The organism is Umezawaea endophytica (assembly GCF_025061645.1).
GTDB classification, from domain to species: domain Bacteria; phylum Actinomycetota; class Actinomycetes; order Mycobacteriales; family Pseudonocardiaceae; genus Umezawaea; species Umezawaea endophytica.
Window position 1 is genome coordinate 1 of record NZ_JANYMP010000001.1, and the last position, 56581, is coordinate 56581.

The window sequence follows — 56581 nt, forward strand, 5'->3', positions numbered from 1 at the left end:
CAGCACGACCGCGTCGCGCAGGTAGCGGCCCAGCGCCCTGGTCGCCTCGGCGCGCTCGGTCCCCGGCTTCGTGACGGCCACCGCGTGGTCGCCGACGTCCGGCAGCCGCAGGGCGTGCTGGGTCGCGCCGTGGGCGTGGGGGTTCGCGCTCATCCGCGCGTCGCCCGCCGGGTGCAGCGACGCGATCCCCGGCTCGGGCGCCCCGGTCGCGGTGAACAGCTCCTCCGGCCGGTAGGAGCGCATCCACTCCTCCAGCCGCACCAGGTGCCGCGGGTTCTCCCGCACGGCGGTGATCGGCACCTGGTGCGCCCGCCACGTGCCCTCGACCTCGCGTCCGTCCACCGTGGACGGTCCGGTCCAGCCCTTCGGCGTGCGGAGCACGATCATCGGCCACCGGACCCGCCCGCGGTGGCCGCGTTCGCGGGCGTCCTGCTGGATCTGCCGGATCTGGTCGACGCAGTCCTCCAGCGCCGCCGCGTACGCCTCGTGGACCTCCATCGGCTCGCTGCCCGCCACCAGCACCGGGCGCCAGCCGTGGCCGCTGAGCACCGCGCGCAGGTCGCCGTGGTCGAGTCGGGACAGCACGGTCGGGTTGGCGATCTTGTACCCGTTGAGGTGCAGGACGGGCAGCACCGCGCCGTCGTTGACCGGGTCGAGGAACGCCGGGGCGTGCCAGCTCGCGGCCAGCGGCCCGGTCTCGGCCTCGCCGTCACCGACCACGCACGCGACCAGCAGGTCGGGGTTGTCCAGCGCCGCGCCGGTCGCGTGGGCCAGCGAGTAGCCCAGTTCGCCGCCCTCGTGGATCGAGCCGGGCAGGTGCGCCGACGCGTGGCTGGGCACGCCGCCGGGGAAGGAGAACTGGCGGAACAGGGCGCGCATCCCGGCAACGTCCTGGGACACCTGCGGGTACAGCTCGGAGTACGTGCCCTCCAGCCACGCGGCCGCGTTCAGCCCGGCGGCCCCGTGCCCCGGCCCGGCCACGTACAGGACGCTCAGGTCCCGGTCCACGATCACCCGGTTGAGGTGCGCGTAGGTCAACGTCAGGCCGGGCACGGTTCCCCAGTGGCCGAGCAGGCGCGGCTTCACGTGCTCCGGGAGCAGCGGCTCGCGCAGCAGCGGGTTGTCCAGCAGGTAGATCTGGCCGACGGACAGGTAGTTCGCGGCCCGCCACCACGCGTCCAGCCTGGTGAGCCAGGAGGTTTCCGAGCTTGCTGACCTGGCCGGGGTACCGGACGCGGTCTCCGTGGACATCGGTGCTCCTGTTCGGCTCGACGAGCGCGGGCAGCCCTCTGCGGGCCCCCTCGGTTCCTCGATCCAGACAGTCCTCGCCACGGCCCGCCCGCGGCAGCGCAGTCGGACCCCAGTGGTCAGGGACCTTCGTCCCTGGTCCGCCCCGTCCTCCGCGCCGCCGCCCCGATCACGGGACGAGCACGGCCGCTCCGTCGACCCGGTCCGCGGCCAGGTCCGCCAGCGCGGTGTCGGCCCGGTCCAGCGGGTAGGGCTGGGTGGACACGCGCAACCGGTGCCCGGCGGCGAAGTCGAGGAACGCCCGCGCGTCGGCGCGGGTGTTGGACGTGACGCTGCGGACCTGGCGCTCCTGGAACAGGTGCCGCTGGTAGTCCAGCACCGGGATGTCGCTGAGGTGGATGCCCGCCACCGCGAGCGTGCCACCCCGGTCCAGCGCTTCGAGAGCCGGGAGGACGAGGTCGCCGACCGGGGCGAACAGGATGGCCGAGTCCAGCGGTTCCGGCGGCGGCTCCGCGGCGCACCCGGCGGACGCCGCCCCCAGTTCCAGCGCCAGCTCCCTGGCCCGCGCGCTGCGGGTCATCACGTGCACCACGGCACCCCGCGCCAGCGCGACCTGGGCCGCCAGGTGGGCGCTGCCGCCGAACCCGTAGACGCCGAGCCGTCCGCCCGCGGGCACCTCGGCCCGCTCCAGCGCGCGGTAGCCGATGATCCCCGCGCACAGCAGCGGCGCCAGTTCCGTGTCGGAGTAGCCGCCGGGCAGGTGGTGGGCGTAGTCGGCGGGCACCACGGCGTACTCGGCGTACCCGCCGTGCTCGTCCCACCCCGTGTAGCGCGACCCCGGACAGAGGTTCTCCGCGCCGCGCAGGCAGTAGCGGCACGTGCCGCAGGTCCCGCGCAGCCACGCCACCCCCGCCCGGTCGCCGACGGCGAACCGGTCCGACCGGGTCTCGACCACCTCGCCGACCACCTCGTGCCCCGGCGTCACCCCCGGCCGGTGGACCGGCAGGTCGCCCTCGGTCACGTGCAGGTCCGTCCGGCACACCCCGCACACCAGGACCTTCAGCAGCAGTTCACCGGGCGCGGGCTCGGGGAGCGGGTCCCGGCGGGCGCGCAGCGGCCCGCTCGCCACCGGTCCGGGCTGGTCGACGTGCCACGCGAGCATGGAGTCCACGCCCTCCACCCAACCACCGCGGGATCCGGGGCGCGACGGCCCGTCCCCGCCGAAGGGTGCCGTTGGCCCCTGCCGGAGCGGGCACCGGGCGAGCAGCCTGGAGGCACGGGACACCTCGCTCGGGAGGTTCGGCATGACGTCATCCGTGATCGTGGTCGGCGTGGACGGGTCCCCGGCCAGCCGAACCGCCCTGCGCTGGGCGCTGGGCGAGGCGGCCCGCACCGGCGCGCACGTCGAGGCGACGACCGCCTGGCCGCGCGAGCCCGCGACCGGCCGCCCGCACCGGAGGTACCCCGCGCGCGAGCTGCACCGGATCGTCGAGGAGGTCCGCGCCGAGGTCCCCGGAGCGCCACCGGTCGCGGAGGTGACGGCCGTCGGCGACGCCGCGTCGGTGCTGGTCGGCGCGTCCTGGCAGGCGGACCTGCTCGTCGTCGGCACGGGCGGGGGCGAACCGGTGGGCGGCGTCGCGACCGACTGCGTGCGGCACTCCGCCTGCCCGGTCGTGGTGATCCCGCCCGGCCTGCGGCTCTAGCCCGCGTCCCCCTCCTCGGTGGACACCGCGTTCCCACCTCGACAACGACCACCTCCACCGGCACGCTGGGTACGCGACGAGCGCGACCCGACCGCGCCGCACCCGGCCGATCGCGCCCCTCGGACACCGGAGCCGGTGCGGACTCAGGAGGCGACCATGCGCGTCGCACCGATCGACACCACCGGACAACCGCGACCGCCGAGGCTGGTGGTCGTGGGCAGCGACGGCTCGTCCTGGGGCCACGAGGCCGTGGCGTGGGCGGCCGAACACGCGTGGCTCACCGGAGCCGACCTCGACACCTGGTGGTGGGACACGGATCTCAGCGCCCTCGACCAGGTGATGAGGAGGTACCCGCGGCTGCGGGTCCGCGTGCACGAGGCGGGCGCGGACCCGGTGCACGACCTGAAGTCGGCGAGCCACCGGGCCGCGCTGCTGGTGGTCGGGCGCACGGCGGGCGCGCTCGGCCTTGGCGGGGCGGTGCTGTCGCTCGTGCGGGACGCGCTGTGCGACACGGTGGTCGTGCGGGGCGCGCCGTCCGCCGTGCACGGCGAGCACCGCCGGGTGGTGGCGCTGGTGAGCGGCGGGGAGGAGGACGAGCACGTGATCACGCGCGCGGCGGGCGCGGCGCTCGACCACGGGGCCGCGCTGCGCGTCGTGCACGCCGTCGCGCTGCCCGCCACCGGCCCGGTGCTCGACTCCGACCACCGGTTCGTGCTCGACAACGCCCTCCGGCTGCTCGACGAGCTCGACCGGCGTCCACCCCACTCAGGCGTGCTGCTCCGCGTCCACCCGCACGAGGCCGTCACCCACTACGCCGACCACGACCTCGTCGTGGTCGGCGACGGCGGGCACGGGGAGGCGGGCGACAGGTCCGGCGCCGTCACGAGGGCGGCGCTGCACCACGCGCCGAGCCCGGTGCTGGTCGTGCACGGCCGCGGCCCGGTCCACGAGCGCCCGGCCTCCACCCTGCCGAGCGCGAGGACGTCCGCGGAGGCGGCCCACGCCCTGTTCTGACCCCTGCCCGGAGCCCCGGCGCTCAGCCCGCCGGGGCTCCGGACAGGCGCGGTCCGGTCAGACCGACTCCCGCCACGCGCGTTCGGCGTTCGCCCGCGCCCTGGCCACGCGGGCGCGGGTGACCAGGAAGGCGACCAGCACGGCGGCGAGCCCGGTGAGCAGCCGGTTCACGTCGATGGCAGGCCGCCACGACACCTGGCTCCCGGTGATGACGTAGGCGCCGACCGGCCTCCCGGCCGCGCCGAAGCCCCCGCCTTCCCCTTCCTTGCCCTTCTCGTCCTTGCCGACGCCGACGCCTCCGCCCCCGCCGACCGCGGCCGCGGTGATCACGGTGACGCCGTCCCGCTCGTAGGGCTCCGAGTACACCCGTCGCACGGTGATCGTGTCGCGGGCCTTCTCCACCAGTTCCTCGATCTTCACGGCGCTCAGCCCTCCTCTTCGGGAGACCGCTGCTCGGGACCGGTGACGATCGGCGGCTTCACGCGCTCGACCTCGATGGACCACTCCTTGGCCAGCACGGCGATGGCGGCGACGGCGGTGACCACGGGCGCGGCGATGGCGGCGACCACGCCTGCCGTCACGGGGATCTCCACGATCGTGTGGCCGTGGTCGTCCTTGACCACGATCCGCCGGACGTTCCCCTCGTGGATCAGCTCCTTCACCTTGGCCACCAGCGCGTGCCCGCGGACGCGCTCGCTGGTCGTGGTCGTCCGGTTGTTGGTGACGGTCATCGCTTCTCCTCACGCTCGGTCGACGGTGCAAGCTTCCCGCTTCCGCCGTCCCCGGCGGAAGCCACCAGATGACGTCCCCACAGCAGACCGGTGACGCTCAGGACGAGCCAGGCCCCCAGCGCGACGAACGACCCTGGCGAACCGAGGTCCTGCAAGGCGTCGCCCAGCACCGCGGCGAGCACCGTCGAGGGCACGAGCCCGACCGCTGTGCCGACCGCGAACGACCGCAGGGGCACGGCGGTCACGCCCGCGCCGAAGTTGGAGGCGGTGAACGGCACCAGCGGCACCAGGCGGAGCACGAGCGTGGCCGACACGCCTCGGGTGGCGAAGACCGCGTCCAGCACGCGGAGCCGTCCGTGGCCGAGCCGGGCCGCGACGGCGTTCCGGCCGAGCTTGCGCGCGACCCCGAAGGAGATCAGCGCACCGGCGGTGAACCCCACGACGGCGAGCGCGACACCGAGGACCACGCCGAACAGCAGCCCGGCGACCGTGGCCAGCACCGGTTTGGGGAAGAACGCGGCCGTGCCGACGGCGCAGAACGCGACGAAGGCGACGGACCCGAGCGACCCCGCCCCCAGCACCTGGGCCCGGAGCTGGTCGACCGTGGGGAGGTCGACCAGCACGGCCGCCACGGCCAACGCCACCGCGCCGACGACCAGCAGGACCAAGCCGCGAGCACCGCCGGGTGAGGTCTCCGCGGTAGGGCGTGGGGACCGCCGCACTAGTCGGCGGGGCCGCGCAGCGTCAGCACGACGCGCAGCACGTGCTCGACGGCGGAGGGGAAGAGGGCGCCGCGCAGTTCGCCGCGGGCGCCGAGGGTCTTCGACGCGAAGTCGAGCATGCGGTCCGGGCCGACGCGGTGGACCACCAGCGCGGCGATCTCCTCCAGGTCGAGGCCGGGGTTGTCCAGGCGCGTCAGGGCGAACTCCACGATCAGCTCTTCGTCGGTCACCGGCGCTCCCTCCCCTGCCCGACCGAGCCTAGTGGACGGCGCTCCTCCCACCGGACGGGCGGGAGGAGCGCGCTGGTCAGGCCAGGTGCAGCACGGTGCCCTCGCCGTCGGCCGAGACGTAGAGGGACCCGTCCGGTGCCACGGCCAGCCCGGCGAACCGCCTCGGCGCGCCGGGGAGGCCGTGGGTGAACAGGGCGGGTTCCTCGCGGGTCTCGCCGGGTGGCGCGCCCACCGGCAGGTCCTCGGCCTCGACGGTGCGGTCACCGGTGGGGAGTGCGACGGAGATCAGCCTGCGACCGCCCGTTTCCACGGTGTAGAGGGTGTCGCCGTGCACGGCCAGGCCCTGCGGCGCGTCGAGGCCGTCGGCGACGAGCACCGGTTTCCCGTCGTCGACCCGGAACACCGCGCCGCGCACGTCGTCGCTGACGTAGCAGCGCTGCTCGGCGTCCAGTGCGACGTCGACCGGCCGGTCGAAGCCGTCGGCGAGCACGGTGACGGTGTCGCTCCCGTCGACGGCCACGACGCGGCCCGCGCCGGACTCGGCGACCACGAGCGAGCCGTCCTCGCGCACGGCGATGCCCGTCGGCCGGTCCAGTCCTCTCGCCCGGACCACCGTCTTCCCGGTGACCGGGTCGTGGGTGCGCACGTCGCCGTACTGGGACGTCACGTGCAGGAGCCCGCCGTCGGCGGCGACGCCGTGGACGAAGGTGAGCAGCCCGTGCGTGACCACCCCGCCGTCCACCGGACCCGCCAGCCGGTAGTGGTCGGCCGCGTAGACCGTCCCGCCCAGGTCGACCGTCACGCCGAACGGGCCGTCGAACCCCTGGGGGACGACCTCCCTGGTCCGGCCGTCCGGCCGCATCTCGGCGACACCGCCGCTGGCGAAGCTGGAGACGAACATCCGGTTCTCGTCGTCGAACGCGGCGTTGTCCAGGCCCACGACACCGCTGGTGACGACCGTCCTGTCACCGGTGCCGAACAGGTCCAGCCTGGTCACGAAACCCGCCGCGCCGCGCGACAGCACGTGGAGCACACCACCGCGGTCGAAGCGCACCGCGACCGGTTCGTGCACGTCCTCGGCGACCAACTCGGGTTCGCCGCCGTCCACCGGCACCCGGTAGACCCGGTTGGTCAGCATGTGCGGGTAGTACAGGCGCCCGTCCGGCCCGAGCTGCATCGCGTTGCCCATGGCCAGGTCGGCCGCGAGCACGCGGGGCGGGCCGCCGTCCGGGAGCAGCTCCAGCAGCCTGCCGTTCGGCCTCATCTCGTTGACGAAGAGCCGGTCGCCGACGAAGGCGATCCCGTTCGGGACACCGACCTGGTCCGTCACCAGGGAGAAGTCGCCGCGCGGGTCGCGGCGCCACACCCGGCCGGGGATCAGGTCGGTGATGTACATCGACCCGTCCGGGCCGAACGCGAGGTCGTCGGGGGACTGCACGGGGCCGTCGCCCGGCACGACCACCTCCACGTCGCCCGTCGCGAGGTCGACGGCGCTGATCCGGCCCGCGAGGAACTGGGCCACGTGCAGGCGGCCGTCCGGCCCGAACGCGACCCCGTTCGAGCCCCACAGCGGGTTCGGGTCGGTGAGCCGCCGAACGGTCCGCCGGGCGCTCACGGGGGTCGCGTCCCCGTACCGGCCGCTCATCCGCCGGTCACCACGACGTCGTCCAGACCGCCTTCCGCGCGCCAGCGCCGGAGTTCCCGGTGGAACGCGACGGGGCCGTCCGCGTACGTCTCGCGGCGCCCGAACGGCATGCCCTCGTTGTTGTAGTAGCCGGGGGTGCACTCGGCCTGGAACGCGTGCAGGTTCGGGGCGTTCGCCCGGATCTCCGCCACCCACGCCTCCTCGGCCGCCGCGCTCGGCTCGACGTAGCGGGCCTTGCGCTCGCGAGCCTCGGCGACGACCGCGGCCACGTGCAACGACTGCTCGTCGAGGATGTGGACGAAGTTGACCGAGCTGGCGTTCTGGAGCGGGCCGAGGTGGAAGAGGTTGGGGAAGTTGTTGCTGTAGAACCCGTGCAGCGTCCTCGGTCCCCTGCCCCAGCTCTCCAGGAGTCCGACGCCGCCGCGACCGCGCACCGGCAGCAGCCCGGACAGGACACCGGACACGCCGACCTCGAACCCGGTCGCGAAGATCACGCAGTCGACCTCGTACTCGACACCGCCGACCACCACGGCCTTCTCGGTGATCCGCTCGACGCCACCGTGGTCAGCCGTGTCGACCAGCGTCACGGTGGGCCGGTTGAACGTCTCCAGGTAGTTGTCGCTGAACGTGGGCCGCTTGCACATGTAGCGGTACCAGGGCTTGAGCGCCTCCGCCGTCGCCGGGTCCTCGACCACGGCGTCCACCCTGTCGCGCAGCTCGTTCATCTTCTGGAAGTCGACGATCTCGTTGACGCGCTCGCGCTCCTCTGGCGTGAGGTCTGCGTAGGCGTTGCTGGGGATGAGGTTCTGCAACAGGCGGGCGCTGCCGGTCCAGCCGTCCGAGACCAGGTCCTCCTCCGCCCGCTCGCCGGTGACGATCGACAGGAAGTTCTCCATCCGCTCGCGCTGCCAGCCGGGGGCCAGCGACTCCGCCCACTCCGGGTCGGTGGGGCGGTTGCCGCGGGTGTCGACGGTCGACGGCGTGCGCTGGAAGACGTACAGGTGCTGGGCGTCGCGGCCGAGGTGGGGCACGATCTGGATGGCCGTCGCGCCGGTCCCGATGACCGCGACGCGCTTGTCGGCCAGTTTGTCGAGGCCGCCGTCCGCGTCGCCGCCGGTGTAGTCGTAGTCCCAGCGGCTGGTGTGGAACGTGTGCCCGGCGAACGTCTCGATGCCGGGGATGCCGGGCAGCTTGGGACGGCTCAGGGTCCCGCTGGACACCACGACGTACCGCGCGCGCGTCTCGTCGCCGCGGTTGGTGCGGACGATCCACTCCTCGGCCTCGTCGTCCCAGGCCAGGTCGGTGACGCGGGTCTGGAAGCAGGTGTCGCGGTACAGGTCGAAGTGCCGCGCGATGGCCCGCGCGTGCTGCCGGATCTCCTCGCCCGGCGCGTACTTCCACTTCGGGACGTAGCCGACCTCTTCGAGCAGGGGCAGGTAGATGTAGGACTCGATGTCGCAGTGGATGCCGGGGTAGCGGTTCCAGTACCAGGTCCCGCCGAAGTCACCGGCCTCGTCGATCACCCGGATGTCCTGGACACCGGCCTGGCGCAGGCGCGCGCCACTGAGCAGGCCGCCGAAGCCCCCGCCGACCAGCACCACCTCGACGCGGTCGGTCAGCGGTTCCCTGGTGGGCTCGTGCTCCACGTACGGGTCGTCGGCGTAGGAGCTGAACTCGCCCAGGACGCGCCGGTACTGCGCGTTCCCCTCGGGGTGGATCCGCCGGTCCCGCTCGGTCCGGTACTTGGCTCGGAGTGCGTCCGGGTCGAACCCCAGGTCGTCGGGGACCCCGGACGTGCGTGGCGTGGACATGCACACCTCTCTGGCTGTGCTGGACAAGGGCGCGAAGCGAAGTCAAGCGACTGACTTAAATTGTGGGCACCATCATTGCGTGATCGGCCGACGCCACCCCGTGACGTCTTCGACGAGACTGGCACATCCGGGGGCCCGCTGTCCCGGAGGGGCCACCTAAGTCAATCGACTGCTTTAATCATGATCTGATCCACTCGTCCCCCGGAGGCCTGCCCGTGCCGTCCACGCCGTCCACCGCCCCCGTCGACCTGCCCGGCGGCCCGCCACCGGACGTGACCGGGCGGCCGAACACCGTCGTGGCCGTGCTCGCGTTCGCGGGCGTCACCGTGGCGCTGATGCAGACGATCGTGATCCCGCTGGTCCCCCGCCTGCCCGCGCTGCTGGGGTCCACTCCCGCCGACACGGCGTGGGCCATCACCGCCACGCTGCTGGCCGCCGCCGTCGCCACCCCGACGACGGGACGGCTCGGCGACATGTACGGCAAGCGCCGGATGCTGCTGATCAGCCTGGCGCTGCTGGTCGCGGGCTCGACGCTCGGCGCGCTGAGCACCAGCCTCGCCCCGCTCGTGGTGGCGCGCGTGCTCCAGGGCCTCGCGTCCGGCGTGATCCCGCTCGGCATCAGCATCATGCGGGACGAGCTGCCCGCCGAACGGCTCGGCTCGGCCACCGCGCTGATGAGCGCCTCACTGGGCGTCGGCGGCGCGCTGGGCCTGCCCACCGCGACCCTGCTCGCCGACAGCGTCGACTGGCACGCCCTGTTCTGGCTCGCCGCCGCGCTCGGCGTCGTGGCGACGGCGCTGGTGGTGGCGCTGGTGCCGGAGTCGTCGGTCCGCACGGGCGGGCGCTTCGACCTCGTCGGCGCGATCGGCCTCTCGATCGTCCTGGTGTGCCTGCTGCTGGCGGTGTCCAAGGGCTCGGCGTGGGGGTGGACCAGCGGGCTGACCCTCGGACTCGTCGGCACGGCCGTCGTCGTCCTGCTGGTGTGGTGCCGGTGGGAGCTGCGGACCCGTGAACCGCTGGTGGACCTGCGCACCAGCGCGCGCAAGCCGGTCGCGCTGACCAACCTCGCCTCCGCCGTGTTCGGCTTCTCGATGTTCGCGATGTCGCTGGTCCTGCCGCAGTTGCTGCTGCTCCCCTCCGCCACCGGTCACGGCCTGGGGCAGCCGATGGTCGTCGTCGGCCTGGTCCTCGCCCCGTCCGGGCTGGTGATGATGGCGATGGCCCCGGTGTCCGCCCGGATCACCCGGACCCGCGGACCGCGCACGACCCTGATCGTCGGCACGCTGGTGGTCGCGGCCGGGTACGCGCTCAACCTGGTGCTGCTGAGCCAGATCTGGCACCTCGTGCTCATCTCCAGCGTGGTCGGCGCGGGCATCGGCCTGGCGTACGGGGCCATGCCCGCCCTGATCATGTCCGCCGTGCCCGTCTCCGAGACCGCCGCCGCCAACAGCCTCAACACGCTGATGCGCTCCATCGGCACCTCGGTGTCGAGCGCCGTCGCGGGCGTCGTCCTGTCGCAGGTGACCGTCCCGTTCGGGTCGACCGCCGTGCCGTCGCTGACGGCGTTCCGCGTGATCATCGGGATCGGCGTGGTCACGGCGCTCGTCGCCGCGGCCGTCGCGAGCCTGCTCTCCCGCCGCTGACCCACCACGACAACGGAGAACTCGATGACCGGGCTCGACAACAGCAGTGTGATCGTCACCGGCGGGGGCTCGGGCATCGGCCGGGCCGCCGCGCTGCGCTTCGCCGCCGAGGGCGCCAGGGTCCTGGTCGCCGACCTGGACGCGTCCCGAGCCGCGGCGGTGGTCGAGGAGATCGGCGGCGCCGCGGTGGCGGTGGTCGGCGACCTCGGCGAGCAGGCCGTGGTGGACCGGGTGGTCGCGACGGCCGTGGAGGCGTTCGGCGGCGTGGACGTGCTGGTCAACAACGCCGGGATCATGGACGGCATGACGGCGACGGCCGACGTCACCGACGAGGAGTGGGACCGGCTGATCCGGGTCAACCTGACCGCGCCGTTCCGGCTCGCCAGGGCGGTCGTGCCGCACATGCTCGCCAAGGGCAAGGGCGCGATCGTCAACACGGCCTCCGAGGCCGCGCTGCGCGGCAGCGCCGCGGGAACGGCGTACACCGTGTCCAAGCACGGTGTCGTGGGGCTGACCAGGTCGCTCGCGATCATGTACCGCAAGGACGGCATCCGCACGAACGCCATCGCCCCCGGCGCCACCATCACCGGGATCGTGGCGAACGTCGACCCCGAAGCGCACGGACCGTCCACGCTGATGCCGTACATGGGCAACTTCGGCCGCGTCTCCGAGGCCGACGAGCAGGCCGCCGTGATCGTGTTCCTCGCCTCGGACGAGGCGAGCAACCTCAACGGCGTCGTCCTGCCCGTCGACAACGGCTGGTCGGCGGTCTGAGCCCGTCACCCGCACGACGGCTGGAACGGCGCCCCCTCGAAGTGCCCGTCCCACTCCTCCGGGGTGATGGGCGGGGCGGTGGCGCAGATCCACGTCGCCGCGCGGTCCGGATCGGTCTCCCACAGCCGGGTCGTGCGGTCCTCCCCCGCGGTGGCGAGGGTGTGGCCGTCCGGGTGGAAGGCGACGGCGTAGATCCGGGCGGTGTGCCCGGAGAGGACGGCGGTCCCGGTGGCGCGGGCGGGGTCCCGGACGTCCCACAGCCGGGTGGTGCCGTCCGCGCTCGCCGTGGCGAGGGTGCGGCCGTCCGAGCTCATCGCGACGGAGTGGACGGTCTCGGTGTGGCCCGTCAGGTGGGCGACCTCCCGGCCGTCCTGGGGGTTCGAGACGTCCCACAGGCGCACGGAGTGGTCACCGCTGCCGGTGGCCAGCACGCGGCCGTCCGGGCTGAAGGACAGCGACTTCACTGCGTCCGTGTGGCCCGACAGGCTCTTCAGCTCCCGCGGCCGGTCCGGCGCGCTGACGTCCCACAGCCGCACGACCTGGCCCGACGTGCCCGCGGCCAGCGTGCGGCCGTCCGGGCTGAACGCCACGGTCTCGACGTTGTCCGTCCCGGTGTGGACGCTCAGCTCGCGCGGACCGGCGAGATCCGAGACGTCCCACAGCCGCACCGCGTGGTCGGCGGACCCCGTGACCAGGAGGCGGCCGTCGGGGCTGAACGCCGCCGTCTGCACGGAGTCCGCGTACCCGGCGAGGACGACGGGCTCACCGATGTGGTCGAGGTCTCCGACCCGCCACAGCCGGACCACGCGGTCGAGGCCCGCCGTGGCCAGCACCTGGCCGTCCGGGCTGAACACGACGGCGTTGACCGCCTGGGAGTGGGCCGTGAGCAGCGCGGCCGGACGCGCGCGGCGCACGTCGCGGGCGTCCCACAGGCGCACCGCGCCGTCGAAGCTGGACGTGGCGAGCACCCGGCCCGTCGGGCTGAAGCCGACGGCGTAGACGGCGGAGTCGTGCCCGCCGAGCACGGGTCCTGGGAGGTCCCACAGGCGCACGACCCGGTCGAACCCCGAACTGACCACCGAACGCCCGTCCGGCGTGAACCGGACCGACACCACCGGGCCCGTGTGCCCGTGCAGCGCGGTGAGCTGCCTCGGCGCGCGCGGATCGGTGACGTCCCACAGCCGCACGGTGCGGTCGAGCCCGGCGGTCGCGAGTGACCTGCCGTCCGGGCTGAACACGACGGCGTGCGCGGTGCCGTCGGTGACGGCCGCGACCTGCTCGGGGCGGGTCGGGTCGGCGAGGTTCCACAGCCGCACGACGAAGTCGCGGCTGACGGCGGCCAGCACCGCGCCGTCCGCCCTGAAGGCCAGCGACCCCGGCCGGTCCAGGCCCTCCGCGGGCCTGGACACCTCGTGCTGGTCGGCCACGTCCCAGATCCGGACGGTGCCGTCCCAGCTCGCCGTGGCCAGCGTCCGCCCCTGGCGGCCGAACGCCACCGAGGTCACCACGTCGGTGTGGCCGGTGATGGTCGTGATCAGCTTGGCGCGGCCGGGATCAGCGACGTTCCACAGCTTCGCCGTGTGGTCGGCGCTCGCCGTGGCCAGCACGGTCCCGTCCGGGGAGAACACCGCGGCGAGCACCGGGCCCGTGTGCCCGGTGAGCGTGGCCGACTCGACCGGGTGGCGCGGATCGGTCACGTCCCACAGGCGGGCCGTGCCGTCCTCGCTCGTGGTCGCCAGCAGCGTCCCGGCGGGGGTGAACACCGCCGTCCACAGGGCGGCGGTGTGCGTGGCGAGGGTCGCCAGCGGCACCGGCGCGCGCCGGTCCGACACGTCCCACAGGCGCGCGGTGCGGTCGGCGCTCGCGGTCGCGACGATCCGGCCGTTCGGGCTGACCGCCACCGACTCGACGATCTTCTCGTGCCCGGCCAGCCTGGTCACGTCGGGCGTCGAGGTGGTGCTCAGCAGGCCGCCGCGCGCCTCGGCCGTGGGCGCGAGGCGGAACGCCGCGAGGCTGAGCCGCGCGGCCAGCCCCGGATCACCCGCGCGCACCTCGGCCGACTGGCCGGCGACCTTCTGCGACAGGGCGGTGTTGCGCTGGCCCGCGACGGTGCGCGCCGCGGTCACTGCGTAGACGGACGTCCCGACGGCGAGCAGGAGGAGCACGGCGAGCAGCGCGACCAGGTGCCGCAGCCGCCGGGCCCGGCGCCGGACCGCCGTCCGCTCCGCGCTCCGCGCGTCGACGCCCAGGTCGAGGAACCGCCGTTCCACGGCCGTGAGCGCGGCGCCGTCGCGACCGGCCCAGTCCTCGGCGGTGTCCAGGCGCAGCCCGCGGTACAGGGCGCCGGGATCGCGGTCGAGCGCGAGCCACGCCGCCGTCGCCTCGGTCAGCGCCCGGTGCACCCTCAGCCCCTCGCGGTCCTCGGCCAGCCAGGCGCGCAGCCGCGGCCACGACCGGATGAGGGCCTCGTGGGCGATCTCGACGCCGTCCCCGTCGAGCACGACCAGCCGCGCGTGCGCCAGCTCGTCCAGCACCTCGTGCGCGGGGTGGTCGGCCGGGCCGAACTCGTCGCGCCGCACCCGGCGCTTGGTGTCCTCCGTGCCCTCGCCGAACGCGCACAGCCGCAGGAACAGGTGCCGCGCGACGGTCCGCTGGTCGTCGGACAGTCCGGTGTAGACGGTCTCGGCGCTGTGGGCGACGGCCTGCTCGACACCGCCCGCCGCCTCGTACCCCTTCAGGGTCACCGCGTTGCCGCGCCTGCGCCGCCAGGCCTCCCGCAGCGCGTGCGACACCAGGGGCAGCACGCCGGGCTGACCGGTCGCGTCGGCGACGACCCGCGCGACCAGTGCCGTCTCCGCGGTGAGCCCGGAGCGGACGGCGGGCTGCACGACGGCGGCCCGCAACTCCTCGGCCGTCATCGCGCCGACCGTGACCTGGCTCTCGCGCAGGGCTTCGAGCAGACGGGGGTGCGCGGTGCAGTGGCCGTAGAAGTCCGCCCGCACGCCCAGCACCACGCGGCAGGCGCTGTGGTGGGACCGGGCCGCCGTCACCACCTGGTCGATGAACGCGGCCCGCTCGGCGAGGTCGTGGCAGAGGGTGAACACCTCCTCGAACTGGTCGACGACGACCACCACCTCACCGTCACCGGGCACCGCGCCCCGGATCGCCCGGTGCAGCGCGCGCGGGTCGTCGACCGGCAGGTCGACCGGCCCGCCGGTGAGCACGGCCAGCCGGGTCGCGCACTCGCGCAGGGGCTTCGCGCCGGGCGTGAACAGCAGGACCGGCCCGTCCAGCCGCGCGACCAGACCGGCGCGCAGCAGTGACGACTTGCCCGACCCGGACGCGCCCACGACCACCACCACGCGGTGCTCGGCGAGGCTCGACCGCAGTTCCTCCACCAGGTGCTCGCGGCCGAAGAACCGGTCCGCGTCCGACGGCTGGAACGCGGCCAGCCCGACGTACGGACCCTCCTCCTCGGGGTCGGCGGCGGGCGGCGGCCCGAGGTCGGCGGCCACCTCGCGCCAGCGCTCCTCCCACTCCCCCGCCGCTCCGCCGCACGCCCGCACGTAGGCGAGCGCCACCGCGAGGCTGGGCAGCTTGCGTCCCCCCGCGGCCAGCGACAGCGCGGCCTCCGAGTACCGCGCCCGGTCGCTGAGCTCCCGGTACGTGGGCCCACCCGCTTCCTCGCGGAGCAGGCGCAGGTCGCGGGCGAACCGGAGCAGCGCGGTGTCACCTTCGTCAAGCGGACGTTCCCGACGGGGCATCGCCACCTCCCGCCCAAGATCCTTCCGAACCCGGCCGGTCCCGTCAGGTGGTTCCCGAGCGGAGAACCCGTTCGGCCGAAAGGACATCAGGCCGCCCGTGGTCGCGGGCGTCGCCGACCGCCGGGTCGGCGACCCGCGTCCACTACACCTACGCTGCGTCGACACGACCCGCACGACCGTCGAGGCCTGCCTCACCGCCGGGGTCGACACCGACCACGGCGAACGAGGCGACTGATGGCGACCCGCAACTTCAGGTCCGACAACCAGGCGGGCGTGCACCCGGAGGTGCTCGCCGCCGTGGCCGCGGCCAACACCGCGCACCAGCCGTCCTACGGCGCGGACGAGCACACGACGAGGCTCCAGGACGTCGTCGCCAGCCACTTCGGCGCGGGCGCGGTGGTCTTCCCGGTGTTCAACGGCACGGGGGCCAACGTGCTGGCGCTCCAGGCCGCCGTGCCGCGCTGGGGTTCGGTGGTGTGCGCGGCGGAGGCGCACCTGAACAACGACGAGAGCACGGCGCCGGAAGGCGTGGGCGGGCTGAAGCTGGTCCCCGTGCCCGCCGACGACGGCAAGCTCACGCCGGAGGCGATCGACCGGCACACCTGGGGCTGGGGCGACGAGCACCGGGCGCAGCCGTCCGCCGTGACGATCACCCAGTCCACCGAGCTGGGCACCGTCTACGAGGTCGACGAGGTGCGCGCCATCGCCGAGTACGCGCACGGCAAGGGGATGCTGCTGCACGTGGACGGCGCGCGGATCGCCAACGCCGCCGCGCACTTGGACGTGGGGCTGGCGGAGCTGACCACCCGCGCGGGCGTGGACCTGCTGTCGTTCGGCGGCACCAAGAACGGGCTGCTGTTCGGCGACGCGGTGGTGGTGCTGCGGCCGGACCTGCACGAGCTGGTGCGCAGCATCCCCTTCCTGCGCCTGCGGAACCTCCAGTTGGCGTCGAAGATGCGGTTCGTCTCGGCCCAGCTCGTCGCCCTGCTGGACGGCGACCTGTGGCTCCGGTCCGCCCGCCGCGCCAACGCGATGGCCACGCTGCTCGCCGAGCGGCTGAGCGACGTCGACGGCGTGCGGATCCTGCACCGGGTGCAGGCCAACGCCGTGTTCGCCGAGATCGACCAGGCCCTCGTCGCGCCGCTCCAGGGGGCGTTCGACTTCGAGGAGTGGGGCGGGGGCGGCGGGGTGCGCTGGATGTGCGCCTTCGACACCACCGAGCAGGACGTGGCCGACTTCGTCGCGGAGCTGATGCGGCTGTCCGCCGCGCGGTGACCTGGGTGCCCCGGCTCGCGGGTGGAAACCGGTCGGCGGCGTCGGGTCCGACGCCGCCGACCGGTTCGCGGACCTCAGTGGCGGGCGACCGCGGTCAGCGCGAACCTCACTTCGCGGCCCGCACGGCGAGGTTCAGGTCGAGGACGGTGACCGCCGGGTCGCCGAGCACGCCGAGACCGCGTCCGGTGGTGTGGTCCGCGACCAGCGCCCGCACCTCGTCCACGGGCAGCCCGGTCACCCGCGCGACCCGTGCCACCTGCAACTCGGCGTAGGCCGGGCTGATCTGCGGGTCCAGGCCCGAGGCCGACGCGGTCACGGCGTCCTGGGGCACCCGGTCCTCGGCGACGCCCTCCCGGCGGGCGATCAGGGTTCGGCGTTCGGCGACCACCGCGTCGTAGTCCTCGTTGACCGCGGACTTGTTGCTGCCCAACGACGACGACGGGTCGCCGGGGCCGAGCGGGTCCTTGGCCAGTGCCGACGGCCGGGTGTGGAACCACGGGTCGTTCGCCGGGTCCTCGGCGACCGGGTCGACGCCGATCAGCGACGACCCGACGGCCTGGCCGTTCCGGCTGGTGATCGAGCCCTCGGCGTTGGCCTGGAGACCGGGGACCCGGCTGACGCCCCACACCGCGAGCGGGTAGAGGACGCCGGTGATCACGGTCAGGACCAGCAGGACGCGCAGTCCGGCGAGGGATTGCTTGACGAGGTTGTTCACGGGTTACCCGATTCCAGGGATGAGTCGGACGAGCAGGTCGATCAGCCAGATCCCGGCGAACGGCGTCACGACGCCGCCCAGGCCGTAGACCAGCAGGTTGCGCCGAAGCAGCGCCGAAGCGCTGGACGGGCGGTACCGCACACCCCGCAGCGCCAACGGGATCAGCACCACGATGATCAGCGCGTTGAAGATCACCGCCGACAGGATCGCGGACTGCGGGGTGGCGAGGTTCATGATGTTGAGCTGGTCGAGCTGCGGGTAGATGCCCGCGAACATGGCGGGCAGGATCGCGAAGTACTTGGCCAGGTCGTTGGCCACGCTGAACGTCGTGAGCGCGCCGCGGGTGATCAGGAGCTGCTTGCCGATCTCGACGATCTCGATCAGCTTGGTCGGGTCCGAGTCGAGGTCGACCATGTTGCCCGCCTCCTTCGCGGCGGACGTGCCGGTGTTCATCGCGACACCGACGTCGGACTGGGCCAGCGCTGGGGCGTCGTTGGTGCCATCGCCGGTCATCGCGACCAGCTTGCCGCCCTCCTGCTCCCGGCGGATCAGCGCCATCTTGTCCTCGGGCTTGGCCTCGGCCAGGAAGTCGTCCACCCCGGCCTCGTTCGCGATGGCCTTGGCGGTCAACGGGTTGTCGCCCGTCACCATGACCGTCCTGATGCCCATCGCCCGCAGTTCGGCGAACCGCTCCTTCATACCGGGTTTGACCACATCGGACAGTCGGATCACGCCGCGCACGGAGGCGACACCACCGCGGATCTCGGCGACCACCAGCGGTGTGCCGCCCTGCCCGCTGATCTCGTCCACGACGGGTCCCACCTCGCCGGACACCTCGCCACCGTTCTCGGCCACCCACGCCCGCACCGCACTCGCCGCGCCCTTGCGCACCTTCAGGTCGCCGAGGTCGATACCGCTCATCCGGGTGTTGGCGCTGAACTCGACGAACTCGCCGGTCTTCTCGTGGTCGGTCGCCTCAGCGGAGAGACCGAACTTCTCGACGCACAGCTCGACGATGCTGCGCCCCTCGGGCGTGCCGTCGGCCAGGCTGGACAACCGGACCGCCGCGGCCAGCTCCTCCGGCGTGGTCCCGCCGACCGCCACGAACTCCGTGGCACGACGGTTGCCGAAGGTGATCGTGCCGGTCTTGTCCAGCAGCAGCGTGTCGATGTCACCCGCCGCCTCGACGGCCTTGCCCGACGTCGCCAGGACGTTGCGCTGCACCAGCCGGTCCATGCCCGCGATGCCGATCGCCGACAGCAGCGCGCCGATCGTGGTCGGGATCAGGCACACCAGCAGAGCGGTCAGCACGATCACCGACTGGACGCTGCCCGAGTACGCCGCCATCGGCTGCAACGCCACCACGGCCAGCAGGAAGATGATCGTCAGCGTGGACAGCAGGATCGTCAACGCGATCTCGTTCGGCGTCTTCTGCCGCTCCGCGCCCTCGACCAGCGCGATCATCCGGTCCACGAACGACTCGCCGGGCTTGGTGCTGATCTTCACCACGACCCGGTCCGACAAGACCGTCGTGCCGCCGGTCACCGCGCACCGGTCACCGCCGGACTCGCGGATCACCGGCGCGGACTCGCCGGTGATGGCCGACTCGTCGACGGTGGCGATGCCCTCGACCACGTCGCCGTCACCGGGGATCACCTCCCCCGCCTCGACCACGACCAGGTCGCCGATCCGCAGTTCGGTGCCGGGCACCCGTTCCTCGACGCCGTCGACCAGCCTGCGGGCGACGGCGTCCTTCTTGCTCTGGCGCAACGACTCCGCCTGCGCCTTGCCCCGCCCCTCGGCGACGGCCTCGGCCAGGTTCGCGAACAGCACGGTGAACCACAGCCACGCCGCGACGCCGATGGAGAACCCGCTCGGGTCGCCGACGGCGAACACCGTCACGAGCACCGAGCCGACCCAGACGACGAACATCACCGGGTTGCGGAGCTGGTGGCGCGGGTCGAACTTGCGCAGCGCGTCCGGGAAGGAGGTCAGCAACTGCCGGGGGGTGAACGCTCCCCCACCGACCTGACGACCGGGCGCGGGTGGGCGGACGTCGTCGGGAGTCCGCTGTGGACGGTGGGTGGTGGTGGTCACAGCAGTGCCTCCGCGATGGGACCGAGTGCGAGAGCGGGAACGAACGTGAGCGCGGCGACCAGCACGACGCTGCCGCCGAGCAGCGTGGCGAACAGCGGGCCGGTGGTGGGCAGGGTGCCCGCGGACTCCGGGACCTTCTTCTGCGCGGCCAGCGAACCGGCGAGGCAGAGGACCGCGACGATCGGGATGAACCGGCCGAGCAGCATGCACACGCCGAGCGAGGACTGGAACCAGTCGTTGGTGACCGTGATGCCTGCGAACGCGCTGCCGTTGTTGTTCGACGCCGAGGCGTAGGCGTAGAGGACCTCGGAGAATCCGTGCGCGCCGGGGTTGTTGAGCGCGCCGCTGGTGCCGGGCAGCACCAGCGCGATGCCGACGCCGAGCAGCAGCACCGTCGGCATCGCCAGGATCGACACCGCCGCGGCGGTCACCTCGCGCTTGCCGAGCTTCTTGCCCAGGTACTCCGGTGTGCGGCCGACCATCAGCCCGGCCAGGAACATCGCGATGATCGCCATCACCAGGATGCTGTACAGACCGGTGCCGACACCGCCGGGCGTCATCTCGCCGAACAGCATGTTCAGCAGCGTCCCGCCGCCGCCCAGCCCGCTGTAGCTGTCGTGCATGGAGTTCACCGCACCCGTGGAGGTGCCCGTGGTCGAGTCGGCGAACAACGCCGAGCCCGCGACGCCGAAGCGGGTCTCCTTGCCCTCCAACGGCCGCAGTCCGGTGGACTCGGCCCACCAGATCACCGCGAGCATCCCGGACCACAGCGTCCCCATGACCCCGAGCAGCACGTAACCCTGCTTGGGGTTGCCGACGAGCTTGCCGAACGTGCGGGTCAGCGACACCGGGATCACCAGCAGCAGGAAGATCTCCACCAGGTTCGACCACGAGTTCGGGTTCTCGAACGGGTGCGCCGAGTTCGCGTTGAAGATGCCACCGCCGTTGGTGCCGAGCAGCTTGATGGACTCCTGGCTCGCGGCCGGGGCGAGCGCGATGGTGTGCTCCGCGCCGTCCGGGCCGACGACCGTGACGCCGGAGCGCAGGCTCATCACCACGCCGAGTCCGATGAGGACGATCGCGGAGAGGAACGCCATCGGCAGCAGGATCCGCAGCGTGCCGCGGACCAGGTCGACCCAGAAGTTGCCGAGCCTGTCGGTCTTCGAGCGGATGAACCCGCGCACCAGCGCCATCGCGACCGCCAGCCCCACGGCGGCGGACACGAAGTTCTGCACGGTCAGCCCGACCATCTGCACGGTGTGGCCCATGACGACCTCGGGCACGTAGGACTGCCAGTTCGTGTTGGACACGAAGCTGGCGGCGTTGTTGAACGCCATGCCCGGCGGGACCGCGCCGCGACCGAAGTCGAACGGCAGCAGCGGTTGCAGCCGTTGCAGCAGGTAGAGGAGGACGACGGACACGAAGGAGAACCCGAGCACTCCCTGGGCGTAGGTGCCCCACCGCTGCTCGGAGTCCGGGTCGACCCGGACGACGCGGTAGACGGCGGCCTCCGCGCGGGTGTGCTTCGCCGTGCTGAACACGCGGGCCATGTAGTCGCCGAGCGGGCGGTAGACCACCGCCAGCGCGGCGAGGAGGACGGCGACCTGGAGCAGGCCCGCCACGGTCGATGACATCAGAACTTCTCCGGCCTGATCAGCGCGACGAACAGGTACACGATCAACAGCAGGGCGAGCACGCCACCCACGGCGTTCGCCAGTACCCCGGTGCCGCTCACAGCCGCTCCAGTCCGCGCACCGCGAGCGCCACCAGCGCGAACACCCCGATCAGCAGCAAGGCGTAGGCCAGGTCGGCCATCTGCGCTGCTCCTTCCCCACATGGGCTCCGGGCCACCCCGACGGCGACCTCCACGAGGAGGAGCGTGCGCCGCCGGATCGCCCGTTCGGCGGTCCCTGACGGCTCCTTGACACGCCTGACCGGCGCGTTGACGCGATCTTGACGCCGTGGTGACGCCGGTCATCCGCCATCACCCGGCCGAGCGGGACGCCGGGGCGTCGGCTCTCACGCGGAGTAGCCCCCGGCGGTGGACCGGACCGCCACCCCCTGCGCGAGCCACCGGCCGTTCGGAGCAGCGCGGTCCCCCGTTCCCGTCCCCGCTGTCGGACCCACCGCCTACGATCCGCCCGTGATCTCCGAACCATCACTGCCCGCCGAGTTGCGGGACCTGTTCGCCGACGGCGCCGCGGGCCGAGTCCTCTCCGTCCCGCTCCCGCCCGGCCGTTCCGTCGTCTCCGAGGAAGAGGAGGAGGGCGACCGGCCCGCGTTCTGGCTGAGCGACAAGCCCGCCCCCGAGGGGCTGTGGGCGAGGTTGCGCGCCGACCACGCCCGGTCCGGCCTGTGGCCGCTGCTGCTCGACGCGCTGGACGACGAGGACGAGGACTACCGCCCGTGGGGCAACGGCGAGGTGCTGCCGGGCGACATGTCCTCCCCCGCCGACCACGACCCGGACGCGCTGCTCAAGGGCTGGTGGGCCCACTACAGCGAGGGGGGCGAGGCACTGACCGCCCCCTACGGCCGGGTGTGGCCGGGTCTGGCCTCCACGACGGCGCCGCGCGTCGACCCGGACGTCGTCGCCGACGGCCTCGCCGAGCAACTGCTGGCGGGCCACGGCTCGATGCGCCTCGGCCTGGTCGCGGCGGACCGGGGCTCGGACGCGCTGGCCGTGTCGGGCTGGACCGGTCCGATGAACTACACGAACGACACGGCAGAGGTGTCGGCCGTGCTGCGGAACTGGGAGGACCGGTTCGGCGTGCGGGTGGTGGGCGTCGGGTTCGCCACGCTCCTGCTCAGCGTCGCCGCGCCGCCGAGCACGTACGTGGAGGCGCTGGCCGTGGCCGCCGAGCACTTCGCGTTCTGCCCGGACAACGTCCTCCAGGGTCCTTCACCGCAGACGCTGGCCGCCTACGCCGAACGCCTGGTCGGCGACCACTCGTGGGCCTTCTGGTGGGACTGACGGCCGGGGGCGCCGCCTGATCAGGCAGCGCCCGTGGCCCGCAGGCGCTCGTCGCGCGCGGCGATGGCCTCCCACGTGGACGGCACGACGAGGTCGGCGCCGTCGCCCACGCTGTTCTGGGCGAACTCGACGTACGGGCGCTGGCGGGCCGCGTAGCGCTCGAACGCGGCGGTGTGGTCCCCGGCGGCCCGCTCCAGTTCCTCGGCGAGGAAGTGCGCGCCGGTGAAGGCGAGCGACGTGCCGCGCCCGGACAACCCGGTGGCGCAGTGGGCGGCGTCGCCGATGAGCACGACCCGGCCGCGGTGCCAGGTCGGCAGGTGGATCTGGCTCACCGAGTCGAAGTACAGCTCGGGGTCGTCGTGGACGGCGTCGACCAGGTCGGGCACCTTCCACGCCCGGTGGTCGGCGAACGCGTCGACGAGGATCTTCTTCTGCGCGTCCAGGTCCCGGTAGTCGTAGGCGATGGGTTCCGACCGGAACATGAGGATGCCGAGCGCCCGGTCCTGGTAGCGCGCGATCCCCGCCAGGTGGCCGGGGTAGTTGTACATCGGGTTGAGCCGGTCGGACCCGACTTCGCCGGGCAGGTCGACGAGCGAGATGTAGAGCCCCAGGTGGCGGGCGTAGTCGCTCTCGGGCCCGAAGACCAGGCGCCGCACCGTCGAGTGCTGGCCGTCGGCGCCGACCACGAGGTCGAAGCGCGCGGTGTCGCCGGACTCGAACCGCACGTCGACGCCGGCGCCGTCGTCGACCAGCGACTCCACGGAGTCGCGGAACCGGATCACCACGTCCGGCGGCAGCGCGTCGACCAGGACGTTGGCCAGGTCCTCCCTGGCGATCTCGACGTCGTCGTCGGAGTCGCCGATCTCGCGCAGCGGCAGGCGGGCGACCGGCGTGCCGTCGCCGTCCACGAACTGGGTCAGCTCCGTCATGCGGACCCGCCGCTCGCGGATCCCCTCCAGCAGGCCCATCTCGGCGGCGACCTGGATCGCGTCGCCGCGGATGTCGATCGGCGACCCGTTGACGCGGAAGTGCGACGCGCGTTCGACGACGGTCACGCCGTGACCCCGTGAGGCGAGGTCCACCGCCACCGCCAGCCCTGCCATGCCCGCGCCGGAAACGAGGATGTTCATCGGACACCGTCCTTAAAGTGATTTTCTGTCACTTTAACGTACCACCGTCGCCGGTCTGCGAAGATCGAGCCGACGTCCACGACCGGACCGGGAGCGACGACGGATGACGAAACCGGTGGCCCAGCGCCCTGGCGGCCGCACCGCCCGCGTGCGCGCCCAGATCCTCGACGCGACGGCGAGGCTGGTCGCGCGCGACGGCATCGCGGGCTTCCGCTACGAGGAGGTCGCCGAGCTGGCGGGCGCGCACAAGATGACCGTCTACCGGAACTGGCCGGACCGGAACAGCCTGGTCAGCGAGGCGCTGCTGGCCGCGGCCGAGCACACCGCCACCCTCTCGGACACCGGGGACCTCCGCCAGGACCTGGTCGACTTCCTGCTGGCGCTGGCCGCGGGCATGGCCGACCCGACCGGCCGCGCGCTCGTGCTGGCGATCCAGTCGGCCAAGGACAACCCCGACCTCCGCGCCACGACGAACACCGTCCTGGCCCACCGCGTGGCACTGGTCCAGCACCGGGTCGACCACGCGGTGGCCCTGGGCGAGATCCCCCAGGTCGACGCCCTCCTGCTGGCGGACCTCCTCTCCGGCCCGGTGCAGCTCCACGTGAGCCGCGACCTCCGCCCGTTCACCCGCGAGGACGCGGAGAGGATCGTCGACGTGGTGCTCGCGGGCCTCCGGGCGACGGCTCGGTAACCGCCGCGAGAACATGGCGATGTCCTTGCCGGAGCAGCTCCTCCGCACGCGGCTGTTCACCCTCGGCGTGCCGGACCGGTTCACCGTCGTGCCGGACGGGCGAACCGTGCTCTACCTGCGCGGCCGTGCGGGCGACGACCCGCTGACCTGCCTGTGGGCGTTGGACCTCGACTCCGGCGAGGAGCGGGTGCTGGCCGATCCCGCGGCACTGGGCCGGGACGCGGGTATCGACGCCTGCGCCGCGGCCGGGAGGACCGTGGTCTTCGCGCTGGCGGGTGAGCTGTGGACGGTGGCGGGCGGGGACGCGCCGCTGCCGGTCCGAGGTCCCGCGACCGATCCGCGTCCCGATCCCCGTGGCGAGCGGATCGCCTACCTGTCCGGCGGTTCCCTGCGCGTGGTCGACGCCGACGGCACCGGGGACCGGGCCGTCGCCGACCCCGACGGGCCGGAGGTCGTGTTCGGGAGGGCCGAGCACACCGCCGTCACGGACCCCGACGGCAATCGCGGGTACTGGTGGGCGCCGGACGGCACCCGGCTGCTGGTCGCACGGGTGGACTCGTCGGCCGTCGACGTGTGGCACCTGGCCGATCCGACCGAGCCCGCCCGGCCGCCGCGACAGGTGCGGTACGCGGCGGTCGGGAGGGCCAACGCCGAGGTGTCGCTGTGGATCGCGGGGCTCGACGGGACGCGCGTCGAAGCGCGGTGGGACCGGGCCGCCTTCGAGTACCTGGTGGGCGCAGGGTGGGACGCGCACGGGCCGTACGCCGTGGTGCAGTCTCGCGACCAGCGCACGGTGCGGTTCCTCGGGATCGCTCCGGCCGACGGCCGCACGACCGTCCTGGCCGAGCAGCGGGACGACCGCTGGGTGAGCCTGGTTCCCGGCCTCCCGGCGCGCACGGCGGGAGGCGCGCTCGTCTCGCACGCCGACGACCGGGGCACTCGACGACTGACGGTCGACGGGGCGGCTGTCACACCACCGGGCCTCCAGGTGCGGGCCGTGCACGGCGTCGACGGTGACGAGGTGCTGTTCGCCGCGTCCGAGGACCCCACCGAGAGCCACCTGTGGAGTTGGCGGGCCGGGCGGCTCCGGCGGCTGACCACCGGCGCGGCGGTGCACGCGGGAGTGGTCCGCGACGGGGTCGTGGTCCGGGTCGCGAGGGGCGCGGACGTCCGCGTTTCCGTGCTGCGCCAGGGGAAGCCGCCGGTTTCCGTCCCGTCTCGGGCACAGGCGCCGGTACTGGACGCGCGGCCGACGCACCTCGTCCTGGGGCCGCGGGCGCTGCGGGCCGCGCTGCACCTGCCGTCCTGGCACGGCGGCGACGGGACGCTGCCGGTCTTGGTCGACTCCTACGGCGGTGCCGCCACGCAGCGGGTCACGGCCGAGGTCGGCTGGCGGTCGCTGGTGTCGCGGTGGTTCGCGGAGCAGGGTTTCGCGGTCCTGGTGGTCGACGGCGCGGGCACGCCGGGGCGTGGGCCGGACTGGGAGCGGGAGGTGCACGGCGACCTGTTCGGGCCGGTGCTGGACGACCAGGTGGCCGCGCTGCGGGAGGCCGCCGCGCTGCACCCGGTGCTGGACCTCGGCCGGGTCGGCGTGCGCGGGTGGTCGTTCGGCGGGTCGCTCGCGGCGCTGGCCGTGCTGCGCAGGCCGGACGTGTTCCACGCCGCCGTGGCGGGCGCCGGGGTGACCGACCAGCGGCTCTACAACGCGCACTGGCGCGAGCGGTTCCTCGGCCACCCCGACGAGTTCCCGGAGCGGTACGAGGCCGCTTCGCTGGTGCGGATGGCGCCGGAGCTGACCCGGCCGCTGCTGCTGGTCCACGGCCTCGCCGACGACAACGTCCACCCGGCCAACGCGCTGCGCCTCTCACGGGCCCTGCTGGAGGCGGGACGGCCGCACGAGGTGCTGCTCCTGCCCGGTGTCGGTCACCAGGCGATGGGCCTCGCGGTCAGCGAGAACCTCCTGCTGCGCCAGGCGCGGTTCCTGCGACGGCACCTGGGCGGGTGATCACCGCGTCCACCAGCCAGGCGATGTCGTCGGCCGTGCGCTCCGGCGTGTCAGACGGCTGCATCACGTGGCTGAGCACGGCGCGGACGACCACGTCGATCGTGACGGCGAACTGGTGGTCGTCGAGCGGGTGCGCGAACGTCGTGAGGCGGTGGGTCAGCACGGCCTTCGCCGTCGTGAGCAGTGAACTCGCGTGCGTGGTGAGCAGGGGCAGCAGGGCGGTGTCCGCGTCGTGCGTGGCGGACACGATGGCGCGCAGCAGGGCGTTGTCCCGCGCCAGGTCCAGCACCGCCCGGACGGCGCCGCGGATCGACGCCGCCAGGTCGTCCGGGTCGCGGTCGAAGGCCCGCTCCACCGCGGCGAGGAACCGGCCCAGCTCGTCGTGGACCATGGCCTCGGCCAGCGCCTGCTTGGACCCGATCTCGTTGTAGACGGTCTGCCTGCTCACGCCGACGGTCTCGGCCAGTGCCGCCATGGTGACCGTCGACCACCCGGACCGGGCCGTCAGCTCGATCGCGGCGGCGATGATGCGCCGCCGGTGCGCGCCGTCCGTCATGGTGATCATCCTAGGCGGCCCCCGACACGACGAAGTCGCGCTTCTCCCGCACGCCGCAGTCGGGGCAACACCAGGTGTCGGGCACGGCGGACCACGGTGTGCCCGCGGGGAAGCCCTCCCGCGGGTCGCCGACCCGCTCGTCGTAGACGTACCCGCATCCGGGGCACCGCCCGCCCGTGCCCGCCGCGGCGACGACCGGGAGGTCTGCGACCACGACCTCGGGCCGCGTCGCGGGCACCGGGTACTTCGCCAGCACCTCCTCCCGCCTGCTGGGCTGGATGTTCGCCAGGCTCATGTCGCCGTCGAAGTGCGCGAGCACCCTGGGGTCCATGACTCGGCGCCACGCGGGCGGCACGAGCGCCAGGAGGATCATCCCGGCGTACCCGGTCGGCAGCGACGGCGATTCCTCGAAGTCGCGCAGCGACTGGTAGCGGCGGGTCGGGTTCGCGTGGTGGTCGCTGTGCCGCTGGAGGTGGTACAGCAGGACGTTGGTGGCGATGTTGTTGGAGTTCCAGCTATGCCGCGGCGCCACCCGCTCGTAGCGCCGCCTGCCGGGCGCGCCGACCATCCGCCGGGCCATCCCGTAGTGCTCCAGGTAGTTGACGACCTCCAGCAGGGAGAAGCCGACGACCGCCTGCACGACGAGGTACGGCAGGACCCCGAAGCCCAGCCACGCCACCACCGCACCCCACAGCACGACGGACATCAGCCACGCGTTCAGCACGTCGTTGCCGAGGTGGATCGGGTGCCCGCCGCGCCGGGCGTAGCGCTTCTCCTCCAGCCGCCACGCGCTGGCGAGCGACCCGAGCACGGTGCGCGGCCAGAACCGGTAGAAGCTCTCCCCCACCCGGCTGCTGGCCGGGTCGTCCGGTGTCGCGACGCGCACGTGGTGGCCGCGGTTGTGCTCGATGGAGAAGTGGCCGTAGAAGCTCTGCGCCAGCGCGATCTTGGACAGCCACCGCTCGTGGCTCTCCTTCTTGTGGCCCAGTTCGTGCGCGGTGTTGATGCCGATCCCGCCGACGCACCCGATCGTCACCGCCAGGCCGATCTTGTCCACTGTGGACAGCCCGCTGTGCGCGATCGCCCAGAACGCCGTCGCGAAGCCCGCGTACTGGATCGGCAGGAACAGGTAGGTGATCCAGCGGTAGTACCGGTCGTTCTCCAGCGCCTCGATCACGTCGTCCGGCGGGTTCGACCGGTCGAGCCCGGTCAGCAGGTCGATCGCGGGGACGACCACCAGGATCACGATCGGCCCGAGCCAGAACCACACGCCCCAGCCGGTCAGCGCGTGCAGCCCCACCGCGGCGAAGACCAGCGACGGGACCACGAGGCCGATCAGCCACAGGTACCGCTTCCCGTCGGTCCACCCCTCGGTCGACCCGTCGGGGATCGTGCCGGTGTCCGCCATGAGCCCGACCTCCTGCGCTCGCTGATTTACACGAAGGTAGCTTTTGTAAAGTCGATTTGACAAGAGGGCACGATCTGTAAAGCCGATTGACGGCTTGACGACACCCCCGCGAGTTGCCACGCTCGGTCCACCGGTTGTTGTTAGCGCTAACATCGCCCTGCTGATGGCGGCGCCCGTTCAACGGAGAACTGATGACCGCTGCACGCACGCACTCCCGCGTCCTCCGCCTCGCGGTGGCCGCGTCCCTGCTACTGGCCACCTGCGCGGCGACGGCCGGAACGGCCTCCGCCGCGGCCGTCACCGTCCGACCCGACCCGAGCTACCAGCAGCAGCCCTTCCAGGGCTGGGGCACCAGCCTGGTGTGGTTCGCCAACGCCACCGGCGGCTACCCCGACGCCATCCGCACCCGCCTCGCGGACCTGCTGTTCGGCGCGGACGGCCTGAACCTGAACATCGCCCGGTACAACATCGGCGGCGGCAACGCGCCCGACGTGCCGCCGTACCTGCGGGCGGGCGGCGCGGTGCCCGGCTGGTGGAAGGCGCCCGCGGGCACCACCAGGACCGATACCGACTGGTGGCGCCCCGGCGATCCCGCGCTGTTCGACCGGGCCGCCGATCCCCGCCAGCGCTGGTGGGTCGACCGGATCAAGTCGCGGGTCGACCGGTGGGAGGCGTTCAGCAACTCGCCGCCGTGGTTCCAGACCGTCAGCGGCTACGTCTCCGGCGGGTTCGACGCCAACGCCGACCAGCTCCGCCGGGACCGGATCGGCGACTTCGCCTCCTACCTGACGCAGGCGGTCGACGAGCTGGAACGGGCGCACGGCATCAGGTTCGGCACGCTGGACCCGTTCAACGAGCCCAACACCTCCTACTGGCGCACGACCCTGGGCGCCAACGGCAACCCGACCGGCGGCAGGCAGGAGGGCGCCCACCTGGGTCCGGCGTTGCAGGCGGAGGTCGTTCCGGCCGTCGCCGCCGCACTCGCGCGGGCGGCGACCGACGCGGTGGTGTCCGCCCCCGACGAGACCAACCCCGGCACGTTCGCCACCGACTGGAACGGCTACCCGCAGGCGGTGCGCGGCCAGGTCGGGCAGCTCAACGTGCACACCTACGGCACCGCCCGCCGCACGTCGGCGCGCGACATCGCCAAGGGCGCGGCGAAGCCGCTGTGGATGAGCGAGGTCGACGGGTCGTGGGGCGACGGCCAGAGCTTCACCAGCATGGACCCCGGCCTGGGGATCGCCGAGCGCGTCATCGACGACCTGCGCGAGTTGGAACCGGTGTCGTGGCTGCTCTGGCAGGCGATCGAGGACTACGACAACATGAAGCCCGGCGGTGAATCGCCGAACGGGATGAATTGGGGCGTCGTGCAGATCCCCTTCACCTGCGGCCCGAACGACACGCTCACGACCTGTCCGATCAGGACGAACACCAAGTTCCACACCCTGCGCAACTTCACCCATCACATCCGGCCGGGCGACCGGCTGGTCAAGGTCGGGACGACGTCCGACGTGGCGGCCGTGCGCGGGACCTCCGACGCGCTGAAGTCGGTGGTGCACCTCAACAAGACCACCGAGGCGCAGCAGGTGACGCTCGACCTCTCGGCGTTCGCCACCGTCACCTCGGGCGCCACCGTCCGCCCGGTGACCACCGACGCGAACGGCGCCCTCGTCACCGGAACCGCCGTGCCCGTGCGCGACCGCGCCGCCACGCTCACCGTGCCCGCCCGGTCGGTCACCACGTTCGTCGTCGACGGCGTCTCCGGCGTCGCCCAGGGCACCGGGCTGCCGGGCAGGGACCACCGGCTCACCGGCGTGCAGAGCGGCAAGTCGTTGGCGCCGAACGGAACCGGCCTCGTGCAGCGCGACACCAACACCGCGGCGGCCGATCAGCGCTGGCGCTTCGAGCGCCGCACCGACGGCTTCGGCAACCGGACCCAGTTCGCGATCACCAACGTCGGCACCGGCCAGCGCCTCGCGGCCACCGGGTCCGGCGTCGGGCTGACCACGCCGACCTCCGACGGACCGACCGCGCGGTGGGTGCTGTCCACCACCGGCGACGGCACGTGGACGGTGGTCAACGCCGGAACGGGGACGCTGCTGGACGTCACGGGCGAGTCGCGCGCGAACGGGGCGCCGATCGGGCTGTACCAGCCGACGTCCGGCGACAACCAGCGGTGGACGGCGGTCGCCGTGAGCTGAGAACCGGAGTCCGGTGTGGAGGGCGCGACTCCACACCGGACTCCGGAAAACTACCCGGCGGAGCAGGTGGGCGTCGGCCCGCCTCCGGTGCCGGTGCCCTGGTAGCCGAACTCGGTCGACTGGCCCGCCGCGATGGTGCCGTTGAACGCGACGTTGGCGAACTGGACCGCGCCGCTGTTCGCGCTCTTGGTGGCGTTCCAGATGCTCGTGATCGCCGCGCCGGACGGCAGGGTCGCGTCGACCTTCCACCCGTTGATCTGCGACGAGCCCGCGGTGACCTTCACGGTGGCGACGAAGCCGCCGTTCCACTGGTTGACCGACACCGACGCCGTGCACCCGCCACCGACCGACGGGGTGGTCGTCGTGGTCGTGGTGGTGGTCGTCGTGGTTGTCGTCGTCGTGGTCGGGCCGTCGGAGAGGGTCGGGGTCGTCCAGTCCCGCCACTGCGCGAGGTTCCCCGCCGCCTTGCCGGAGATCCGGATGACGCCGGGGGCGTTGCCGGTCTTCAGCAGGAACTTCTGGATGTTCTGCTGCAACGGCGTCCGCCACTCGGACCGGTTGGCGCAGTGGTTGCCGTCCTGGACGTCGGACCAGTAGGTGATGTTCTCGCCCGCGCCGAGCGCCTTGTACACCTCCGCGCCGCCGAGGGCCGCCACGCTCGCGGACCTCGGGCCGAGGTTGGCGATGTGCGGGTTGTCCATGATGAACAGCCCTCGCGGCGCGACCATGGCCACCATCTCGTGCGTGTCCACCGGCAGGCCGTTCGGATTGCCGGTGAACGAGCCGAACGCGTCGCCGAACCAGGGCTGCTCGCCGTACGCGCTGCTCAGGCTCTGCGCGCCCTCGCCGGGGATCCCGCGGAAGATCGGCACCCCCGCCGTGCCGGACTCGATCGGCATGGTCAGTGCGACGCGCTGGTCGAACACCCCGACCGTGAAGGCGCCCTTGCCGAAGCGGGAGCACCCCGTGACGCCGACCGCGTCCGCCTTGAGGACGCTGCCGCCGGACGACTCGATCACGTCGATCAGCCTGCTCACGCCCCAGGCCCAGGCGGCCAGCAGACCCGTGCCGCTCGACGAGCCGTAGACGCTGTAGAACGCGCCCTGCTTGTTGCTGCGGGGTGTGCCCTCCTTGCCGACGGCGTACGGGTCGTAGCTGATGACGGCCGCGCCCGCGGCCTTGATGGTGGCGGTGTCCGCGCCGAACCCGCCCAGCACGACGACGGCCGGGAACGGGCCGGTGCCGCTGGGCAGTTCGACCCGCGCCGAGAAGCTGGAGCTCTTGCCGTTGTGGGAGACGTTGACGGTGATGCCGGTGCTCGACACCGTTCCCGTGACGGTGGCGGGTTTCGGGGGCTTCTCGCCGTAGACGGACCTCTCCGCGAGCTTCTTGATCTCCGCGCGCCTGCACCGCCAGTCGGACCTGCTGCTGACGCGCGTGCCGTTCAGCCTGGTGAAGGGGTCGGGGAGCTTCGCGTTGGAGGGTGTCGAACCGGGGAGGGTCACCGGGCAGTCGGCGCCCTCGTCCTCGACGGCGGCGACGGCCGCCACGACGTCGGGGGCCGCCGCGGTCGTCGCGATCACCGTCGCCGAGCCGACGACCGTGAGCACCGCCGCCGCCAGCAGGACGACCGCCGAACGGATCCTGGATCGAGCCGAGCTGATGATCACCTGGGCTCTCCTTCCGTGAGGGGTGGTGGAGGAGTCGGCAGGATCGACGCTCGCCGGTGTCGACGAGCTAAAGTTTCGGGGAAGTTAGCGAAACATGTCAATGCGCCGATCCCGGCGCGCGGTCTCACATGGCGCTCACAGCGGGTAGCGAGCGGACGGCCGGTTGCCCGCTCGACCGACGCCGCCCTACAGTCAGGGCAGTCGTACAGGGCGACTGCCCTACGTGGGAGGTGCGCGTGAGTTCTCCGGCGGCGCGACGGGGTCTGGAGGTCCGGCGGCGGCTGCTGGCCGCGGCGGTCGAACTCGTCCCGGAACGCGGCTGGGCGGGCGTGAGCACGAGGGTCCTGGCCGAGCGCGCCGGGGTGACGCCGAGCGTCGTGCACTACCACTACCCCACGCTGCGGGCGCTGCTGACCGAGGCCGTGGTCGGGCACGTGCGGCAGGCGCTGGGCGAGGTGGAGGCGTTCCTCGCCACCGCGTCCACCCCAGAGGACGCCGTCGACGCGCTGATCGCGTCGGTGGAGCGGTACACCGGGTCCGACCCGACGTCCCTGCTGCTCACCGAGTCCTACCTCGCGGCGACGCGCGACGAGGAGCTGCGCGAACGGCTCGGCGGGGCGGTCGTGGAGTTCCGGCTGCGGTTCGGCGCCTGGCTGGGCGAGCGCGGCGTGCCGGACCCCGAGCGGACGGCCGCCGTGCTGATCGCCGCGGTCGACGGGCTGCTGCTGCACCGCGGCCTCGGGGCGGCGCCGGACTCGGCCGCCGTCCTGCGCAGGCTCGTCGACCGGGGTGGCCGCGCGTGAGGGTCGTGGTCTGCGGAGCGGGGATCGCCGGGCTCACCTTCGCGAACCGGATGTCGTCCTCGGGCCATGAGGTCGTGCTGCTGGACCGCGCCCCCGGTCCCCGGCCGCAGGGGTACATGATCGATTTCTTCGGCCCCGGCCTGGACGCCCTCGACGCGATGGGGCTGCTGCCCGCGGTCGACGAGGTCCGCTACCACGTCGACGAGGCGACCCTCGTGGACGGGCGCGGGCGGCGCACGGTCGGGGTCCGCACCCCCGGACTCGCGGGCGGCACGCTGGTCAACGTCCTGCGACCGGACCTCGAAGGCGTGCTGCGCGCCCGCCTCCCGGCGGGCGTCGACGTGCGCTACGGCACCGGGCCGGTCGCCGTGACCGACCGCGGCGACCGGGTGGAGGTCGCGCTCACCGACGGGTCCACGCTCGGGGCGGACCTGCTCGTCGGCGCCGACGGCGTCCACTCGACGGTCCGCCGACTCGTCTTCGGCGACGAGCGGGAGTACCTGCGGTACCTGGGTTTCCACACCGCCGCGTTCCTCTTCGACGCGCCGCGGGTGCACGCCGCCACCCGCGGCCGCTTCACCCTCACCGACACCGTCGGCAGGCAGATGGGGTTCTACGGGCTGCGCGACGGCCGGGTCGCGACGTTCGCCGTGCACCGCACCCCGGACCCGACCACCCCCGCCGACGTCAGGGAGTCCGTCCGCGACACCTACCGCGGCCTCGGCTGGATCGTCCCCGAGGCGCTCGACCTGTGCCCGCCGTCGGAGGAGATCTACTACGACCAGGTCTCCCAGGTGCACGTCCCGGAGTGGAGCAGGGGCCGGGTCGTGCTCATCGGGGACGCGTGCCACGCCGTGTCCCTGCTCGCGGGCCAGGGGGCGTCGCTCGGCGTCGCGGGCGCCTACGTGCTCGCCGACCAGCTCACCCGCGCACCGGTCGACCGGGCGACGGCGGCGTACGAACGCCTGTGGCGCCCCGTCGTCGAGGAGAGGCAGCGGGTGGGCCGCGCGGGCGCCCGCTGGTTCCTGCCCGCTTCGGCGGTCGAACTCGTCGTCCGCCGCGCCGCGCTGCGCCTGACCCGCTTCCCGGCCGTCAGCCGCTGGGTCGCCGCCACGATCGTCGGCAAGTCGACCGACGTCGTCACCACCCCGCGCCGGGAACCGATCGATCCGGCATAGCCACCGGTGGGCCGTTCGCCCGAACCCGCTGCCGCCGTATCCGTTTCGTGACCCTCGGATCTGAATCCAGCAGAGGGGTAGTCCTCTCTCGATCGTGTGTACGGACACACCGCGCTCGTGGACCACACCCGCGTCGGCCGCGTCCCGCGCGAGTGGTCACCCAAGACCGAGTGGGTGGTCGTGACAGGACCGGTCACCCACTCGCACCCAGTTCAGCCGAGCACCGCACCACGCACCGTCGGAGCCGCCACGACGACGGCGGTCAGAAGGGACGCACACGATGACGATCCGTTCGCCTCAGCGGCCTGCCACCAGGGCCGACCACCCCGACCTGCCCGTGTGGCCGCAGTGGTCGCTGGACAAGCACGGCGCTCGGATGCTGCACCCCGTGGGCGCGACGCGGAGGCCAGACGGCTCGGTCACGCGGTCGACCGTGTACCGCACGGCGGTCATGCTCATGCCGCACGGGGTGCTCGCCAACACCGAGTCGTGCGCCGAGGTCGACGCCGAGCTGAACCTCGTCGGGCTGAGCATGAAGCGCTCCGCCGAGGAGGCCTGGCCCGTTCCGGAGCTGCCGGAGGAGCTGGACGTGCTGGACGGTCCGACCCGCGACCGCGTCCCCGTCCCCGTCGTCCTCTTCCCCCACGGCAGGACCACCGCGGAGGTGGACGCGTGGACCGGTGTGCGGCAGATCCGCCTGGGCCTGGACCAGGGGCGGATCGACCGGCTCCGGCCCGGCGTCGACGCGATCGCGCTGGAGCACCTGATGGTCGGGGCCTCCTTCGGCGGCGTGCCGACGTGGAGCCCGCACGACGTGCGCGGCGACACCGACGACGGCGGCGCGGGCGAGCCCTACCGGCTGCTGCCCGTGGCCTTCACGGGTGCGCGCCCACGGCGGCGGCGGGTGTGCGCGCAGGACGAGCGCCGGGTCGTCGTCGCCGTGCCGGACTCCGGTCTCAACACCCACCCCTGGTTCGGGGTCGAGGAGATCGGCGACCCGCTGCCCGCCGACGGGTTCGTGCAGGTCTTCGAGGCGGCCGAGGTCGCGCTGCGCGAGCAGGCGCGGCGGCTCGACGGCCTGACGCCGACGCAGGTACTGACCAGCGTGTGGGAGGACCCGCCGTACACCGACGAGCTGTCGGAGCAGATCGGCAGGGCCACCGGGCACTTCACGTTCATCGCGGGCCGGATCCACCAGAACGCGCCGGACGCGGACGTGCTCGCGCTGCGGGTCCTGCACCCCGACAACGTCTGCTACGAGGCGGACCTGCTGCTGGCGCTGTGGATGCTCGTCGGCCGGATCAAGCGGGGCGGGCACGTGGACGTCGTGTCGCTGTCGATCGGCGGGTACGTCGAGGACGACTCCGACGCCGCGCGGCACCTGCGCGAGGTCGTCACCGAGCTGACCGACCTCGGTGTGGTCGTCGTGGCGGCGGCGGGCAACGACGCCACCACCCGGCCCTTCTACCCGGCGGCGCTCTCGGAGGACGACCCTCTGGTGCTGGGCGTCGGCGCGCTCAACCCGGACGGCACCGAGGCGTGGTTCAGCAACGCCGGGGCGTACGTCACCGTCGAGGCCACCGGCGCGAACGTCCTGAGCACGTTCCCGACGAGCCTGCGCGGGGCGCGGGGCGCGCAGATGACGACCCTGTCCGGTGCCAGGCAGACCGCCGACCCGGACTGCTTCACCAGCGGGTTCGCCATCGGGTCCGGCACGTCCTACGCCGCGCCCGAGGTCGCGGCCGAGGTGGCCGTGACGCTGGCGGGCGCCGCGGGCGGCATCGCGGTCCCGGAGACCGCGTCCAGGGCGGAGCGCGCGGCCGACGCGGTGAAACGGCTGCTGACGTGACGAACGGCCACCGGCGTCTGGACGACGAGCAGTTGGGCGCGCTGCTGGAGAAGACGCGGTCGGGTGACCGGTCGAGCCTCGAAGCGGTGGTGCGCGACCTGACGCCGCTGCTGTGGCACGTCGCCAGGGCGCAGGGCCTCGACTCCGAGACGAGCGCGGACGTCGTGCAGACGACCTGGTTGAAGCTGCTGCGCGCCCTGGACGCCATCCGCGCCCCCGGCGCGCTGGTGAGCTGGCTGGTCACCACGACGAAGCGGGAGGCGTGGCGGGTCAGCCGAGCCCAGCGCACCGAACGGCCGGTGGGCGACGACGCGTTCTTCGACGAGCCCGACGAGGCTCCCGGTCCGGAGGACCACGTCGTCGTGTCGACGCGCAACAAGGAGCTGTGGGCGGCGGTGGAGCAGTTGCCGCAGCGGTGCAGGCAACTGCTGCGCATCGTCGCGTTCCTGCACCGACCGGACTACAGCGAGGTGTCCGCCGCGCTGGGCATGCCGCGCGGGTCGATCGGTCCGCAGCGCGGCCGGTGCCTCGGCAGGCTGCGCACCCTGCTGGCCCCGAAGGGAGAGTGACCGGTGAGCACCGACGACGAACTGCTGGGCAGGCTGAGGGACGTGTGGGACGAGGCGGACCCCGCGCCCGCGATCCTCGCCGACCTCGCGTGCTTCGCGCTCGACCACGCCACCGCCGACGACGAGGTGCTCGACGTCGTGCGGAAGCCCCGGCTCACGGCGTCCGCGCGCGGCGACGAGCGCTCGCAGCTCATCACGTTCGACAGCGCCAGCCTGACCATCATGGTCAACGTGACGCCGCACGCCGACGGCTCGCTGAGGCTCGACGGGTGGATCACGCCGCCCGCCGCGTACCCGGTGGAGCTGCGCACGCCCACGAGCACGCGCTCCACGTCGTGCGACGGCAACGGCCGGTTCGCGTTCACCGGCGTGGTCCCGGCGCTGGCCCAGCTCTTCGTGCGGGCCAACGGGACGGTCACCACGCCGGCCATAGCGCTGTGACCGGTGCCTCAGCGCGGGCGCGGGCCCTGCACGACCGCGGCCGGGCGGCGCTGGGCGCGGGCCGGTCGGCGGAGAGCCTGCGGCTGTTCCGGACGGCGCTCGGGCTGCTGTCCTGGCCCGGTGCGACCGATCCGGACGACCGGACGGCCGCCGCGCGAGTGCTGATCAGCGCGGCGGCGGCCGAGGTCCACCTCGGCCGCTCCCCCGCGGGCTTCGCCCTGCTCGACGAGGCCGAGACCGCCGTCGCCCCCGAGGACCGCGGCACGCTGCTGCTGCAACGGGGGCTGCTGTGCATCCTCACCGGCCGCATGGACGAGGCGTTGCGGCACCTCAACGAGGGCATCCCGCTGCACACCGACCCGGCGGACCGCTACGGCCTCGCGAGCGCCCTGCTCAACCGGGCCATGGTGCACAGCCTGGCGGGCAGGCCCCGGATCGCGGCGGCCGACCTGGAGCGGTGCGAGGAGATCGCCCACGCCGCGGACCTCCCGCTGATGGTCGCCAAGGCCAGGCTCAACCGCGGCTACTGCGAGATGCTGATGGGCGACATCCCGGCCGCGCTGCACTCGTTCGACCTGGCGAAGCCGGGGTTCGCCCGGCACGCCGAGGGTTTGCTGCCGGTGCTGGCGATCGACCGGGCGCGAGCGCTCATGCAGGCCGGGCTGGCCGACGAGGCCGCCGCGGAGCTGGACGAGGCGATCCGGCTGCTCGGGCGCGCCGGGCCGACCTACGAGCGCGCGGAGGCGGCGCTGACCCGTGCGAGCGCCGCCGTGTCCCAGGGGGACGCGCGGACGGCGCGACTGTGGGCGCGGCGGGCGGAGCGCCGCTTCCTGCGCCGGGGTGACCGGAGCTGGGCCGCCGTCGCCGTGCTCACCCGGCTGCGCGCCGACTTCCAGGCCGGGCGCAGGCTCGCCGCCATCGCCGCGGAGGCCGAGGACCTGGCGTCGACCCTGCACGGCCTCGGGCTGCCGAACGACGGCGAGGCGGCCACGCTCCTGGCCGCCCGCGCGCTGGTGCGGCTCGGCAGGCACGGCGAGGCGGGACTCCTGCTGAGGCGCCGCCGCAGCCCGTCCCCGGTGCAGGAGACGGTGCTGCTGCGCAGGGTGGCGTGGGCCGAGTGGCACGCCGCGACCGGCGACACCGCGAAGGCGTTGCGCCAGGCCAGGTCCGGGCTGCGCGTGCTGCACGGCAGGCGCAGCCGGTTCGGCAGCATCGACCTGCGCACGGGCACGGCCGCGATGGGCGTCGACCTGGCCGCCGTCGGCCTCGCCACGGCACTGCGGCACGGCAGGCCCCCCGCGGTGTTCGCCTGGGCGGAACGCTCACGCGCGCAGGCGTTCCTGATGTCACCCGCGCACCCGCCCGCCGACACCGAGACGTCCGACGCGGTGGCGGAGCTGCGCCAGTTGGCGACGGTCGTGCGCGCGGCGGAACTCGCGGGCCGTCGCGACGCGGAGGCGGCCCGGCGCTGCGCCGAGTTGGAGCACACCATCCGCGCCCGCGGCTGGCAGGCGCAGGGCGACGGCGAACAGACCGGACCGCACTCCCTGCACGAGGTCGCCGCCGAACTGGGCGACGCCGTCCTGGTCAGCTTCCTGCCGTCCGACGGGCGCCTGCTCGGGCTGGTGGTCGTGGACGGCACGAGCCGGATGGTGGCCTGCGGCGACCTGGCCGCCATCGCGGAGACGGTCGCCCGCCTGCGGTCCGACCTGGACGCCCTGTGCGGGCGCAGGCACCCGGCCGCGCTCGTCGAGGTGGTCAAGCTGTCCCTGCGGCACCAGCTCGACACCCTGCGGGACCAGGTCATCGCCCCGCTGGAGGCCCTGCTGGGCGACCGCGACCTGGTGATCGTGCCGACCGGCCCGCTGTCCGGCGTGCCGTGGGGGCTGCTCGACGGGCTGCGCGGCCGTCCGGTGACCGTGGCGCCGTCGGCGTCCGTGTGGCTGCGCGGCCGACGTCCGACGGGCAAGCCGACCACGCCGGAACCGCTGCTGGTGGCGGGCCCCGACCTGGACCACGCGCCGGGCGAGGTCGGCAAGATCGCCGAGGTCCTGCCGGACAGCACCGTCCTCACCGGCGCGTCGGCGTCCGTCGGCGGCACGCTGGCGGCCATGGCGGAACGCCGCATGGTGCACTTCGCCGCCCACGGCCACCACGAGCCGGGCAACATCCTCTTCTCCCGCCTCGACCTGGCCGACGGCCCGCTCATGGCGTACGACATCGGCACCCTGCCCACCGCGCCGGAACACGTGGTGCTGTCCTCCTGCGACACGGGGCAGTCCGTGGTGCGCGCGGGCGACGAGATGCTCGGCTTCGCCGCCGCGTTCCTCTACGGCGGCACGAGAACGGTCGTCGCGGGCGTGGCCCGCGTCCCGGACGACGCGGTGGTCGACGTGATGACCACCTACCACCACCTCCTGCACCACGGCGCCCCACCGGCCAGGGCCCTCGCCGAAGCCTCGGAGACGACCCCGCTGATCCCGCTGGTGTGCTTCGGTTCCGGCTGACCCGGCCGGTCACCTTGCCTGTTGCTCTGCGACAACCGCCAACTCAGCCAGTTCCTTCCGCGCGAAGTGCTGGTCGAAGAGTTTGCTCGCCTTCGCCATCGCCTTGAGCTTCCAGCCGGACCCGAACGCCCAACCCTTGCAGGTTATATAGGTCGCTCCACCTTCGGCGGACGCGAGTACATATTCTAAACGAGTAGTCGGCGACCCGGAGATCAATTGTATTACGACCAGGGAGAACGGAGGATCGAATACCACGACCACGGCATCCGAACTGATTCCGACGCCAATAACATTGATCGTCTGCCGATATCTGGTACCGATTCCAGCAGGCCCGTCCGATAAAAGCTCTAAAGACTGCGTCATCGAGTATATTTCAGGCGCCCTCTCAAAGTCGATGAGCAACGCCCAAACAACATCCAGAGGTGCCTCAATCCTGCGTCCCACGTCAAAAGCAAGAACTCTCGGTTCATCCAACTCGCTTCGAAGATCGACAGGAGCGGAGTCCACCACGCTCTCAACCGCGGAGACGACTCTACCCGCATCGTATTGGAAGCGGCTTGCACTCAGTTCGACCGCATTGCGCGAGGCCAACGCCCGAAGCTCGACAGGAAGGTCGCCCGCCGTCGGCATCACCGCGTTGTCCACCAGGACCGGAATAACGCGGATACCGTGGTCGAAGGCCTTCTCGATCTCCATCCTCACCACGTCGTTGACGTCGCGAAGGCGGTCTGTGAGCCAGGAGGGGCCAATCACCACGATGAGCGCACCGGCACGCGCGATGGTGCGGTCGATTGCCTCAATGAAGTCTTCGCCGGGTTCGATCGAGTCGACGTCCATGAAGACGTTGTCCTCGCCGAACCTGTCGACCAGCGCGTCGTACAGACGACCTGCGTGACCAGCGCTGTCGCTTCGGCGATAGGAGAGGAACACAGCTTTCCGCCTCGACCACATACCCCCAGCATCGCACCGCCGACCTGGTAGATCACGGCATTAACCGTAATCTGGTCGAACTTGGCGCCAGCACGATTGGATACGTCCTCCCTGCTCACCTGAACACCCGCAGCGGCACCGCCGCGGCCATCGCGGCCATGCCCGCGTCGTTCGGGTGCAGGTGGTCGCCGCTGTCGTACGCGGGTCGGAGGCGGGTGGGGTCGGTCGGGTCGCGGAGGGCGCGGTCGAAGTCGATCACGCTGTCGTGCTCGCCGCTGGTGCGGATCCAGTGGTTGACGGTTTGCCGCGCGGCCTCGTTCTCGGGGCTGTAGAAGCCGAAGGTGTCGTCCTTGAACGGGGTGATGGTGCCGCCGTGGATCCGCAGTCCGGCGGCGTGTGCGCGGGCGATGAGCTGGCGGTGGGCGGCGATGATGTCCTGCGCGGTGACCCGCTCCGATTCCGGGGCGCTGGTGCCGGGGTGGCCGAGGTCGTTGACGCCGAGCAGGACCACGACGTGGGCGGCTCCGGGCTGGGACAGGACGTCGCGGTCGAAGCGGCGGAGGGCGGCTTGGCCGAAGTAGTTCGCGTACGCCTCGGCCGGGTGGCCCGCGGGCGGGTTCGGGTCGTGCAGCAGGCGGTTGCCGCTGATGCCCGCGTTGACGACGCCGAGGTGGCGCGGGCCCGGCTCGGCCCGGAGGCGCCTGGCCAGCACGTCGGGCCAGCGGCGGTTCGCGCCGCGCGTCGTCTCGGCGCCGTCGGTGATCGAGTCGCCGAACGCCACGACGGTCGCGTCGCGCCCGCCCGTGACGCTGACGCCGGTGAGGAAGTGCCACTTGCCGAGCACGGCGGTCGGCGTGATGTCGACGCGGCCAGCGACGTTGCCCGCCGCCAGGTACCCGTCCTGGTACGGGAAGGCGTGCACGGTCGTCGCCGGGGTGCGGCGGGGCAGGTGGACGCTGACCACCAGGTCGGAGTCGGCCGCCACGGGCAGCGCGACGGGGTCGCTCAGCAGGGGCGCGCCGGGTGGCACGGTGGCCGACGCGCGGCCGCCGAACGTCAGCCGCCGGTCGGTGCGCGGGTCGATCGCCGAGGCCGCCCCGGCGCGGCGGGCGACGCGCGCCTCGCCGATGACCAGGGGCTGGGCACCGAACTCGTTGGACAGCCGCACGCGCACGGTGGACCCGCCCGCGCTCAGGTGCACGACCTGCCGCAGCGTCTGGTCCTCGAACGTCGTCGTGTCGGACGCGGGCACGGTCGTGGGCGAGGTCGCCCACGACCCGACCCACGCCGCGCGCGGTTCGGCGGCCACCGGTGACGCAGTCAGGAGCACCAGGGTGACCGCGGTGAGGAAGCGTTTCAGCACAGGGACCTCCGGGTCGGTCGTGGACGGCCGCGGAGGTCCACGACCGTCCACGGAGGACGGACGTTCAGCGGCGGGACGCCCCGGCGAGGGTGGAGCGCAGGGTGGAGTAGGCGGGTTTGCGGGAGAAGTCCTCCCACATCACGGTCGCCGCGCCCTGGCCCTGGAAGAACACCGGGACCCACGAGTACTTGTCGGTGAAGCCCCAGATCGTGAACGAGTCGCAGCCCTCGACGTTCAGGCACGCGGTGAGGGTGCGGTTGTAGTAGTCGGCCTGCTGGGCGAGCTGCGCCTCGGTCGGGACCCCGCCCTCCGGCAGGTCCATCCGGACGTCCAGCTCGGTGATGGCGGTGTCCAGGCCCAGCGCGGAGAACCGCCGCAGGTTGGTCTCCAGGTCACCGGGGAAGCCGTAGCGGATGCTCAGGTGCGCCTGCGCGGAGAAGCCGTGCACGGGGACGCGCTGGGCCCGCAGCCGCTTGATCAGCGCGAGGTAGGCGTCGCTCTTGGCGTTGACGCTCTCCACGCCGTAGTCGTTGAAGAAGAGCTTGGCACCGGGATCGGCCTCGTGCGCCCAGCGGAACGCGTCGGCGATGATGTCGGGACCGAGTTCGCGGAGCCAGATGTTGTCGGTGGTGCGCAGTTCGCCGGTGTCGGTGAAGATCTCGTTGGCCACGTCCCACTGCTGGACGCTGCCCCGGTAGCGCCCGACGACCTTCTTGACGTGGTCGCGGAGGATCGAGCGCAGCTCGGCCTTGGAGAAGCCGCCCTGCTCCAGCCAGGCGGGGTTCTGGCTGTGCCACAGCAGCGTGTGCCCGCGCACGACCTGCCGGTTCTGCTTGGCGAACCGGACGATCTTGTCGGCCATGCCGAAGTTGTAGCGGTCGCGCTCCGGGTGGATGTACTCCCACTTCATCTGGTTCTCGGCCGACACGGAGCCGAACTCCGCCGCGAGCACCTTCCGGTACTCGCGGTCGGAGGTGAAGGGGTCGGGGTAGGGCTGGGACTCGTGGTGACCGCCACCCGCGACGGCGGTGCCGATGAAGAACCCCCTCGGCGCCGCTTGGCGCAGGGTGTCCTTGCGGGTGTGGCCGAGCGGTTGGACGTCGGCCGCGGCCACGGGGATCAGGGGGACCGACAGCGCCACGGCGGTGAACGCCGCGGCGGCCAGACGGGTCGGCTTCATCAGGCTCTCGCTTCCTTGCGACGGGCTTGATCTCGAAACTTTCGATTCACCAGGGGAAAGTTTCTGAGTTGCCGGACCTTAAAATGCCGCCGTCGTCACCGTCAAGGGCCGACCGGCCCGCCTTGATCGGTCCACGGGCCGCCTACCAACGCCACTCGAACGAGTCGAGCGGCCGGACGGGTGATCGACCTACGATTCGGCGATGGCGACGACGGGCAGGCCGAGGGAGTTCGTCCTGGAGGACGCCCTCGACCGCGCCGTCGTGGTGTTCTGGCGGCTGGGGTACGAGGGCACGAGGCTCGACGACCTGACCACCGCCATGGGCATCAACCGGCCGAGCCTCTACAACGCCTTCGGCAACAAGGAGGCCACGTTCCGCCTCGCCGTCCTGCGGTACGCCGACACCGAGATGGCGTACCTGGCCGACGCCGTCGCCCAGCCGACCGCCCGAGCCGCCGCCGCCCGCTACCTGAGCGCCAACCTGGTCGCCATCACCACGCCCGGCAAACCGCCCGGCTGCCTGACCGTCCAAGGTGGACTGACGGGCGGCGGGGCCGACGAGCGGCGGGCGGCCGAACTGCTGGCGGACTGCCGCGCCGCCGCGGAGGTCCGGCTGGCCCAGCGCCTGCACGCCGCGCTCGTCGACGGCGACCTGCCCCGCACCGAACGCCCGGCGGACCTGGCGAGGTACCTCTTCACCGTCACGGCGGGCCTGGCCGTGCAGGCGGCGGCGGGCGCGACCCGGCAGCAGCTCAGCCCGGTGGTCGACCGAACCCTCAGCGCGTTCCCCTGACCCCCGGCGCGGGCAACGCCTCAGCGCGTTCGCCTGACCGGGCCGCCGATCCCACCGCCACCGCGGGCAGGCGGCACCTCAGCGCATCCGCACGACCGGGTCGCCGATCTCGTGCGTGCGGTACTCGCGCAGGGCCCGCAGGTGGACCGCGACCCACGTGCGGAACGGCCGCCACGCCTCGGCCACGTCAACCGGTGAACGGTCCGCGCCGTACCGGTGGGCGATCTCGTCGTTCAGCCTGTGTTCGTTGCGCGGCAGCGCGTCCGGCGCGTTGGCGCCGCGGATCACGACGAGTTCCGCCGCGAACGGCCCGAGCCCCTTGACCTCCTGGACCGCCCGCACGGCGGCGTCGGGGTCCATCGCGCGGAGCGCGGCGCCGTCGAGGAGCCCGTCCAGCGCGGCGTCGGCGACCGCTCGCAGGTACTCCGCCTTGCGGCCGGGCAGGTCGAGGTCCAGCGCTCGCAGCGCTTCCGGGGCGGGGAACGCGCCGTCCTCGCCCACGAACGAGTCGCGCAGCGCCGCGGCCTGGACGATCCGCGTGCGCTGCGACAGCACGGCCCACGCCGCCGCCTCGTACGGCGAGTGGAACCCGCACGGCCGCAGGCCGGGCAGCCGCCGCTGGGCGTCGGCGACGACCGGGTCGCGGCGGCCGACCTCGGGCCAGCCGCGGGCGTCGACGTCCAGGGACAGGAACCGGCTGGTCTGCGCGGCGGCCAGGTCGAGGTCGCCGTCGCCGGTCACGGTGATCACCGCCGTGCTCCCCCGCTGGACGACGCGCGCCTCGGCGCTGCTCCAGTCGCCGTCGACGCGGAACACCGTCCGCAGCTCGTCGGAGCGCTCCTGGGAGGCCAGCGCGTCGGGCGCGAAGCCTTCCCAGAAGCGCTTCCCGGTGTCCAGCGACCACGGTCCGAGCACGTCGACGGTCAGCTCGTGGCGCGCCACGTCAGGCCTTGTCGTGGACGGTCACCACGTAGCCGTCGGGGTCGGCGAACGAGAACGTGCGCCCGAACGGGCTGTCGAACGGGGGCGCGGCGATCGGGACGCCGGCGGCGGCCAGGTCGTCGTGCAGGGCCTGGGCGTCGTCGGAGCCCAGCCACAGCGCGACACCCAGTCCCGGTCGCGGGGTCGCGGCTTCGAGGTCCACGCCGGGCAGCGGTTCGCGCACCGCGAACGGGATCGGCGCGGTGTCGAACACCACCGCGCCGGGCGGGGTGACGGGTGCCCGGCGCAGCCCGAGGCGGGTCTCGTAGAACTCGGCGGAGCGGTCGAGGTCGCGCACTTGCAGAGCCAGGAAGTCGGGTCCGGTGATGGTCATGTCGTCCTCCACTTGAATGTCAGCGTGTTGACATCCAGAAGCTATGTCATGATGCTGACATGAGTCAAGTCGAGCAGGTCGGCCCCCTGGACAAGGCGGTGGGTTACACGCTGAAACGAGCGGCCACCGCGCTGCGCACGGCCATGGACGCCGCGCTCCAGCCGCTGGGCCTGACCGTGCCGCAGTACTCCTGCCTCGAGGTGCTCTCGCAGCGGCCGGGGCTGTCCAACGCCGAGCTGGCCCGAGCCGTGTTCGTCACCCGCCAGTCGATGAACCTGGTGCTGCGCGGCTTGCAGGACCGCGGCCTGGTCACCCGCCCGACGACCGCGCCACACGGCCGCGCCCTGCCCACCTCCCTCACCGCCGACGGCGACGAGCACCTGCGCGCCGCCAGCGCGGCCGTGCGGGCGGTGGAGAAGCGCATGCTCGCCCCGCTCTCCGCGAGCAGGCAGGACCGACTGCTGCACGACCTCACCGCCTGCGTCGACGCGCTCACCCCCGAGGACTGATCACCGCAGGTACACGAACGCGGGCGGCACGGGCTCACCTCCGGCTGACGCCGTCCACCGCCCCCGGACCGTCCACGATGGACAGGAACGCCCGTGTGGCTGGCGACGGGGTGACGCCGGTCGCCGTCGCCGCGTAGACCTGCCGCGGCGGGATGTCGTCGGGGTGCAGCCGGGCCAGCACGAGGTCCGGTCGTACGGCGTCCGCGATCAGCGACGGGATCAGGGTGATGCCGACCCCGGCGGCGACGAAGCCCTGCTTGGCGATCCAGTCGCGCGCCACGAAACCGATCCTGGGCCGGAACCCGGTGCGCAGGCACGAGCTGATCAGCGTGTCCTCGGGGCGGGAACTGCCCGCGATCCACTCCTCGTCGGCCAGGTCGGTCAGCCGGACCTGGCGGACGCCCGCCAAGCGGTGGCCGCGGGGCAGGGCGACGTGCATGTGGTCGTCGCACAGCCAGCGCAGGTCGACCCCCTCGACCTGGCGCGCGGTCGGGTAGCTGACGACGGCCACGTCGACCTCGCCCTTCCCGAGCAGCCCGACCAGGACCTGGCTGAACGCCTCGCGCAGGGTCACCGTGACGTCGGGGTGCCTGCGCCGGAACGTCGCGACCGCCCGCGGGACCAGTGCCGCGTCGGCGGTGGCGAAGGCACCGACGCGCAGCCGTCCGGTCGTCAACTCCTGGAGGTCCGCGAGTTCCCGGCGGGCCGCGCCGAGGTGTTCCAGGACCACCTGGGCGTGGCCCAGCAGGCGCCTGCCGAGCTCGGTGAGCCGGACGCCGCGCGGCAGGCGGTCGAACAGGACGGCGCCCGCCTCCGCCTCCAGCGCCGAGATCTGCCGGGAGACGGCCGACTGGGTGTAGTCCAGCTCGGCCGCCGCGGCGGTGAAGGAACCGAGTCGGGCCACCTCGACGAACACCCCGAGGAGCGAGGTGGACAAGTCATGCTGACGGGGCATGGCAGCCATGCTAGACATTCGCTTCTCGCACCGCGCGGTCCGGCCTAGCGTGGGGGCATGGACAAGAACACCAGGATCGCGTTCCTCGGACTGGGCACGATGGGCGCGCCGATGGCCGGGCGCGTGCTGGCCGCCGGCTACCCGTTGACGGTCTGGAACCGCACGCCGGAGCGGGCGGACGACCTCCGCGCACGGGGCGCCACCGTCGCCGGGTCGCCCGCCGACGCGGTGCGCGACGCCGACGTCGTCGTCACCATGCTCGCCGACCCCGCGGCCGTGCGGGAGGTGGTCGCGGCCGTCGTGCCCGCGCTGCGCCCCGGCGCCCACCTCGTCGACGCCTCCACCGTCGGCCCCGACGTCGTGCGCGAGGTCGCCGCCCTGCTGCCCGCGGGCGTGACGCTCGTCGACGCCCCGGTGATGGGCAGCGCCGACCGGGCCGCCACCGGCGAACTGTCGCTGCTGGTCGGCGGCGACGCCGACGCGGTCACCCCGCTCCTGTCGGTGTTCGGCGCGATCACCCGCACCGGCGAGCTGGGCACCGGCGCGGCGCTGAAGCTCGTGCTGATCAACGCCGTCGTGGTGGGCGTGACCGCGGTGGCCGAGGCGATGACCCTCGCCGACGCGCTCGGCCTGCCGGAGGACCTGACCAAGGGGGCGTTGGCGGTCTCGCCGCTGGCGGGTCTGGCGGGCCGCGCCTTCGCCACCGGCGCCCACTTCCCGATCCGCCTGGCCGCGAAGGACGTCGGACTCGCCGCGGCCGCCGCGTCGCTGCCGCTGTCGAGCACCGTCCACAAGCGACTCACCGAGCCGGGTGTGCCCGGTGACGAGGACCTGGGCCGGATCGTCGACCACCTCCGGAAGGCCTGAACAGCGACCCGTCCGTCCACACAGGACCCATCGAGGCCGTCGGCGACGCTCGCCGACGGCTTCGTCGCGTCCGCCGTACACCGATCACGGCACCACTGGCGCGCGACGGGGCCGACGAACAACCTTCCGCGCACCCGTCGTAGACGAAGGTCGACGTCCACGTCCGACCTTGGTCGGAAAGTTTCCACCGAGCTTGACCGTGCCGTTACGGCATGGTTTCCACTTGGTGCGTCGACGTGACCGCGTCGACGCAGCCGAGTACCGGGGGGCCGTCGTGGGATGGAGCACCAACCAGCTCGCCGACCTCGCGGACACGACGCTGCGCACCATCCGGCACTACCACGAGGTCGGGCTGCTCACCGAGCCCGAACGCAGGCCCAACGGCTACAAGAGCTACGGCGTGGCCCACCTGGTGCGCGTGCTGCGGATCAAGCGCCTCACCGGGCTCGGGCTGTCGCTCGCCCAGATCGCCGAGTTGGGCGACGCGGACGAGCACCCCGGCGCGGCGCTGCGCAGGCTCGACGCCGAACTGGCCGCGACGATCGACCGCCTCCAGCGGGCGCGGGCGGACCTCGCGCTGATCCTGCGCCAGGAGAAGGTGACCGACCTGCCGGTCGACATCGCCTCGACGATCGCCGAGGCGGACCTGTCTCCGCAGGAACGCTCGTTGACCACGCTGATGGCCCAGCTCGTCTCGCCGGAGGCGATGTCCGCCTACGCCGAGGCGCTGGCGAGCTACACCAAGGACCCCGCCAAGGCGGAGTTCGAGGCACTGCCCGTCGACGCGGACGAGGAAACCCGCCAGCGCCTGGCGGAACGCCTGCTCGCGCTCCCGTTCACCCAGGAGGTGCGCGCGATGTTCCCGGACGCCACCGCCATGTACGCCGGTGGGCCGCGGGGCGCGGAGTTCGCGATGAAGACGATGGGCAAGGTCGTCGTGGAGCTCTACAACAAGGCGCAGATCGACGTTCTGATCCGCATGAACGGCTGAGTTTTCCCAACTTCCGGCGCGCTGACGTGGCGCGCCACAGGGGGAGGTATTCGCACATGCGAACAACACTGTCCATGGTCGCGGTGATGACCGCCGCTGCCGCGCTGGTGGTACCGGGAGCGGCGTCGGCGACGCCCGCGACGACCGTCACGTGGGTCGAGTGCCCGGCGGACGTCGCGGCTCCCGGCCTGGAGTGCGGGACGCTCCGGGTGCCGTTGGACTACCGACGACCGGACGGCCGCGAGATCGAGGTGATGATCTCGCGGCTGGCCAGCAAGAACCCGGAGAAGCGCCGGGGCGTCCTGCTCACCAACCCCGGCGGGCCGAACCCCGGCCTGACCTTCCCGGCGGACCTGAGGAGGGCAGGCCTGCCGCAGAGCGTGCAGGACGCGTACGACGTCATCGGCGTCGACCCGCGCGGCCTCGGCCACAGCACGCCCACGACGTGCGACCTGACGGAGGAGCAGCAGTTCGCGGGCAGCGTCCCGCCGTACGCCGTGACGCCCGCCGACGTGCGGAAGAGGGCGGACGAGGTGCGGCAGGTCGCGCGGCAGTGCGCCGCCGCGTCGACGGCGGACCTGGTGCCGCACAACACGACCGCGAACATCGCCCGCGACCTGGACCGGGTCCGCGCCGCGCTGGGTGAGCGGAAGGCGTCGTTCCTCGGCTACTCCTACGGCACGTACCTGGGCTCGGTGTACACCACGCTGTTCCCGCGGACGACCGACCGAGTCGTGATCGACAGCAACCTCGGCGCGGGCGGCTGGGACGTCGAGGGCGGCCGGATGTACGGCCGCGGCGTGGAGGACACGTTCCCGGACTTCGCGAAGTGGGCGGCCGCTCGCCCCGAGTTCGGCCTGGGCGGGACGCCGGAGCAGGTGCGGGCGAAGTACTTCGACATCGCCGCCCGCCTCGACGCGACGCCGTCGGTGGACGGCGTGACCGGTCCGCTGTTCCGGATGCTCACGTTCGGCGGCCTCTACTCCACCGCCGACGTCGCGTTCACCAAGCTCGCCGAGACGTGGCAGGCGCTGGACACCGGCGTCCCGCTGCCGCCCGCCGAGACGCCCGACCTCAGCGGACTGGAGAACCTGATCTCCGGGAGGCTCTCCGTGGTGTGCGGCGACTCCCGCTGGCCCAGGTCGGTGGCGACCTACGAGCACAACGTCGCCGTCGACCGCGTCCGCCACCCGATGTTCGGCGCGGCGGCGGCCAACATCTACCCGTGCGCCTTCTGGCCGGACCCGGTGGAGCAGCCCGTGCGGATCTCCGACCGCGGCCCGCGCAACGTGCTCATGGTGCAGAACGAGCGGGACCCCGCCACGCCGCTGGCGGGCGCGCTGTCGACGCGCCGCGCGTTCGGTGACCGGGCGGCGATGCTGACCGTCGACCAGGGCGGGCACGGCGCCTACGTCTTCGGCGCGAACACCTGCGCGAACAACAAGGTCACCGAGTACCTGCTCGGCGGGCAACGACCGCACGACCTCACGTGCGCGGCCGAAGCCCCGACCACCACCACCGCCACCGGGCTCCCGCCCATCGGCTGACCCCCACCCCGTGCGGGCCCACCCTCGTCGGGGGTGGGCCCGCACCTTTTCGCGTGGTATTCCGGATTCATCCACCCCGGAACACGGACGTGAATCATCGTCGAACGGGTTCGACTGACGTCAGCGGTGGTTGCACAGCTCCAGTGGCGCCCCTTCGGACGTCGTGCACGGCAGGTAGCCCGCGTCGGTCAGCCTGGCGCGGGCGCTGTCGTGCCGCAGCAGGTAGTCGACGAAGTTGGCCGCCACCGAACCCGGCTCCGGCTTCTTCCTGGCGTACAGGTACTCCACCGTCCAGAACGGGTAGCCCGAGTCCACGCCGACGGCGGGGTCGAACGCCTTGCCGTCCACGGTGAGCGCGGTCAGCGGGTTGTCCTTGCGGGCCTGGGCGACCGACGGGGCGTCGGCGTAGCCGATCGCGCCCTCCGTGCGGCCGACCTCGCGCGCCACCTCGGGGTTCGAGCCGCGTTCGCAGCGGATCGTGGCGGCCTCGGGGTTCCGGTCCTTGGTGCGGCACCCGTTGGACGACAGCTCACCCTCCCCCGTGCCGAGCACCTTCTGCTCGAACAGCTCCCGGCTCCCCGACTCCCCACCGCGGCCGACGATGCGGATCGGCAGCGACTCCCCGCCGCGCACCTGGTTCCAGTCGGTCGTGGTGCCGTCGTAGATGGACCGGAGCTGCGCGGTGGTCACGGTGTCCAGGCCGACCGAGGCGTTCACGACCACGTGGTAGACGACGATCCCGATCTGCTCGGAGTGCGGGGTGGCGCCGTCGGTCCGCTGCCTGCCGTCGGCCAGCGCCAGCAGCCCCAGGTCGTCGGGCCCGAGCGCGCTCACGGCGCGGACCCCCTCGACGCTGCCGGTGGGCGCGGTGGTGATCCGCGTGCCCTGGCTCTCGCAGACGCGCTGGAAGTCCTGGGCGATGGCCGACGCGGTCGGCATGAACACGCTGGACCCCTCGATCCGCACCTCGCCGGACGCGCACGCCACCGTCGAGTCCGCGGGCGGCGGCACGAACACCAGGCTCAGCACCAGGAACACGGTGAGCAGCGCGGCGAGCGCTCCCGTGGCCCTGGGCAGGGTGATCAGCCGTTCGCGCTTCTCGTCCTTGAGCAGGCCGCTGTCCTTGAGCTTGCCGGTGGCCTCGATGTCCTTGGTGACACCGCTGTCGTCGGGTTCGCGCAGGATCACGACGAGCTTGAACTTCTGCTTGCGCCGCAACGCCAGGTCCTCGACCCGGACGCCGTGCCAGTGCTGCTCGACGTCGAGCTTCGGGCTCGGCACGGTGCCGACCCACCTGGCCATCCACAGCGGCAGCCGTTCGCGGACGGTGCGGAGGCTGTCGCGGTCCACCGGGTCGTGGGAGCCTTCGGCGCCGAAGAACCTCAGACCCGCGCGGACCCGCTCGCGGATCTCCTCGGTGCTCGCCTCCGACACGCGGGCGTTCCACACGACCCGGCGGCCGAACGTGAACGACAGCGGCCGGTCGAAGTCGTCCGCGTCGATGTCGTACCCGCCGGTGTTGCGGATGCGGATGACCACGATGCTCATCCGGTCCAGCAGCTCGGCGACCTGGTAGAGCTGGCGCTGACCGGCCCTGGCCGGTTCGGTGCCGTCGTGCAGCCTCTCCAGGCCGAGCCCGATCTTCGAGTTGTAGAGCACCCGGTAGGTGATCCGCTTGCGCCGGATCAGGAAGCGGTCGACGAAGGGCGTCGCGATCAGCAGGACGATCCCCAGCACGACGTTGCCGGGGCCGAGGAAGTCCAGCACCGACTGCAACGCCCTCAGCACGACCACGAGAACTCCTCTCCGCAGAACCGGATTCTCGGTGCCGAACCGCCGTCAGCGGCCCCGGTCGCCCGTCCGTTCACCCGGAGTTCGGCGCGTGGACACCGCGCGGACGCCGACTACCGGATCGCGGTCAGGAACTGCTCCGGCCGCAGGGCCCGCGAGACGATCCGGGTGTCGCCGATCCAGCCGTAGAACCCGTGGCCGTAGCGCAGCGCGAACTGCGTCGCCCCGATGACGAACGGCTTGCCCAGCGTGGAGATGCCCTTGGACTCCTCGGAGGCGTTGCGGGCGATCTTCGCCCCGTCGACGTACATCGTGGTGCGCCGCCCGTCGTTGACCACGGCCACATGCGTCCACCGCCCGGTCGGGATCGCGTGGCTCCACGAGGTCGGGTCGGCGTCGGTGGGCACCGGGTAGACGACGAACTGGAGGAACCGCTCGCCCGACACGTTCAGGCTGCACGTCGGCTCCTCCGGCGACCAGCCCGCGGTCTTGCCCGCGTCACCGCTGCGCCCCTCCCAGCTCAGGACGCCCATGAACGCGTGGTCGCCCTCGAACGGCTCGGGCAGCTTGAGGTAGGTCTCGATGGTGTAGCCGGACTCGAACCTCATCCGGTTGACCGGCGCCGTCTCCGCCGCGCGCAGGATCGCGCCGCGGTCGGGGTTGCGCGCGCCGCCGAACCGCAGGCTCGCGTGGGCGGGCTGGGTGTCGTGGTGCTCGTTCGACCACGTCAGGACTTCGGCGCCGTTCGCGTTCAGGTGCTGGACGGTGAGGTCGTTGCCGTTGCCGGTCAGGTCGCGGGCCACGCTGCCGGGTGCCACGGCCTGGCCGTCGGCCCCGGCGGCGGGCAGACCGGCGGCGTCGAACCGCCAGTACGCCACGGTGTCCTTCACCAGCACCGCCGACGCGGGCCGCGGCTTCGGCAGCACCGGGGGCGCGAACGCGGCGAAGCGGGTCCGGAAGTCGATCTCCACCGAGAAGCGGTCGGCGTCGCCGGTCAGCCGCGCGGTCTCGGTCTCCGGGACGGTGTCGCCGCGGGTGAGCAGCCACGGGGAGTACGTCTCGACGTCGATCACGCCGCGGTCGAGGTCGAAGGTGTAGAACCGGACCATGCCCGCGCCGCCGTAGTAACGGTCCTGGTAGTTGGTGATGTGCAGGTGCACGGCGTTGCCGTGGTCGTTGGTGAGCGTGGTGCGGCCGGGCGGCCAGTAGTGCCCGTTGAGGGTGAGGAACACCTGGTCGTTGCGCCGGATCAGGCCGTCCCACAGCCGCTGCCCGTGCGCGGACAGCTCGGCCCGCCCGCTGTCGGCGGACACCAGGTCGTGGGTGGTGAGGATGACCGGCAGCGTCCGGTGGTCGTCGATCACCCGCTGCGCCCACGCCAGGCCGCGGTCGGACACCCGCCAGTCCAGCGCGAGCACCAGCCACTCGCGACCGCCCGCCTTGACGACGTGGAAGCTGTTGTACCCCTTGGGTTCCATCCCGCCGAACGTCTTCATCCTGGCGAACCTGCTCGCCGGGAACGTCCGCGAGTACGGGGTGGACCCGCGCTGGTCGTCCGTGCTGCCGGGGATGTCGTGGTTGCCCGCCAGGACGCTGTAGGGCATGCGGCCGTCGATCGTGCGGAACACCGCGTCGGCCGTGCGCATCTCGCGTTCGGTGCCGTGCTCGGTCACGTCGCCCAGGTGCGCCAGGAACACGACGTCGTCGCGCTTGAGCAGCGCCCGCAGGGTGTGGCGGACCGGCTCGGCGTCCGAACCACCCTCGTCCAGCAGGTACTGGGTGTCCGGCAGGACGGCGATCGTGAACCGCGAGTCGTCGCCGCCGGTCGACGACGTCCGCGCCGACGCCTCGGACCCCGTCGCGCCGAGCAGGGCCGCCGTGGCGGGCACGGTGAACGCCGCCTGCAACAGCGTGCGCCGACCGACGTCGCCGTGGAGTGGGTTGTCGGCCATGTCGTGGTTCCTCCCGAGTCCGATGAGGACGCCAGCCTGTCGACCGCCCCCGCCCGGCGATCGACGTCCGGTCGAACAACAGCCGCACACCGGCTGAAATCTCGACACCGGCCGCCGGTCGGACCGGCCGCTACCAGGTGTCCTGGAACAGGACGCCGCCCGAGGCGTCCAGCGCCCGCACGACGTGCTCGTCCACGAGCGGCCTGCCGACGACGGTGACCAGGAACGCGCCGGACTCGACCACGGCCGTCGCCACGGCCGTGCCGTCGAGCGTCGTCACGTGCACCGAGGCGACGGCGGGCGACACCCGACCCCACCACGTGCACTCGGCGCCGTCCTGGACGCACGCGGGCGCTGGACCGACGGTCAGCGGCGGGTCCTGCGCCGTGTTCACCCCGTCGCCGCCGGCGAGCATCGTCATCGTGGCGGGGTCGTCGGATTCGCACAGGGTCGACCACTGCTCCGCGACGATCACGATCACGACGGCGCCGTCGGCGCGGGTCAGCGACGGTCCCAGCGTCACACCGCGCCGCTTCATGGCGCACATGTCGAACAGCTCCTGCGGCGTCGGCGGCATCGTGATCGCGCTCGCCCACCCCTTCACCTTCGACGAGGTCGCCAACCCGGCCACCAGTACCGCGGCCAGGAACACGGCCAGCACGGTCACGCCGGCCCGCAACATCCTCATCAGGGGAGTATGGCCGACCCGCGGTGTGCCGCGCGGCCTTTTCCGGACCGGGGTACGGGTTCCGGCGGGCCGTCACGGCCGGGTCAGCGACGCCGGTCGGCGCAGGCGACGCACGTCCTGGCGGCGGGCAGCACCTCCAGGCGGCCGTCGCCGACGGGTCGGCCGCACCGCTCGCACACCCCGTAGGCGCCCGCCCTGATCCGGGCCTCGGCCAGGTCCAGTTCGCCGAGTTCGGTCCGCGCCATCTCCAGCAGTCCGGCGACCTGCGCGCGCTCGAACGCGATCGTCACGCCCTCGGGGTCGTGCTCGTCGTCGTTCGACGTCCACTCGGACGCCTCCTTGATGCCCGCCAGCCGCCGGGACAGCGACGTGACCACGTCGGTCAGGTCGGCCCGTCGCTCGGCGACCCGCTGGATGGCGTCCACCCCCGTTCCAACGGTCCACGCCGCTCGGCTGTTCCGCACGTCCGGGTAGGGTTCCGACCACCCGGTCGACCCACGAGGAACCCGAATGATCGCTGTACTGCCCGTCGTGCTCACGGTCGTCGCGCTGCTGGCGGGCCTGGGCGCCCTCGTGATGCTCATCGCCGACCGGCCGCTGGTCCTCGGTTCGAAGCCGACCACGGCGCTGCTGGTCGCGCTGGTGCTGCTGGAGATCGGCCTGCTGGTGCAGGCGGTGGTCGGGGTGGTGCTGCTGAACGGCACGGACCGGGAGGTCGACGGGCTGACCTTCGTCGGCTACCTCTTCGGGCCCGTGGTGATCGTGCCGGTGGCCGTGGTGTGGGGGCTGTCCGAGCGCACCCGGTTCGGGCCCGGTGTGCTGCTGGTCGGCTGCCTGAGCGTGCCGGTGATGATCCTGCGCCTCACGCAGATCTGGGCGGGCCATGCCTGAGCCGACGACCGACCTGTCCGAGGCCACCCGCTCGGGGCCCGGCCGCCTCCTCATCGCCGTGTACGGGATCTTCGCGCTCGCCGCGACCGCCCGCTCCGCCGTGCAGATCGGGACCCGCTTCTCCGAGGCGCCGCTGCCCTACCTGCTGTCCGCGTTCGCGGCCCTGGTCTACATCCTCGCGACGGTGGCGCTGGCGCGCGGCGACGGCACGTCCCGCCGGGTGGCGTTCGTCTCGTGCGCGGTCGAACTCGCCGGGGTCCTCGTCGTCGGCGCGGTCAGCCTCCTCGTCCCCGACGCCTTCCCGGACGCCACCGTCTGGTCCGGGTTCGGCAGCGGGTACGGCTTCATCCCGCTGGTCCTGCCCGTGCTGGGCCTGCTGTGGATCCGCCGGGTCAACGCCAGGGCGTAGGTCAGCCCTTCACCGCCCCGGCCGTCAGCCCCGCCACGATCCGGCGGTTGGCGACCAGGAACGCCAGCAGCGGCGGGATCGTGATGAGCAGGATGTTCGTGAACAGCAGGTTGTACTGCGTGCCGTACTGGCTCTGGAAGTTGTAGAGCGTCAACTGCACGGTGACGTTCTTGTCGCCCGGCAGGAAGTACAGCGGGTTGGTGAAGTCGTTGTAGACGACCACGGACTGCACGACGACGGCCGTCACGGCGACCGACCGCATCAGCGGGAACACCACCAGGAAGAAGACGCGGAACGGGCCCGCGCCGTCGATCACCGCCGAGTCGTCCAGTTCGCGCGGGACGGTGGCGAGGAAGTTGCGGAACAGCAGGACGCAGAACGACAGGCCGAACGCGACCTCGATCAGGATCAGGCCGGTCATGGTCCGGAACAGCCCGAGCCCTTGCAGCACGCGGATCGTGGGCACCACGGCGGGCGGGATGATCAGACCGGACAGCACCACGAAGTCGACGACCTTCGTCCACCGGCCGGGGCGGCGTTGCAGCACGAACGCCACCATCGCCGCCAGCACGACCATCACCGCCACGCTGGCGACGGTGAGGATCGCGCTGTTCACGAACGCGATGATCAGCGTGTAGTCGCGGGCGGTCACCACGTCGACGAAGTTCTGCGCGAACCGGAACTGCCGGGGCCAGGAGAAGTCCAGCTCGGCCGACTGGGCGCGGTCCTTGAACGCGGTGAGCACGACGAACGCGAACGGCACCAGGAACACCACGGCCGACGCCAGGATCGCGACACCGCCCAGCACGTACCTCCCGCGCGGCCTCACAGCTCCACCCGCTTGCGGCCCAGCGCCCACGACAGCGGCAGCACGATCACCGTCACCACCAGGAACAGCACGACGTTGCCCGCGGTCGACAGCCCGAAGAACCCGGCCTGGTACTGCTTGTAGATCACCGACGCGATCACGTCCGAGGTGAAGCCGGGACCGCCGCGGGTCATGGTCCAGATCAGGTCGAACGACCGCAGGCCGCCGATCAGCGACAGGA

At 72.8% G+C, this 56581-nt stretch carries 53 protein-coding genes (1 of these 53 cut by a window edge); 23 read left to right on the forward strand and 30 right to left on the reverse strand.

From position 1 onward, the window contains the following. Both NZH93_RS00005 and NZH93_RS00010 read right to left on the reverse strand, forming a co-directional pair. On the reverse strand, positions 1–1251 hold a 1251-nt coding region (locus NZH93_RS00005), incomplete at its 3' end, for a phosphoketolase family protein (protein WP_259620747.1). A gap of 166 nt (positions 1252–1417) precedes the next feature. Then, the gene (locus tag NZH93_RS00010) at positions 1418–2410 is read right to left on the reverse strand and encodes a zinc-binding alcohol dehydrogenase family protein (protein ID WP_259621419.1); all 993 of its coding nucleotides are present in this window, start codon (positions 2408–2410) and stop codon (positions 1418–1420) included. A gap of 142 nt (positions 2411–2552) precedes the next feature. Between NZH93_RS00010 and NZH93_RS00015 the strand changes: the two genes are divergently transcribed. Further along, complete coding sequence (locus NZH93_RS00015) at positions 2553–2951, forward strand: universal stress protein (RefSeq protein WP_259620748.1); 399 nt, start codon at positions 2553–2555, stop codon at positions 2949–2951. Positions 2952–3107: 156 nt separating this feature from the next. Beyond that, positions 3108–3965: a universal stress protein gene (locus tag NZH93_RS00020; RefSeq protein ID WP_259620749.1), complete on the forward strand. Its 858-nt coding sequence runs from the start codon at positions 3108–3110 to the stop codon at positions 3963–3965. A 57-nt stretch (positions 3966–4022) separates the two neighbouring features. Here NZH93_RS00020 and NZH93_RS00025 read toward each other — a convergent pair whose 3' ends face one another. From NZH93_RS00025 to NZH93_RS00050, 6 genes are all read right to left on the reverse strand, one after another. Continuing rightward, positions 4023–4385 carry a sporulation protein gene (locus NZH93_RS00025; RefSeq protein WP_259620750.1) on the reverse strand — a complete coding sequence of 121 codons (363 nt, stop codon included), beginning with the start codon at positions 4383–4385 and terminating at the stop codon, positions 4023–4025. A 5-nt stretch (positions 4386–4390) separates the two neighbouring features. After that, positions 4391–4696, reverse strand: a complete 306-nt coding sequence (locus NZH93_RS00030; RefSeq protein ID WP_259620751.1) for a DUF4342 domain-containing protein — start codon at positions 4694–4696, stop codon at positions 4391–4393. Next, a complete protein-coding gene (locus NZH93_RS00035; RefSeq protein WP_259620752.1) occupies positions 4693–5364 on the reverse strand; it encodes a TVP38/TMEM64 family protein in 672 nt (223 codons plus the stop codon). Before NZH93_RS00035 ends, NZH93_RS00030 begins: the two co-directional genes overlap by 4 nt. 53 nt (positions 5365–5417) lie before the next feature. Beyond that, a complete protein-coding gene (locus NZH93_RS00040) occupies positions 5418–5648 on the reverse strand; it encodes a hypothetical protein (protein WP_259620753.1) in 231 nt (76 codons plus the stop codon). Positions 5649–5724: 76 nt separating this feature from the next. Then, a complete protein-coding gene (locus NZH93_RS00045; protein ID WP_259620754.1) occupies positions 5725–7293 on the reverse strand; it encodes an NHL repeat-containing protein in 1569 nt (522 codons plus the stop codon). After that, entirely contained in the window at positions 7290–9104 is a 1815-nt protein-coding gene (locus tag NZH93_RS00050) for a flavin-containing monooxygenase (protein WP_259620755.1), read from the reverse strand. The genes NZH93_RS00045 and NZH93_RS00050 overlap by 4 nt, the downstream gene beginning before the upstream one ends. A gap of 215 nt (positions 9105–9319) precedes the next feature. On the opposite strand from NZH93_RS00050, the gene NZH93_RS00055 reads away from it, so the two are divergent. After that, complete coding sequence (locus NZH93_RS00055) at positions 9320–10747, forward strand: MFS transporter (RefSeq protein ID WP_372506450.1); 1428 nt, start codon at positions 9320–9322, stop codon at positions 10745–10747. 24 nt (positions 10748–10771) lie between these two features. After that, a complete protein-coding gene (locus tag NZH93_RS00060) occupies positions 10772–11521 on the forward strand; it encodes an SDR family NAD(P)-dependent oxidoreductase (RefSeq protein WP_259620756.1) in 750 nt (249 codons plus the stop codon). Positions 11522–11526: 5 nt separating this feature from the next. Here the strand turns inward: NZH93_RS00060 and NZH93_RS00065 are convergent, their stop codons facing one another. Next, entirely contained in the window at positions 11527–15285 is a 3759-nt protein-coding gene (locus tag NZH93_RS00065) for a WD40 repeat domain-containing protein (RefSeq protein WP_259620757.1), read from the reverse strand. 97 nt (positions 15286–15382) lie between these two features. On the opposite strand from NZH93_RS00065, the gene NZH93_RS00070 reads away from it, so the two are divergent. After that, positions 15383–15520 carry a hypothetical protein gene (locus tag NZH93_RS00070; RefSeq protein ID WP_259620758.1) on the forward strand — a complete coding sequence of 46 codons (138 nt, stop codon included), beginning with the start codon at positions 15383–15385 and terminating at the stop codon, positions 15518–15520. Beyond that, positions 15520–16560 (forward strand): threonine aldolase family protein, encoded by a 1041-nt coding sequence (locus NZH93_RS00075; RefSeq protein ID WP_259620759.1) that lies wholly within the window; start codon positions 15520–15522, stop codon positions 16558–16560. The genes NZH93_RS00070 and NZH93_RS00075 overlap by 1 nt, the downstream gene beginning before the upstream one ends. 106 nt (positions 16561–16666) lie before the next feature. Here NZH93_RS00075 and kdpC read toward each other — a convergent pair whose 3' ends face one another. The 5 genes from kdpC to NZH93_RS00100 are packed head-to-tail and all read right to left on the reverse strand — an operon-like array spanning position 16667 to position 21241. Continuing rightward, positions 16667–17275 (reverse strand): K(+)-transporting ATPase subunit C, encoded by a 609-nt coding sequence (gene kdpC, locus NZH93_RS00080; protein WP_259620760.1) that lies wholly within the window; start codon positions 17273–17275, stop codon positions 16667–16669. Positions 17276–17278: 3 nt separating this feature from the next. Further along, positions 17279–19372 carry a potassium-transporting ATPase subunit KdpB gene (gene kdpB / locus NZH93_RS00085; RefSeq protein WP_308214152.1) on the reverse strand — a complete coding sequence of 698 codons (2094 nt, stop codon included), beginning with the start codon at positions 19370–19372 and terminating at the stop codon, positions 17279–17281. Next, the gene (kdpA, locus tag NZH93_RS00090; RefSeq protein ID WP_259620761.1) at positions 19369–21006 is read right to left on the reverse strand and encodes a potassium-transporting ATPase subunit KdpA; all 1638 of its coding nucleotides are present in this window, start codon (positions 21004–21006) and stop codon (positions 19369–19371) included. The genes kdpB and kdpA overlap by 4 nt, the downstream gene beginning before the upstream one ends. Continuing rightward, positions 21006–21107 carry a K(+)-transporting ATPase subunit F gene (gene kdpF / locus NZH93_RS00095; protein ID WP_259620762.1) on the reverse strand — a complete coding sequence of 34 codons (102 nt, stop codon included), beginning with the start codon at positions 21105–21107 and terminating at the stop codon, positions 21006–21008. Before kdpF ends, kdpA begins: the two co-directional genes overlap by 1 nt. Then, the gene (locus tag NZH93_RS00100) at positions 21104–21241 is read right to left on the reverse strand and encodes a hypothetical protein (RefSeq protein ID WP_259620763.1); all 138 of its coding nucleotides are present in this window, start codon (positions 21239–21241) and stop codon (positions 21104–21106) included. The genes kdpF and NZH93_RS00100 overlap by 4 nt, the downstream gene beginning before the upstream one ends. A 274-nt stretch (positions 21242–21515) precedes the next feature. On the opposite strand from NZH93_RS00100, the gene NZH93_RS00105 reads away from it, so the two are divergent. Beyond that, positions 21516–22343, forward strand: coding sequence for a DUF4253 domain-containing protein (locus NZH93_RS00105; protein ID WP_259620764.1), 828 nt, complete (start codon positions 21516–21518; stop codon positions 22341–22343). A 20-nt stretch (positions 22344–22363) separates the two neighbouring features. Here the strand turns inward: NZH93_RS00105 and NZH93_RS00110 are convergent, their stop codons facing one another. Next, positions 22364–23473 carry an FAD-dependent monooxygenase gene (locus tag NZH93_RS00110; RefSeq protein ID WP_259620765.1) on the reverse strand — a complete coding sequence of 370 codons (1110 nt, stop codon included), beginning with the start codon at positions 23471–23473 and terminating at the stop codon, positions 22364–22366. A 103-nt stretch (positions 23474–23576) separates the two neighbouring features. On the opposite strand from NZH93_RS00110, the gene NZH93_RS00115 reads away from it, so the two are divergent. Together NZH93_RS00115 and NZH93_RS00120 are read left to right on the forward strand one after the other, a co-directional pair. Further along, positions 23577–24164, forward strand: coding sequence for a TetR/AcrR family transcriptional regulator (locus tag NZH93_RS00115; protein WP_259620766.1), 588 nt, complete (start codon positions 23577–23579; stop codon positions 24162–24164). A gap of 19 nt (positions 24165–24183) precedes the next feature. Beyond that, on the forward strand, positions 24184–26169 hold the full coding sequence (locus NZH93_RS00120; protein ID WP_259620767.1) for a S9 family peptidase: 1986 nt from the start codon (positions 24184–24186) through the stop codon (positions 26167–26169). On the opposite strand, the gene NZH93_RS00125 is transcribed toward NZH93_RS00120, so the two are convergent. Both NZH93_RS00125 and NZH93_RS00130 read right to left on the reverse strand, forming a co-directional pair. After that, a complete protein-coding gene (locus NZH93_RS00125) occupies positions 26111–26725 on the reverse strand; it encodes a TetR/AcrR family transcriptional regulator (protein ID WP_259620768.1) in 615 nt (204 codons plus the stop codon). The two genes, NZH93_RS00120 and NZH93_RS00125, sit on opposite strands and share 59 nt — an antisense overlap. Before the next feature lie 10 nt (positions 26726–26735). After that, a complete protein-coding gene (locus tag NZH93_RS00130; RefSeq protein WP_259620769.1) occupies positions 26736–28133 on the reverse strand; it encodes a fatty acid desaturase in 1398 nt (465 codons plus the stop codon). 191 nt (positions 28134–28324) lie between these two features. Here NZH93_RS00130 and NZH93_RS00135 point away from each other — a divergent pair, with 191 nt between their 5' ends. Beyond that, the gene (locus tag NZH93_RS00135; protein ID WP_259620770.1) at positions 28325–30334 is read left to right on the forward strand and encodes an RICIN domain-containing protein; all 2010 of its coding nucleotides are present in this window, start codon (positions 28325–28327) and stop codon (positions 30332–30334) included. 50 nt (positions 30335–30384) lie between these two features. On the opposite strand, the gene NZH93_RS00140 is transcribed toward NZH93_RS00135, so the two are convergent. Next, the gene (locus NZH93_RS00140) at positions 30385–32004 is read right to left on the reverse strand and encodes a glucuronyl esterase domain-containing protein (RefSeq protein WP_259620771.1); all 1620 of its coding nucleotides are present in this window, start codon (positions 32002–32004) and stop codon (positions 30385–30387) included. Positions 32005–32240: 236 nt separating this feature from the next. Here NZH93_RS00140 and NZH93_RS00145 point away from each other — a divergent pair, with 236 nt between their 5' ends. The 6 genes from NZH93_RS00145 (at position 32241) to NZH93_RS00170 (ending at position 39351) form a co-directional block, all read left to right on the forward strand. Next, on the forward strand, positions 32241–32807 hold the full coding sequence (locus NZH93_RS00145) for a TetR/AcrR family transcriptional regulator (RefSeq protein WP_259620772.1): 567 nt from the start codon (positions 32241–32243) through the stop codon (positions 32805–32807). After that, positions 32804–33985, forward strand: coding sequence for an FAD-dependent monooxygenase (locus NZH93_RS00150; RefSeq protein WP_259620773.1), 1182 nt, complete (start codon positions 32804–32806; stop codon positions 33983–33985). The genes NZH93_RS00145 and NZH93_RS00150 overlap by 4 nt, the downstream gene beginning before the upstream one ends. Before the next feature lie 280 nt (positions 33986–34265). Next, positions 34266–35834 (forward strand): S8 family peptidase, encoded by a 1569-nt coding sequence (locus NZH93_RS00155; RefSeq protein ID WP_259620774.1) that lies wholly within the window; start codon positions 34266–34268, stop codon positions 35832–35834. Continuing rightward, positions 35831–36403 (forward strand): RNA polymerase sigma factor, encoded by a 573-nt coding sequence (locus tag NZH93_RS00160; protein ID WP_259620775.1) that lies wholly within the window; start codon positions 35831–35833, stop codon positions 36401–36403. Before NZH93_RS00155 ends, NZH93_RS00160 begins: the two co-directional genes overlap by 4 nt. A 3-nt stretch (positions 36404–36406) precedes the next feature. Next, entirely contained in the window at positions 36407–36844 is a 438-nt protein-coding gene (locus NZH93_RS00165; protein WP_259620776.1) for a hypothetical protein, read from the forward strand. After that, positions 36841–39351, forward strand: a complete 2511-nt coding sequence (locus tag NZH93_RS00170) for a CHAT domain-containing protein (RefSeq protein WP_259620777.1) — start codon at positions 36841–36843, stop codon at positions 39349–39351. Before NZH93_RS00165 ends, NZH93_RS00170 begins: the two co-directional genes overlap by 4 nt. 9 nt (positions 39352–39360) lie before the next feature. On the opposite strand, the gene NZH93_RS00175 is transcribed toward NZH93_RS00170, so the two are convergent. The 3 genes from NZH93_RS00175 to NZH93_RS00185 all read right to left on the reverse strand — a co-directional run bounded on the left by NZH93_RS00175 (position 39361) and on the right by NZH93_RS00185 (position 42824). Continuing rightward, positions 39361–40281 carry a TIR domain-containing protein gene (locus NZH93_RS00175; protein ID WP_259620778.1) on the reverse strand — a complete coding sequence of 307 codons (921 nt, stop codon included), beginning with the start codon at positions 40279–40281 and terminating at the stop codon, positions 39361–39363. Between the two features lie 115 nt (positions 40282–40396). After that, positions 40397–41644 (reverse strand): SGNH/GDSL hydrolase family protein, encoded by a 1248-nt coding sequence (locus tag NZH93_RS00180; RefSeq protein WP_259620779.1) that lies wholly within the window; start codon positions 41642–41644, stop codon positions 40397–40399. A gap of 64 nt (positions 41645–41708) precedes the next feature. Further along, complete coding sequence (locus tag NZH93_RS00185) at positions 41709–42824, reverse strand: endo-1,4-beta-xylanase (protein ID WP_259620780.1); 1116 nt, start codon at positions 42822–42824, stop codon at positions 41709–41711. 202 nt (positions 42825–43026) lie between these two features. On the opposite strand from NZH93_RS00185, the gene NZH93_RS00190 reads away from it, so the two are divergent. Beyond that, a complete protein-coding gene (locus NZH93_RS00190; RefSeq protein WP_259620781.1) occupies positions 43027–43617 on the forward strand; it encodes a TetR/AcrR family transcriptional regulator in 591 nt (196 codons plus the stop codon). A 78-nt stretch (positions 43618–43695) separates the two neighbouring features. Here the strand turns inward: NZH93_RS00190 and NZH93_RS00195 are convergent, their stop codons facing one another. Beyond that, positions 43696–44559 carry a DNA-3-methyladenine glycosylase family protein gene (locus NZH93_RS00195; RefSeq protein ID WP_259620782.1) on the reverse strand — a complete coding sequence of 288 codons (864 nt, stop codon included), beginning with the start codon at positions 44557–44559 and terminating at the stop codon, positions 43696–43698. A gap of 1 nt (position 44560) precedes the next feature. Beyond that, positions 44561–44932, reverse strand: a complete 372-nt coding sequence (locus tag NZH93_RS00200; RefSeq protein WP_259620783.1) for a VOC family protein — start codon at positions 44930–44932, stop codon at positions 44561–44563. Positions 44933–44991: 59 nt separating this feature from the next. Here NZH93_RS00200 and NZH93_RS00205 point away from each other — a divergent pair, with 59 nt between their 5' ends. Then, the gene (locus tag NZH93_RS00205; RefSeq protein WP_259620784.1) at positions 44992–45441 is read left to right on the forward strand and encodes a MarR family winged helix-turn-helix transcriptional regulator; all 450 of its coding nucleotides are present in this window, start codon (positions 44992–44994) and stop codon (positions 45439–45441) included. A 34-nt stretch (positions 45442–45475) separates the two neighbouring features. Here NZH93_RS00205 and NZH93_RS00210 read toward each other — a convergent pair whose 3' ends face one another. Next, positions 45476–46396, reverse strand: a complete 921-nt coding sequence (locus NZH93_RS00210) for a LysR family transcriptional regulator (protein WP_259620785.1) — start codon at positions 46394–46396, stop codon at positions 45476–45478. 57 nt (positions 46397–46453) lie between these two features. Here NZH93_RS00210 and NZH93_RS00215 point away from each other — a divergent pair, with 57 nt between their 5' ends. The 3 genes from NZH93_RS00215 (at position 46454) to NZH93_RS00225 (ending at position 49801) form a co-directional block, all read left to right on the forward strand. Next, positions 46454–47263, forward strand: a complete 810-nt coding sequence (locus NZH93_RS00215) for an NAD(P)-dependent oxidoreductase (protein WP_259620786.1) — start codon at positions 46454–46456, stop codon at positions 47261–47263. A 274-nt stretch (positions 47264–47537) separates the two neighbouring features. Then, on the forward strand, positions 47538–48254 hold the full coding sequence (locus NZH93_RS00220; protein ID WP_259620787.1) for a MerR family transcriptional regulator: 717 nt from the start codon (positions 47538–47540) through the stop codon (positions 48252–48254). 56 nt (positions 48255–48310) lie between these two features. Beyond that, positions 48311–49801: an alpha/beta hydrolase gene (locus NZH93_RS00225; RefSeq protein ID WP_259620788.1), complete on the forward strand. Its 1491-nt coding sequence runs from the start codon at positions 48311–48313 to the stop codon at positions 49799–49801. Positions 49802–49921: 120 nt separating this feature from the next. On the opposite strand, the gene NZH93_RS00230 is transcribed toward NZH93_RS00225, so the two are convergent. From NZH93_RS00230 to NZH93_RS00245, 4 genes are all read right to left on the reverse strand, one after another. Next, positions 49922–51595, reverse strand: a complete 1674-nt coding sequence (locus NZH93_RS00230; RefSeq protein WP_259620789.1) for a PstS family phosphate ABC transporter substrate-binding protein — start codon at positions 51593–51595, stop codon at positions 49922–49924. 110 nt (positions 51596–51705) lie between these two features. Then, entirely contained in the window at positions 51706–53544 is a 1839-nt protein-coding gene (locus tag NZH93_RS00235) for a LamG-like jellyroll fold domain-containing protein (RefSeq protein WP_259620790.1), read from the reverse strand. A gap of 130 nt (positions 53545–53674) precedes the next feature. Further along, entirely contained in the window at positions 53675–54232 is a 558-nt protein-coding gene (locus tag NZH93_RS00240; protein WP_259620791.1) for a hypothetical protein, read from the reverse strand. Between the two features lie 83 nt (positions 54233–54315). Continuing rightward, positions 54316–54657 carry a TraR/DksA family transcriptional regulator gene (locus NZH93_RS00245; protein ID WP_259620792.1) on the reverse strand — a complete coding sequence of 114 codons (342 nt, stop codon included), beginning with the start codon at positions 54655–54657 and terminating at the stop codon, positions 54316–54318. A gap of 85 nt (positions 54658–54742) precedes the next feature. On the opposite strand from NZH93_RS00245, the gene NZH93_RS00250 reads away from it, so the two are divergent. Together NZH93_RS00250 and NZH93_RS00255 are read left to right on the forward strand one after the other, a co-directional pair. Continuing rightward, entirely contained in the window at positions 54743–55123 is a 381-nt protein-coding gene (locus tag NZH93_RS00250; RefSeq protein WP_259620793.1) for a hypothetical protein, read from the forward strand. Then, positions 55116–55532, forward strand: coding sequence for a hypothetical protein (locus tag NZH93_RS00255; protein WP_259620794.1), 417 nt, complete (start codon positions 55116–55118; stop codon positions 55530–55532). The genes NZH93_RS00250 and NZH93_RS00255 overlap by 8 nt, the downstream gene beginning before the upstream one ends. Before the next feature lies 1 nt (position 55533). Here the strand turns inward: NZH93_RS00255 and NZH93_RS00260 are convergent, their stop codons facing one another. Together NZH93_RS00260 and NZH93_RS00265 are read right to left on the reverse strand one after the other, a co-directional pair. Beyond that, a complete protein-coding gene (locus tag NZH93_RS00260; RefSeq protein WP_259620795.1) occupies positions 55534–56361 on the reverse strand; it encodes a carbohydrate ABC transporter permease in 828 nt (275 codons plus the stop codon). Further along, on the reverse strand, positions 56358–56581 hold the 3' portion of the coding sequence (locus tag NZH93_RS00265; RefSeq protein ID WP_259620796.1) for a carbohydrate ABC transporter permease. Its footprint extends 658 nt past the window's final position; the window shows 224 of its 882 coding nt (coding positions 659–882); its start codon lies off the right edge, out of view; it ends in the stop codon at positions 56358–56360. The genes NZH93_RS00260 and NZH93_RS00265 overlap by 4 nt, the downstream gene beginning before the upstream one ends.

What these genes read in the sequence shown, in the direction of transcription:
- NZH93_RS00010 (WP_259621419.1), bottom strand. Translation starts at nt 2,410, where the DNA reads ATGCTCGCGTGGCACGTCGACCAGCCCGGACCGGTGGCGAGCGGGCCG.
- NZH93_RS00015 (WP_259620748.1), top strand. Translation starts at nt 2,553, where the DNA reads ATGACGTCATCCGTGATCGTGGTCGGCGTGGACGGGTCCCCGGCCAGC.
- NZH93_RS00020 (WP_259620749.1), top strand. Translation starts at nt 3,108, where the DNA reads ATGCGCGTCGCACCGATCGACACCACCGGACAACCGCGACCGCCGAGG.
- NZH93_RS00030 (WP_259620751.1), bottom strand. Translation starts at nt 4,696, where the DNA reads ATGACCGTCACCAACAACCGGACGACCACGACCAGCGAGCGCGTCCGC.
- NZH93_RS00045 (WP_259620754.1), bottom strand. Translation starts at nt 7,293, where the DNA reads ATGAGCGGCCGGTACGGGGACGCGACCCCCGTGAGCGCCCGGCGGACC.
- NZH93_RS00050 (WP_259620755.1), bottom strand. Translation starts at nt 9,104, where the DNA reads ATGTCCACGCCACGCACGTCCGGGGTCCCCGACGACCTGGGGTTCGAC.
- NZH93_RS00060 (WP_259620756.1), top strand. Translation starts at nt 10,772, where the DNA reads ATGACCGGGCTCGACAACAGCAGTGTGATCGTCACCGGCGGGGGCTCG.
- NZH93_RS00065 (WP_259620757.1), bottom strand. Translation starts at nt 15,285, where the DNA reads ATGCCCCGTCGGGAACGTCCGCTTGACGAAGGTGACACCGCGCTGCTC.
- NZH93_RS00075 (WP_259620759.1), top strand. Translation starts at nt 15,520, where the DNA reads ATGGCGACCCGCAACTTCAGGTCCGACAACCAGGCGGGCGTGCACCCG.
- kdpA (WP_259620761.1), bottom strand. Translation starts at nt 21,006, where the DNA reads ATGTCATCGACCGTGGCGGGCCTGCTCCAGGTCGCCGTCCTCCTCGCC.
- NZH93_RS00110 (WP_259620765.1), bottom strand. Translation starts at nt 23,473, where the DNA reads ATGAACATCCTCGTTTCCGGCGCGGGCATGGCAGGGCTGGCGGTGGCG.
- NZH93_RS00115 (WP_259620766.1), top strand. Translation starts at nt 23,577, where the DNA reads ATGACGAAACCGGTGGCCCAGCGCCCTGGCGGCCGCACCGCCCGCGTG.
- NZH93_RS00120 (WP_259620767.1), top strand. Translation starts at nt 24,184, where the DNA reads ATGTCCTTGCCGGAGCAGCTCCTCCGCACGCGGCTGTTCACCCTCGGC.
- NZH93_RS00125 (WP_259620768.1), bottom strand. Translation starts at nt 26,725, where the DNA reads ATGACGGACGGCGCGCACCGGCGGCGCATCATCGCCGCCGCGATCGAG.
- NZH93_RS00130 (WP_259620769.1), bottom strand. Translation starts at nt 28,133, where the DNA reads ATGGCGGACACCGGCACGATCCCCGACGGGTCGACCGAGGGGTGGACC.
- NZH93_RS00135 (WP_259620770.1), top strand. Translation starts at nt 28,325, where the DNA reads ATGACCGCTGCACGCACGCACTCCCGCGTCCTCCGCCTCGCGGTGGCC.
- NZH93_RS00155 (WP_259620774.1), top strand. Translation starts at nt 34,266, where the DNA reads ATGACGATCCGTTCGCCTCAGCGGCCTGCCACCAGGGCCGACCACCCC.
- NZH93_RS00185 (WP_259620780.1), bottom strand. Translation starts at nt 42,824, where the DNA reads ATGAAGCCGACCCGTCTGGCCGCCGCGGCGTTCACCGCCGTGGCGCTG.
- NZH93_RS00190 (WP_259620781.1), top strand. Translation starts at nt 43,027, where the DNA reads ATGGCGACGACGGGCAGGCCGAGGGAGTTCGTCCTGGAGGACGCCCTC.
- NZH93_RS00200 (WP_259620783.1), bottom strand. Translation starts at nt 44,932, where the DNA reads ATGACCATCACCGGACCCGACTTCCTGGCTCTGCAAGTGCGCGACCTC.
- NZH93_RS00205 (WP_259620784.1), top strand. Translation starts at nt 44,992, where the DNA reads ATGAGTCAAGTCGAGCAGGTCGGCCCCCTGGACAAGGCGGTGGGTTAC.
- NZH93_RS00210 (WP_259620785.1), bottom strand. Translation starts at nt 46,396, where the DNA reads ATGCCCCGTCAGCATGACTTGTCCACCTCGCTCCTCGGGGTGTTCGTC.
- NZH93_RS00215 (WP_259620786.1), top strand. Translation starts at nt 46,454, where the DNA reads ATGGACAAGAACACCAGGATCGCGTTCCTCGGACTGGGCACGATGGGC.
- NZH93_RS00225 (WP_259620788.1), top strand. Translation starts at nt 48,311, where the DNA reads ATGCGAACAACACTGTCCATGGTCGCGGTGATGACCGCCGCTGCCGCG.
- NZH93_RS00235 (WP_259620790.1), bottom strand. Translation starts at nt 53,544, where the DNA reads ATGGCCGACAACCCACTCCACGGCGACGTCGGTCGGCGCACGCTGTTG.
- NZH93_RS00240 (WP_259620791.1), bottom strand. Translation starts at nt 54,232, where the DNA reads ATGAGGATGTTGCGGGCCGGCGTGACCGTGCTGGCCGTGTTCCTGGCC.
- NZH93_RS00250 (WP_259620793.1), top strand. Translation starts at nt 54,743, where the DNA reads ATGATCGCTGTACTGCCCGTCGTGCTCACGGTCGTCGCGCTGCTGGCG.
- NZH93_RS00255 (WP_259620794.1), top strand. Translation starts at nt 55,116, where the DNA reads ATGCCTGAGCCGACGACCGACCTGTCCGAGGCCACCCGCTCGGGGCCC.